Source organism: Streptomyces sp. HmicA12 (assembly GCF_000373565.1).
Lineage (GTDB): Bacteria > Actinomycetota > Actinomycetes > Streptomycetales > Streptomycetaceae > Streptomyces.
The window spans coordinates 1-57227 of sequence record NZ_KB891816.1 but is presented as its reverse complement, the minus strand read 5'-3'; the positions used below and the strand labels follow the sequence as shown (position 1 = coordinate 57227).

The 57227-nt window shown below is 70.0% G+C and carries 54 protein-coding genes and 1 pseudogene (1 of these 55 running past the window's edge); 34 read left to right on the top strand and 21 right to left on the bottom strand.

Annotated elements, in window-relative coordinates; genetic code table 11:
- From B072_RS45680 to B072_RS0125000, 7 genes are all read left to right on the top strand, one after another.
- Positions 1–252 carry the 3' end of a hypothetical protein gene (locus tag B072_RS45680; protein ID WP_018532688.1) on the top strand. 441 nt of this gene lie to the left of the window's left edge, so the window shows 252 of its 693 coding nt (coding positions 442–693); its start codon lies off the left edge, out of view; it ends in the stop codon at positions 250–252.
- 229 nt (positions 253–481) lie between these two features.
- Positions 482–2389 (top strand): translational GTPase TypA, encoded by a 1908-nt coding sequence (gene typA, locus B072_RS0125025; RefSeq protein ID WP_018532687.1) that lies wholly within the window; start codon positions 482–484, stop codon positions 2387–2389.
- 624 nt (positions 2390–3013) lie between these two features.
- Complete coding sequence (locus B072_RS0125020; RefSeq protein WP_018532686.1) at positions 3014–4654, top strand: peptide ABC transporter substrate-binding protein; 1641 nt, start codon at positions 3014–3016, stop codon at positions 4652–4654.
- Between the two features lie 153 nt (positions 4655–4807).
- Positions 4808–5734 (top strand): ABC transporter permease, encoded by a 927-nt coding sequence (locus tag B072_RS0125015; RefSeq protein ID WP_026246266.1) that lies wholly within the window; start codon positions 4808–4810, stop codon positions 5732–5734.
- The gene (locus B072_RS0125010) at positions 5727–6695 is read left to right on the top strand and encodes an ABC transporter permease (protein ID WP_018532684.1); all 969 of its coding nucleotides are present in this window, start codon (positions 5727–5729) and stop codon (positions 6693–6695) included. Before B072_RS0125015 ends, B072_RS0125010 begins: the two co-directional genes overlap by 8 nt.
- A gap of 12 nt (positions 6696–6707) precedes the next feature.
- A complete protein-coding gene (locus B072_RS0125005; RefSeq protein ID WP_018532683.1) occupies positions 6708–7766 on the top strand; it encodes an oligopeptide/dipeptide ABC transporter ATP-binding protein in 1059 nt (352 codons plus the stop codon).
- Positions 7759–8910, top strand: a complete 1152-nt coding sequence (locus tag B072_RS0125000) for an ABC transporter ATP-binding protein (protein WP_018532682.1) — start codon at positions 7759–7761, stop codon at positions 8908–8910. Before B072_RS0125005 ends, B072_RS0125000 begins: the two co-directional genes overlap by 8 nt.
- 69 nt (positions 8911–8979) lie before the next feature.
- Here the strand turns inward: B072_RS0125000 and B072_RS0124995 are convergent, their stop codons facing one another.
- The 6 genes from B072_RS0124995 to B072_RS0124970 all read right to left on the bottom strand — a co-directional run bounded on the left by B072_RS0124995 (position 8980) and on the right by B072_RS0124970 (position 15897).
- Positions 8980–9564, bottom strand: a complete 585-nt coding sequence (locus tag B072_RS0124995) for a Uma2 family endonuclease (RefSeq protein WP_018532681.1) — start codon at positions 9562–9564, stop codon at positions 8980–8982.
- 187 nt (positions 9565–9751) lie between these two features.
- Complete coding sequence (locus B072_RS0124990; protein WP_018532680.1) at positions 9752–10786, bottom strand: ABC transporter ATP-binding protein; 1035 nt, start codon at positions 10784–10786, stop codon at positions 9752–9754.
- Positions 10787–10810: 24 nt separating this feature from the next.
- Entirely contained in the window at positions 10811–11854 is a 1044-nt protein-coding gene (locus B072_RS0124985; RefSeq protein ID WP_018532679.1) for an ABC transporter ATP-binding protein, read from the bottom strand.
- Positions 11855–11874: 20 nt separating this feature from the next.
- Positions 11875–12855, bottom strand: coding sequence for an ABC transporter permease (locus B072_RS0124980; protein WP_018532678.1), 981 nt, complete (start codon positions 12853–12855; stop codon positions 11875–11877).
- A gap of 125 nt (positions 12856–12980) precedes the next feature.
- Positions 12981–14768, bottom strand: a complete 1788-nt coding sequence (locus B072_RS0124975; protein ID WP_018532677.1) for an ABC transporter substrate-binding protein — start codon at positions 14766–14768, stop codon at positions 12981–12983.
- Positions 14769–14865: 97 nt separating this feature from the next.
- A complete protein-coding gene (locus B072_RS0124970) occupies positions 14866–15897 on the bottom strand; it encodes an ABC transporter permease (protein ID WP_018532676.1) in 1032 nt (343 codons plus the stop codon).
- 401 nt (positions 15898–16298) lie between these two features.
- Here B072_RS0124970 and B072_RS0124965 point away from each other — a divergent pair, with 401 nt between their 5' ends.
- The 5 genes from B072_RS0124965 to B072_RS0124945 all read left to right on the top strand — a co-directional run bounded on the left by B072_RS0124965 (position 16299) and on the right by B072_RS0124945 (position 22049).
- On the top strand, positions 16299–17930 hold the full coding sequence (locus tag B072_RS0124965; RefSeq protein ID WP_018532675.1) for a peptide ABC transporter substrate-binding protein: 1632 nt from the start codon (positions 16299–16301) through the stop codon (positions 17928–17930).
- An 80-nt stretch (positions 17931–18010) separates the two neighbouring features.
- On the top strand, positions 18011–18934 hold the full coding sequence (locus B072_RS0124960; protein ID WP_018532674.1) for an ABC transporter permease: 924 nt from the start codon (positions 18011–18013) through the stop codon (positions 18932–18934).
- Positions 18927–19919, top strand: a complete 993-nt coding sequence (locus tag B072_RS0124955) for an ABC transporter permease (protein ID WP_018532673.1) — start codon at positions 18927–18929, stop codon at positions 19917–19919. Before B072_RS0124960 ends, B072_RS0124955 begins: the two co-directional genes overlap by 8 nt.
- Before the next feature lie 5 nt (positions 19920–19924).
- Complete coding sequence (locus B072_RS0124950) at positions 19925–20908, top strand: ABC transporter ATP-binding protein (protein ID WP_018532672.1); 984 nt, start codon at positions 19925–19927, stop codon at positions 20906–20908.
- Positions 20895–22049 (top strand): ABC transporter ATP-binding protein, encoded by a 1155-nt coding sequence (locus tag B072_RS0124945; protein WP_018532671.1) that lies wholly within the window; start codon positions 20895–20897, stop codon positions 22047–22049. The genes B072_RS0124950 and B072_RS0124945 overlap by 14 nt, the downstream gene beginning before the upstream one ends.
- 149 nt (positions 22050–22198) lie before the next feature.
- On the opposite strand, the gene B072_RS0124940 is transcribed toward B072_RS0124945, so the two are convergent.
- Positions 22199–24331 carry a S9 family peptidase gene (locus B072_RS0124940; RefSeq protein ID WP_018532670.1) on the bottom strand — a complete coding sequence of 711 codons (2133 nt, stop codon included), beginning with the start codon at positions 24329–24331 and terminating at the stop codon, positions 22199–22201.
- 163 nt (positions 24332–24494) lie between these two features.
- Here B072_RS0124940 and B072_RS0124935 point away from each other — a divergent pair, with 163 nt between their 5' ends.
- The 8 genes from B072_RS0124935 (at position 24495) to B072_RS0124900 (ending at position 31858) form a co-directional block, all read left to right on the top strand.
- On the top strand, positions 24495–24689 hold the full coding sequence (locus B072_RS0124935) for a hypothetical protein (RefSeq protein ID WP_018532669.1): 195 nt from the start codon (positions 24495–24497) through the stop codon (positions 24687–24689).
- Between the two features lie 24 nt (positions 24690–24713).
- Positions 24714–25643, top strand: a complete 930-nt coding sequence (mshB, locus tag B072_RS0124930; protein WP_018532668.1) for an N-acetyl-1-D-myo-inositol-2-amino-2-deoxy-alpha-D-glucopyranoside deacetylase — start codon at positions 24714–24716, stop codon at positions 25641–25643.
- Complete coding sequence (locus B072_RS0124925) at positions 25640–26062, top strand: DUF6113 family protein (protein ID WP_018532667.1); 423 nt, start codon at positions 25640–25642, stop codon at positions 26060–26062. Before mshB ends, B072_RS0124925 begins: the two co-directional genes overlap by 4 nt.
- 163 nt (positions 26063–26225) lie before the next feature.
- Positions 26226–28328, top strand: coding sequence for a hypothetical protein (locus B072_RS0124920; protein ID WP_026246263.1), 2103 nt, complete (start codon positions 26226–26228; stop codon positions 28326–28328).
- Between the two features lie 86 nt (positions 28329–28414).
- Entirely contained in the window at positions 28415–29344 is a 930-nt protein-coding gene (locus B072_RS0124915) for an ABC transporter ATP-binding protein (RefSeq protein WP_078506571.1), read from the top strand.
- A complete protein-coding gene (locus B072_RS0124910) occupies positions 29341–30081 on the top strand; it encodes an ABC transporter permease (protein WP_018532664.1) in 741 nt (246 codons plus the stop codon). Before B072_RS0124915 ends, B072_RS0124910 begins: the two co-directional genes overlap by 4 nt.
- Complete coding sequence (locus tag B072_RS0124905; protein ID WP_018532663.1) at positions 30078–31247, top strand: sensor histidine kinase; 1170 nt, start codon at positions 30078–30080, stop codon at positions 31245–31247. The genes B072_RS0124910 and B072_RS0124905 overlap by 4 nt, the downstream gene beginning before the upstream one ends.
- Positions 31244–31858, top strand: coding sequence for a response regulator transcription factor (locus B072_RS0124900; RefSeq protein WP_018532662.1), 615 nt, complete (start codon positions 31244–31246; stop codon positions 31856–31858). The genes B072_RS0124905 and B072_RS0124900 overlap by 4 nt, the downstream gene beginning before the upstream one ends.
- Positions 31859–31949: 91 nt before the next feature.
- Here the strand turns inward: B072_RS0124900 and B072_RS0124895 are convergent, their stop codons facing one another.
- Both B072_RS0124895 and B072_RS0124890 read right to left on the bottom strand, forming a co-directional pair.
- The gene (locus B072_RS0124895) at positions 31950–32792 is read right to left on the bottom strand and encodes a tetratricopeptide repeat protein (RefSeq protein ID WP_018532661.1); all 843 of its coding nucleotides are present in this window, start codon (positions 32790–32792) and stop codon (positions 31950–31952) included.
- Positions 32793–32822: 30 nt separating this feature from the next.
- Positions 32823–33860: a GNAT family N-acetyltransferase gene (locus tag B072_RS0124890; RefSeq protein ID WP_026246262.1), complete on the bottom strand. Its 1038-nt coding sequence runs from the start codon at positions 33858–33860 to the stop codon at positions 32823–32825.
- 141 nt (positions 33861–34001) lie between these two features.
- On the opposite strand from B072_RS0124890, the gene fdxA reads away from it, so the two are divergent.
- Positions 34002–34322, top strand: coding sequence for a ferredoxin (gene fdxA, locus B072_RS0124885; RefSeq protein ID WP_018532659.1), 321 nt, complete (start codon positions 34002–34004; stop codon positions 34320–34322).
- A 122-nt stretch (positions 34323–34444) separates the two neighbouring features.
- The gene (locus B072_RS0124880) at positions 34445–35548 is read left to right on the top strand and encodes a bifunctional succinyldiaminopimelate transaminase/glutamate-prephenate aminotransferase (RefSeq protein ID WP_018532658.1); all 1104 of its coding nucleotides are present in this window, start codon (positions 34445–34447) and stop codon (positions 35546–35548) included.
- An 85-nt stretch (positions 35549–35633) separates the two neighbouring features.
- Here B072_RS0124880 and B072_RS0124875 read toward each other — a convergent pair whose 3' ends face one another.
- Both B072_RS0124875 and B072_RS0124870 read right to left on the bottom strand, forming a co-directional pair.
- The gene (locus tag B072_RS0124875) at positions 35634–36083 is read right to left on the bottom strand and encodes a hypothetical protein (protein WP_018532657.1); all 450 of its coding nucleotides are present in this window, start codon (positions 36081–36083) and stop codon (positions 35634–35636) included.
- Between the two features lie 315 nt (positions 36084–36398).
- Positions 36399–37346 carry a hypothetical protein gene (locus tag B072_RS0124870; RefSeq protein ID WP_018532656.1) on the bottom strand — a complete coding sequence of 316 codons (948 nt, stop codon included), beginning with the start codon at positions 37344–37346 and terminating at the stop codon, positions 36399–36401.
- Between the two features lie 94 nt (positions 37347–37440).
- Between B072_RS0124870 and dapE the strand changes: the two genes are divergently transcribed.
- Positions 37441–38526 carry a succinyl-diaminopimelate desuccinylase gene (gene dapE, locus B072_RS0124865; protein WP_018532655.1) on the top strand — a complete coding sequence of 362 codons (1086 nt, stop codon included), beginning with the start codon at positions 37441–37443 and terminating at the stop codon, positions 38524–38526.
- Between the two features lie 87 nt (positions 38527–38613).
- Positions 38614–39363, top strand: coding sequence for a TIGR00730 family Rossman fold protein (locus B072_RS0124860; RefSeq protein ID WP_018532654.1), 750 nt, complete (start codon positions 38614–38616; stop codon positions 39361–39363).
- Between the two features lie 19 nt (positions 39364–39382).
- On the opposite strand, the gene folP is transcribed toward B072_RS0124860, so the two are convergent.
- A complete protein-coding gene (gene folP, locus B072_RS0124855; protein ID WP_018532653.1) occupies positions 39383–40243 on the bottom strand; it encodes a dihydropteroate synthase in 861 nt (286 codons plus the stop codon).
- Between the two features lie 121 nt (positions 40244–40364).
- Here folP and B072_RS44000 point away from each other — a divergent pair, with 121 nt between their 5' ends.
- Positions 40365–40763 (top strand): DivIVA domain-containing protein, encoded by a 399-nt coding sequence (locus B072_RS44000; RefSeq protein ID WP_018532652.1) that lies wholly within the window; start codon positions 40365–40367, stop codon positions 40761–40763.
- Positions 40760–41359 (top strand): DNA-3-methyladenine glycosylase I, encoded by a 600-nt coding sequence (locus B072_RS0124845; RefSeq protein WP_018532651.1) that lies wholly within the window; start codon positions 40760–40762, stop codon positions 41357–41359. The genes B072_RS44000 and B072_RS0124845 overlap by 4 nt, the downstream gene beginning before the upstream one ends.
- On the opposite strand, the gene B072_RS0124840 is transcribed toward B072_RS0124845, so the two are convergent.
- Complete coding sequence (locus tag B072_RS0124840) at positions 41356–42159, bottom strand: enoyl-CoA hydratase/isomerase family protein (protein ID WP_018532650.1); 804 nt, start codon at positions 42157–42159, stop codon at positions 41356–41358. The genes B072_RS0124845 and B072_RS0124840 overlap by 4 nt on opposite strands.
- A gap of 326 nt (positions 42160–42485) precedes the next feature.
- Between B072_RS0124840 and B072_RS46805 the strand changes: the two genes are divergently transcribed.
- The gene (locus B072_RS46805) at positions 42486–42653 is read left to right on the top strand and encodes a DUF3117 domain-containing protein (RefSeq protein ID WP_003966491.1); all 168 of its coding nucleotides are present in this window, start codon (positions 42486–42488) and stop codon (positions 42651–42653) included.
- Positions 42654–42787: 134 nt separating this feature from the next.
- Here B072_RS46805 and B072_RS0124830 read toward each other — a convergent pair whose 3' ends face one another.
- Positions 42788–43486, bottom strand: a complete 699-nt coding sequence (locus B072_RS0124830; protein WP_078506569.1) for an O-methyltransferase — start codon at positions 43484–43486, stop codon at positions 42788–42790.
- A 253-nt stretch (positions 43487–43739) separates the two neighbouring features.
- On the opposite strand from B072_RS0124830, the gene sigE reads away from it, so the two are divergent.
- The 5 genes from sigE to B072_RS0124805 all read left to right on the top strand — a co-directional run bounded on the left by sigE (position 43740) and on the right by B072_RS0124805 (position 48941).
- On the top strand, positions 43740–44444 hold the full coding sequence (sigE, locus tag B072_RS0124825; RefSeq protein ID WP_051127284.1) for an RNA polymerase sigma factor SigE: 705 nt from the start codon (positions 43740–43742) through the stop codon (positions 44442–44444).
- Positions 44441–45424 (top strand): anti-sigma factor family protein, encoded by a 984-nt coding sequence (locus B072_RS0124820; RefSeq protein ID WP_026246260.1) that lies wholly within the window; start codon positions 44441–44443, stop codon positions 45422–45424. Before sigE ends, B072_RS0124820 begins: the two co-directional genes overlap by 4 nt.
- 130 nt (positions 45425–45554) lie before the next feature.
- Positions 45555–47450, top strand: a complete 1896-nt coding sequence (locus tag B072_RS0124815) for a S1C family serine protease (RefSeq protein WP_018532646.1) — start codon at positions 45555–45557, stop codon at positions 47448–47450.
- Between the two features lie 183 nt (positions 47451–47633).
- Positions 47634–48107 (top strand): sec-independent translocase, encoded by a 474-nt coding sequence (locus tag B072_RS0124810; protein ID WP_026246259.1) that lies wholly within the window; start codon positions 47634–47636, stop codon positions 48105–48107.
- 174 nt (positions 48108–48281) lie between these two features.
- A complete protein-coding gene (locus B072_RS0124805; protein ID WP_026246258.1) occupies positions 48282–48941 on the top strand; it encodes a hypothetical protein in 660 nt (219 codons plus the stop codon).
- A 126-nt stretch (positions 48942–49067) separates the two neighbouring features.
- Here B072_RS0124805 and B072_RS0124800 read toward each other — a convergent pair whose 3' ends face one another.
- From B072_RS0124800 to B072_RS0124790, 3 genes and pseudogenes are all read right to left on the bottom strand, one after another.
- A complete protein-coding gene (locus tag B072_RS0124800) occupies positions 49068–50201 on the bottom strand; it encodes an Mrp/NBP35 family ATP-binding protein (protein ID WP_043244656.1) in 1134 nt (377 codons plus the stop codon).
- 44 nt (positions 50202–50245) lie between these two features.
- Positions 50246–50795 (bottom strand): annotated as a pseudogene (locus B072_RS43995) (DUF1003 domain-containing protein); the annotation flags it as partial.
- Positions 50796–52079: a magnesium transporter MgtE N-terminal domain-containing protein gene (locus B072_RS0124790; protein ID WP_018532641.1), complete on the bottom strand. Its 1284-nt coding sequence runs from the start codon at positions 52077–52079 to the stop codon at positions 50796–50798. It abuts the pseudogene before it with no gap.
- Positions 52080–52289: 210 nt separating this feature from the next.
- On the opposite strand from B072_RS0124790, the gene B072_RS0124785 reads away from it, so the two are divergent.
- A complete protein-coding gene (locus tag B072_RS0124785) occupies positions 52290–53039 on the top strand; it encodes a hypothetical protein (protein ID WP_026246257.1) in 750 nt (249 codons plus the stop codon).
- 54 nt (positions 53040–53093) lie between these two features.
- Here the strand turns inward: B072_RS0124785 and B072_RS0124780 are convergent, their stop codons facing one another.
- Positions 53094–53615 (bottom strand): hypothetical protein, encoded by a 522-nt coding sequence (locus tag B072_RS0124780; RefSeq protein WP_018532639.1) that lies wholly within the window; start codon positions 53613–53615, stop codon positions 53094–53096.
- Between the two features lie 40 nt (positions 53616–53655).
- The gene (locus B072_RS0124775) at positions 53656–54786 is read right to left on the bottom strand and encodes a magnesium and cobalt transport protein CorA (protein WP_018532638.1); all 1131 of its coding nucleotides are present in this window, start codon (positions 54784–54786) and stop codon (positions 53656–53658) included.
- 526 nt (positions 54787–55312) lie between these two features.
- On the opposite strand from B072_RS0124775, the gene B072_RS0124770 reads away from it, so the two are divergent.
- The gene (locus tag B072_RS0124770; RefSeq protein ID WP_018532637.1) at positions 55313–55903 is read left to right on the top strand and encodes a suppressor of fused domain protein; all 591 of its coding nucleotides are present in this window, start codon (positions 55313–55315) and stop codon (positions 55901–55903) included.
- Positions 55904–56016: 113 nt separating this feature from the next.
- On the opposite strand, the gene B072_RS0124765 is transcribed toward B072_RS0124770, so the two are convergent.
- Positions 56017–56571: a transposase gene (locus B072_RS0124765; RefSeq protein WP_018529727.1), complete on the bottom strand. Its 555-nt coding sequence runs from the start codon at positions 56569–56571 to the stop codon at positions 56017–56019.
- The gene (locus B072_RS0124760; protein WP_018529728.1) at positions 56568–57149 is read right to left on the bottom strand and encodes a helix-turn-helix domain-containing protein; all 582 of its coding nucleotides are present in this window, start codon (positions 57147–57149) and stop codon (positions 56568–56570) included. The genes B072_RS0124765 and B072_RS0124760 overlap by 4 nt, the downstream gene beginning before the upstream one ends.
- Between the last annotated feature and the right edge of the window lie 78 nt (positions 57150–57227).

Below are 57227 nucleotides of genomic sequence, written 5' to 3'. Positions count from 1 at the left end.
AGCAACATCACCGAGGCCGGCGGAGCCGCGCGCGACGTCCTGTACGCGGGCGTCCGGGAAGTGACCGGTACCTTCCGTCACACCTGCGCCGACGGCCGCTCCACCACGGGCCGGGCCCGCGGCTGGACGGTCGACCTCGGCGGGATCCTCGCCTGCGACGAGCCCCTCGACCGGTCCGCCGACTCGGCCCTCGCCCGGCAGGCCGCCCGGCTGTCCTGCGACGAGGACGACGCCGCCGCCCAGAAGATCTAGCTCAGATCGAGCTCAACTCCCTTGCCCGCCGCTCCCCCCGGCGGGCAAGCTGCGTAAACCCGTTGACCTGCGCTTTTCCCCCCACACCCCGGTCCCCTCACGCCCTGGCGCGGCCCCCACCCGTCAGGCCACGTACCATGGGGTGAGGCCGTGGCGTGTCCAGCCCGGCAGGGCGCGCGTATCACTGATGTACGCGCAGCCGTCCACTATTCCGGGAGTACGCCGCAATATGGCCACGCGCCACGACATCCGTAACGTCGCCATCGTCGCTCACGTCGACCACGGCAAGACGACCATCGTCGACGCCATGCTCAAGCAGGCCGGCTCGTTCGCCGCGCACGCCGCCGAGTCGCTCGACGACCGCATGATGGACTCGAACGACCTGGAGCGTGAGAAGGGCATCACGATCCTGGCCAAGAACACGGCGGTCAAGTACCACCCGAAGGATGGCGGCGACGTCATCACGATCAACATCATCGACACCCCGGGCCACGCCGACTTCGGTGGCGAGGTCGAGCGTGGTCTGTCGATGGTCGACGCCGTCGTGCTGCTGGTGGACGCCTCCGAGGGGCCCCTGCCGCAGACCCGCTTCGTGCTGCGCAAGGCGCTCCAGCAGCGCCTGCCCGTCATCCTGTGCATCAACAAGACGGACCGCCCCGACTCGCGCATCGACGAGGTCGTCAACGAGACGTACGACCTCTTCCTCGACCTGGACGCGGACGAGGAGCAGATCGAGTTCCCGATCGTCTACGCGTGCGGCCGTGACGGCATCGCGTCGCTGACCAAGCCGGAGAACGGCACGGTCCCGGCGGACTCCGAGAACCTGGAGCCGTTCTTCTCCACGATCCTGGAGCACGTCCCGGCCCCGACGTTCGACGAGTCGGCCCCGCTGCAGGCGCACGTCACGAACCTGGACGCCGACAACTTCCTCGGCCGTATCGCGCTCCTGCGCGTCGAGCAGGGCGAGCTGCGCAAGGGCCAGACGGTCGCGTGGATCAAGCGCGACGGCACGATCTCCAACGTGCGCATCACCGAGCTCCTCATGACCGAGGCGCTCACCCGCAAGCCCGCCGAGGTCGCGGGCCCCGGTGACATCTGCGCCGTCGCCGGTATCCCCGACATCATGATCGGCGAGACCCTGGCCGACCCGGAGAACCCGATCGCGCTGCCGCTGATCACGGTCGACCAGCCGGCCATCTCCATGACCATCGGTACCAACACCTCGCCGCTCGTCGGCCGTGGCGGCACCGGCAAGGGCGCCCAGGCGAAGTCCGCGGTCAAGGACCGCAAGGTCACCGCCCGCCAGGTCAAGGACCGCCTCGACCGCGAGCTGATCGGTAACGTCTCGCTGCGCGTCCTCGACACCGAGCGTCCCGACGCCTGGGAGGTCCAGGGCCGCGGTGAGCTCGCGCTCGCCATCCTGGTCGAGCAGATGCGCCGCGAGGGCTTCGAGCTGACCATCGGCAAGCCGCAGGTCGTCACCAAGGAGGTCGACGGCAAGACGCACGAGCCCGTCGAGCGCCTCACGGTCGACGTCCCCGAGGAGCACATGGGCGCCGTCACGCAGCTCATGGGCGTCCGCAAGGGCCGGATGGACAACATGTCGAACCACGGCTCCGGCTGGGTCCGCATGGAGTTCGTCGTCCCGTCCCGCGGCCTCATCGGCTTCCGTACGGAGTTCCTGACGAACACCCGCGGTACGGGTATCGCCCACTCCATCCACGAGGGCCACGAGCCGTGGTTCGGCACGCTGACGACCCGTAACAACGGCTCGCTGGTCGCCGACCGCGCCGGTGCCGTCACCGCCTTCGCGATGACGAACCTCCAGGAGCGCGGCGTGCTGTTCACCGACCCCGGCACCGAGGTGTACGAGGGCATGATCGTCGGCGAGAACTCGCGCGCCGACGACATGGACGTGAACATCACCAAGGAGAAGAAGCTCACCAACATGCGCTCCTCCTCCGCCGACTCCTTCGAGGCGATCGTCCCGCCGCGCAAGCTGTCGCTGGAGCAGTCCCTGGAGTTCTGCCGCGACGACGAGTGCGTCGAGGTGACCCCGGAGGCCGTCCGCATCCGCAAGGTCGTCCTGGACCAGAAGGAGCGCGGCCGCTCGGCCTCGCGCGCCAAGCACAGCTGATTCCAGCGCGTTCCAGAGGCCGGTTCCCGGGCATCCCGGGGGCCGGCCTCCGGCATGTCCGCCCACGGGCGGCCCGGCCGCACCAAGTGCGGCTGATCATGGGCCAGTTGTGCCCGGCGCACAGCAACTCACAGGAACGGCTGTCGGGTCCGTCCCGCGGGGGCTACCCTGCCGTCTGTCCACGCGTGGTCTACGCGCGGTGAGGACGAGCTCCGCCCGGCGGGTCACGCGGGGCGAGGGCGCCGGGTGTGATGCGTCACGCCGGGGAGTCAAGTGACCTTCTTGCGCAAGCCATTAATTCGACCGTCGCGTCCGCTATGCGGAGACCTTCGGTCGATAGATATGTAACACGTCCGTTTCGCGGTCATCTATCTCGGATCAGTTTGTCCGGATTTTAGGAGATGTACGTGTCAGGTGTGATCGAACCGAGACCGAAAGACAGTGGTCGCAACCGCCCCAGTGGCTAATAGTTGACCGCATAGAGCTCGGGTCAATGGGTCACGCGCTGTGGGGAGCGCCGACTCACGAGCACACTGGGGCACTTCATGTTCGTCGTCAGGGGTGGCGACGGCATGTTTCCTGCGCCCCTTCTTGATGAACAAGTGGACTCATGAGGAGGAACCCATGCGTGGTGCCAAGAGCGCCAAGTGGGTCGCGATAGCCGCCGTCGTGACGCTGGCCGCGACCGCCTGCGGAGGCGGCGGCGACAACGCCGGCGACGACATGGACAAGGGCAAGGCCGACCCGAACGGCATCGTCACTGCGCAGTTGAGCGAGCCGCAGAACCCGCTGCAGCCGGCCAACGCCAAGGAGAGCCAGGGCAGCCGTGTCCTGCGCACGATCTTCTCGGGCCTGGTGGACTACGAGCCGGGCACCGGCAAGCTCGAGTACGTCAACGCCGAGTCGGTCACGCCGAACGACGACTCCTCCGAGTGGACCGTCAAGCTCAAGCCGGGCTGGAAGTTCCACGACGGCACCCCGGTGACCGCCAAGTCCTACGTGGACTCCTGGAACTGGTCCGCGAACATCGCGAACAACCAGACCAACTCCAGCTGGTTCTCCGACATCGTCGGCTTCGAGGACGTGCACCCGGAGAAGGGCAAGGCCAAGAAGGACGCCATGTCCGGCCTGAAGGTCGTCGACGACAACACCTTCACCATCAAGCTGACCTCGCCGGTCTCGTACTTCGCGTACAAGCTGGGCTACGACGTCTGGGCCCCGCTGCCCGAGAAGTTCTTCTCGGACCCGAAGGGCTACGGCGAGAAGCCGGTCGGCAACGGCCCCTACAAGTTCGTCTCTTGGGAGCACAACAAGCTCATCAAGGTGCGCAAGTTCGACGGCTACAAGGGCCCGAACAAGGCGCAGAACGGCGGCATCGACTTCAAGAACTACACGACCGCCGACGCTGCCTACTCGGACCTGCGCTCGAACAACGTGGACTGGATCGAGCAGGTCCCGACCACCGCGCTGAAGACGTACAAGCAGGACCTCGGCAACCGCGCGATCGACCAGGCGTACTCCGCCGTCCAGTCGATCGTCCCGGCCTTCTACTCGAAGTCCTGGAAGGACGTCGACCCGAAGGTCATCCAGGGTCTGTCGCAGGCGATCGACCGTGACACGATCACCAAGACCGTCCTCCAGGGCACCCGCCAGCCGGCCGACTCTTACGTGGCCCCCGGCGTTCTCGGCTACAAGAAGGGCGCGCTTGGCGACATCACCAAGTACGACCCGGCCGCGGCCAAGAAGCTCATCAAGGAAGGCGGCGGCGTTCCGGGCAACAAGATCCAGATCCAGTACAACGCCGACCAGGACCACAAGCCCTGGGTCGACGCGGTCTGCAACTCGATCCGCCAGGCGACCGGTGTCGAGTGCACCGGCGACCCGAAGCCGACCTTCCAGGCCGACCTCGACGCCCGTGACGCGCACAAGGTCAAGTCCATGTACCGCGGTGGCTGGGTGCTCGACTACCCCGTGAACTCGAACTTCATGCGTGACCTCTACGGGTCCAAGGCCGCCGGTAACACCAGCGGTTACGCCAACAAGGAGTTCGACGCCCTCTCGACCGAGGCCGACAAGGCCGCGTCCGTCGACGAGACCGTGAAGAAGTACCAGGAGGCGGAGCAGCTGCTGGCGAAGGACATGCCGGCCATCCCGCTCTGGTTCTACAAGGTCAACAGCGGTCAGTCGACCAAGATCCTCGGCAAGATCCCGTACGGCCAGGACGGCGACCCGATCTTCGACCAGGTCAAGGTCAAGCAGAAGTAATTCCCCCCGACCGCAGGCCGGTGCCGTCCTCCTCGCCCACGAGGTGAGGAGCGGCACCGGCCCGTAGGCACAGGCCTCCACCTCACACCACCCCTCCTGCGGTAGAGAGATGTGCGCAGGCCTCGCCGACCCCTCACGGCATGGAGGCTCGACATGGGGCGTTACGCTGCACGGCGACTGCTCCAGATGATCCCGATTTTCATCGGGACGACTCTGTTGATTTTTCTCATGGTCCACATCCTTCCGGGCGATCCGGTTCGGGCCATGTACGGCGACAAGGCTCCTGACCCCGCGCAGATCGCGGCGATCAAGCACGAGTACGGCTTCGACAAGCCGGTGCTGGAGCAGTACGTCAGCTACATGTGGAAGCTCCTGCAGGGAGACTTCGGCAACAACCTCGCGGGACGCCCCGTCATCGATCTGATGACCGAGGCCTTCCCGGTGACGCTGCGGCTGACGCTGCTCGCCATCATCCTCGAGATCATCATCGGTGTGGGCCTCGGCGCCTGGGCCGGTCTCAAGGCCGGCAAGGCCGTCGACACCGGCGTGCTCATCTTCACGCTCGTCGTGATCTCGATCCCGGTCTTCGTGCTCGGCTTCATCGCGCGGTTCGTCTTCGCGGACGAACTCGGGTGGCTGCCGCCGAACGTCCAGGACTCCACGAATCTTGGGCAGTTGTTCCTGCCGGCCCTCGTGCTGGCGACGCTCTCCATGGCCTACGTGGCCCGGCTCACCCGGACGACCTTCGCCGAGAACCTGCGCGCGGACTACATGCGCACCGCTCTCGCCAAGGGCCTGCCCCGGCGGCGCATCGTCGGTGTCCACCTGCTGCGCAACTCGCTGATCCCCGTCGTCACCTTCATCGGTACCGACATCGGCGGCTTCATCGGCGGCGCGGTCATCACCGAGGGCATCTTCAACATTCAGGGCGTCGGCAACCTGCTCTACCGGGCGGTGCAGACGAGCGAGGGCTCCACGGTCACCGGTGTGGTGACGGTGATCGTCCTCGTGATCCTCCTGATCAACCTCCTCATCGACCTGCTGTACGCGGTCCTGGACCCGAGGATCCGGTATGCCTGACGTGACCAAGGACCAGATCACCGAGGCCGCCGAGCTGGACGCCCTGGCTCCGCCGGCCGTCGGCGCCGCCCCGAGCGGCGAGGTGACGAAGACCGACAAGCCCCGCTCGCTGTGGGGCGACGCCTGGTACGAGCTGCGCCACCGGCCGATGTTCTGGATCTCGTCGATCCTGCTCTTCGTGCTGATCGTGATCGCGATCTTCCCGGGCCTGTTCACCAGCGTCAGCCCGCGCGACGGCGACCTCGTGCACCACTACCTGAGCAAGCCGGAGTACACCCACTTCTTCCAGGCGGACTGGTTCGGCTACGACCAGCAGGGCCGCTCGCTCTACGCGCGCGTCATCTACGGCACCCGCGCGTCGATCATGGTCGGTGTGGGCGTGACCGCGGTCGTCACCCTCATCGGTGGACTGCTCGGTCTGCTCGCCGGCTACTTCGGCGGCTGGATCGACTCGATCATCTCCCGCGTCGTCGACATCTTCTTCGGCATCCCGTTCCTGCTCGGCACCATGGTCGTCCTGAACGCGTTCGTCGACCGCAAGGTGTACGTCGTGATCCTGGCCCTGGCCATGCTCGGCTGGACCTCGATCGCCCGCGTCATGCGCAGCTCCGTCATCACCGCCAAGCAGGCGGACTACGTGACGGCCGCGCGCGCCCTGGGTGCGGGAACCAACCGGATCCTGTTCCGCCACGTACTGCCGAACGCCATCGCGCCGACGATCGTCGTCGCCACCATCGCGCTCGGCGGCTACATCGGAGCGGAGGCCACCCTGTCGTTCCTGGGACTCGGCCTCAGCGACCCGACGATCTCGTGGGGCATCGACATCTCCGAAGGCAGCAAGGTGATCCGCGACGACCCGCACGCCCTGCTCTTCCCGGCGGGCATGCTCACCCTCACGGTCTTCGCGTTCATCATGCTCGGCGACGCGGTCCGCGACGCCCTCGACCCGAAGCTGCGCTGAGGAGGGCGTACGGTGACCAGCACCTCTCATCCCACGAACGTCCCCGAGCCCGGAGACGCCGTCGCTGACGGCACCCCGCTGCTCGAAGTCCGCGATCTGCACGTGGAGTTCCACACCCGCGACGGTGTCGCCAAGGCGGTCAACGGTGTGAACTACACCGTGAGCGCGGGCGAGACCCTGGCCGTGCTCGGTGAGTCCGGCTCGGGCAAGTCCGTCACGGCGCAGGCCATCATGGGCATCCTCGACATGCCGCCGGGCAAGATCCCGCAGGGCGAGATCCTCTTCCGCGGCCAGGACATGCTCACCATGTCGGGCGAGGAGCGCCGCAAGATCCGCGGCCGCAAGATCGCCATGATCTTCCAGGACGCGCTCTCCTCCCTGAACCCGGTGCTCTCCGTCGGCTACCAGCTCGGCGAGATGTTCCGGGTCCACCAGGGCCTGTCCAAGAAGGACGCGAAGCTCAAGGCCATCGAGCTGATGGAGCGGGTGCGCATCCCCGCCGCCAAGGAGCGGGTGGGCGACTACCCGCACCAGTTCTCCGGCGGTATGCGCCAGCGCATCATGATCGCCATGGCGCTCGCCCTGGAGCCCGACCTGATCATCGCGGACGAGCCCACCACGGCGCTCGACGTGACGGTCCAGGCCCAGATCATGGACCTGCTCTCCGAGCTGCAGACCGAGTTCAACATGGGTCTGATCCTGATCACCCACGACCTCGGTGTCGTCGCGGACGTCGCCGACAAGATCGCGGTGATGTACGCGGGCCGGATCGTCGAGACCGCCCCGGTCCACGAGATCTACAAGCGCCCGGCGCACCCCTACACCAAGGGTCTGCTCGAGTCGATCCCGCGGCTCGACCAGAAGGGGCAGGAGCTCTACGCGATCAAGGGTCTGCCGCCCAACCTCACCCGCATCCCGAGCGGTTGTGCGTTCAACCCGCGCTGCACGGCGGCCAAGGACATCTGCACCACGGACGTTCCCGTCCTGCACCAGGTGACCGAGCGCGACGGCGGTGACCTGGCGGGTCGCGGCAGCGCCTGCCACTTCTGGAAGGAGACGCTCCATGGCTGAGCTGAGCAAGAACGACGGCACGCCGACGGACGCCACTCCAAACGTCACCGAGGTGGAGACGGTCGACGCCGTCACCACCGACGAGGCCGTGGCCGCCATCGAGGCCCCGGTCGACCGCGGTGAGCCGATCCTCCAGGTCCGCAACCTGGTGAAGCACTTCCCGCTGACCCAGGGCATCCTGTTCAAGCGTCAGATCGGCGCGGTCAAGGCCGTCGACGGTGTCTCCTTCGACGTCTACCAGGGCGAGACCCTCGGCATCGTGGGCGAGTCCGGCTGTGGCAAGTCCACGGTCGCCAAGCTCCTGATGACGCTGGAGACGGCGACGGCCGGCGAGGTCTTCTACAAGGGCCAGGACATCACCAAGCTGTCCGGCCGTGCCCTGAAGGCCGTCCGCCGCAACATCCAGATGGTCTTCCAGGACCCGTACACGTCGCTCAACCCGCGTATGACGGTGGGCGACATCATCGGGGAGACCTTCGAGATCCACCCGGAGGTGGCGCCGAAGGGCGACCGTCGCCGCAGGGTCCAGGACCTCCTGGACGTGGTGGGCCTCAACCCGGAGTACATCAACCGGTACCCGCACCAGTTCTCCGGCGGTCAGCGCCAGCGCATCGGCATCGCGCGCGGTCTGGCCCTGAACCCCGAGATCATCATCTGCGACGAGCCGGTCTCGGCGCTCGACGTCTCGGTCCAGGCCCAGGTCATCAACCTGATGGAGAAGCTGCAGGACGAGTTCAACCTCTCCTACATCTTCATCGCGCACGACCTGTCGATCGTCCGGCACATCTCGGACCGGGTCGGGGTCATGTACCTCGGCAAGATGGCCGAGATCGGCACGGACGAGCAGATCTACGACCACCCGACGCACCCCTACACCCAGGCGCTGCTGTCGGCGGTCCCGGTGCCCGACCCCGAGGCCCGCGAGGGCCGGGAGCGCATCATCCTCACCGGTGATGTCCCCTCCCCGGCCAACCCGCCGTCGGGCTGCCGCTTCCGCACCCGCTGCTGGAAGGCGCAGGACAAGTGCGCGCAGGAGGTCCCCCTGCTCGCGATCCCCGAGCGCTTCCAGGGCTCGGACTCGCCGGCCGCGCACGAGTCGGCGTGCCACTTCGCGGAGGAGAAGGACGTGGTGCACGCGGCGTGAGCCGTGCTGCCCTGAGGGCCGGTCACCGGATATGTCCGGCGACCGGCCCTCGTCTGTCTTCGCCACCCGCTACTCGCTCCGGCCGCCCGCCCGCTCGTAGCGGCGGAAGTCACCGGTCTCCACGGCCCAGGGGCCGAGCGGCACCCGGTCGCCGTAGATGTACGACTCCTTGGAGCGGTAGCGGCCGTCACTGAGATCGGAGTGCGCGTCGATCGTGCCCGTGCGCGGGTCGACGATCAGGTAGTGCGCGATGCCCATGGCCGGGTAGTCGGCGAGCTTGTCGCGGTAGTCGTTGTCCGGGTTGGACGAGGAGACGATCTCGATGGCCGCGAGGGCCTGGGAGGCGTCGGCGGCGAACCGTCTCCCGTCGAACGCGTCATCGGGGACCACCACGGCGTCCGCGCACCGCAGGCGGCCCGTCGCCGGGTGTTCGACGCGCGGGCGCCTGACGCAGACGTGGCCCGGGAGGGAGGCGGGGAGCTGTTCGTTGAGCTGGCCGCGGATGCTCCGAACAGTCTCCTCATGCCGTTCGGGCAGGTGCACCATGGCGAGCACCGGCCCTGCCGGACCGATCTCGACGCTCCATGAGCCCTCCAGACGACGGGCGTACCGCGCCAGCTCCTCGGCGATCGCCCGCATCTTCGCGTACTCCACGTACTCAGCGTAGCCAGCACGGCGGACAGCGTGCCGCACGAGCCAGGAAGGCCCGTACCGACGGGATCGGTACGGGCCGTCTCCCCGGGACCGGGTGCGTTCCATGGCTCGGGTCAATGGGCCGAACGATCCGGTCCCTCGAGCACCGCCCGGCCGAGGAGGGGTGAGGCCGGGCGGCGCACGGGGTCTACAGGGCCTTGCGTGCCGCGGGCACCGTCAACTCGACCGGCTCCTCCGGGTGGTGGCAGGCCGTCAGGTGGCCCTCGCGGCTGCCCGCGATCCGGACCAGCGGCGGCGCCTCGCTCGCGCACACCTCCGTCGCCTTCCAGCAGCGGGTACGGAACCGGCAGCCCGAGGGCGGGTCCACCGGGGAGGGCACATCGCCGGTCAGCCGGATGCGCTCGCGGGCGGGCGTCTCGTCCGCCGTCGGCTCAGGCACCGCCGAGAGCAACGCCTTCGTGTAGGGGTGCCGCGGGCTGCCGTACAGATCCTCGCGGTCCGCGATCTCGACGATCTTGCCGAGGTACATGACGGCCACGCGCTGCGAGAAGTGCCGTACGACGGCGAGGTCGTGGGCGATGAAGACGAACGCGATGTCCAGCTCGCGCTGGAGTTCCTGGAGCAGGTTCACGACCTGCGCCTGGATGGAGACGTCCAGCGCCGACACCGGCTCGTCGGCGACGATCAGCTTCGGCTTCAGGGCCAACGCCCGTGCCACGCCGATGCGTTGGCGCTGGCCGCCGCTGAACTCGTGCGGGAAGCGGTTGTAGTGCTCGGGGTTGAGCCCGACCGTCTCCAGGAGCTCACGGACCCGCCGCTCGCGCCCACCGGCCGGCTCGATGCCGTTGACCTCCATCGGCGCCGAGACGATCTTGCCGACCGTCTGCCGCGGGTTCAGCGAGGCGTACGGGTCCTGGAAGATCATCTGGATCTCGGAGCGGACCGGCGCCAGCTGCTTGCGGGTGGCGTGCGTGATGTCCTGCCCGCGGTACTTGATGGAGCCCCCGGTCGGTTCGAGCAGCCGGGTGATCATGCGGCCCGTGGTCGACTTGCCGCAGCCCGACTCGCCGACCAGGCCCAGGCTCTCGCCCTCGGCGACCTGGAAGTCCAGACCGTCCACGGCCTGCACGGCCCCGACGGTGCGCCGGATCGGGAAGCCGCCCTTGATCGGGAAGTGCTTGGTCAGTCCGGCGACGTCCAGCAGGGGAGATGGTGTGCTCATGGGTGAAGTCCCTTGTCCTGTACGTCAGTGGGAGCTGGAGCTGGTGGCCAGCTCGGCGAAGAACCGGTCGCGCTGGCCCCGGGTCAGATGGCAGGCCGGGCTGCGCTCGGCCCCGGTCCCGCTGCCGAGCACCGGCACCTCGCTGCCGCACCGGCCGCCGGGCACCTGCTCCACGAACGTGCAGCGCGGGTGGAAGCGGCAGCCGGTCGGCGGGTTGAGCAGGCTCGGCGGGGTGCCGGGGATGGGGGAGAGCGGCACGTCCACCGGCGCCGTCAGGCTCGGCATCGAGCCCAGCAGGCCCCAGGTGTAAGGGTGTTGGGGCGCCCGCAGCACCTCCTGCTTCGTGCCCCGCTCCACGCACCGCCCGCCGTACATCACCAGCACGTCGTCCGCGATGTCGGCGATGACCCCGAGGTCGTGCGTGATGAAGACGATCGACGTGCCGAACTCCTGCTGCAGGTCCTTGAGCAGGTCCATGATCTGGGCCTGCACCGTCACGTCGAGCGCGGTCGTCGGCTCGTCCGCGATCAGCAGCGCCGGGTCGCAGACCAGGGCCATCGCGATCATCGCGCGCTGGCGCATACCGCCGGAGAACTGGTGCGGGTAGTCGTCCACGCGCAGGTCCGGCTGCGGGATGCCGACCTTGGTGAGCATCTCGATCGCCCGCGCCCGCGCCTCCTTCTTGGAGGCGCCGGTGTGCTTGCGGTACGTCTCGGCGATCTGCCGACCGACCGTGTGGTACGGCGAGAGGGAGGCGAGCGCGTCCTGGAAGATCATCGACATCTTGTTGCCGCGCAGCCGCTCCAGCTCCCGCTCCGTGGCGCTCAGCAGCTCCTGGCCGTCGAGGACGATCTCGCCGCCGAGGTCGGTGCGCTCGCGGTCGTGCAGGCCGAGGATCGCCATGTTGGTGACGGACTTGCCGGAGCCCGACTCGCCCACGATGCCGAGGGTGCGGCCGCGTTCGAGGTCGAAGGAGAGCCCGTCGACCGCCTTGACCGTGCCGTCCTCGGTGGAGAAGTGGACGTGCAGGTCACGTACGGCCAAGAAGGGGGAGAGGGGGTCGCTCATGATCTGTTTCCCGTTTCTCTCTAGGCCAGCCGCACGCGCGGGTCGATGGAGGCGTACACGGCGTCCACCACGATGTTGAAGAGGACGATGAAGGCGGCGGCCACCAGGACGACCCCGAGCAGCACCGGCAGGTCGTTGGTGGAGACGGCCTTCACGGAGAGCATGCCGAGGCCCTGGAGGCTGAAGGTCGACTCGGTGATGATCGCGCCGCCGAACAGCAGGCCGAGGTCCATGCCGAAGATGGTGACGATCGGGGCCATCGCGCCGCGCCAGGCGAACCGGAAGAACACCGTGCGCCCGGCGAGTCCCTTGGCGCGGGCGGTGCGGACGTAGTCCTCGCTGAGCTGCTCGACCATCTGGGAGCGGGTCATGCGCGTGTAGTTGGCGGTCCAGATGAGGGAGAGGACCAGCCAGGGCAGCAGCAGCCCCTTCGCCCACGTCAGCGGGTTCTGGGTGAGCGGCGTGTAGCTGGCGCGGTCGAGCAGGTGCCACTGGTCGACCAGCAGGTAGGTGGCGAGGACGCCGACCACGTAGATCTGCATGGAGGAGGCGATCAGCGAGGCGGAGCTGGCGACCTTGTCGAGCGCCTTGCCCTGCTTGGACGCGGCCAGCATGCCGGTGCCGACACCGAAGATCACGAAGACCACGGCGGAGCCGAGGGAGAGCGAGATGGTGGTCGGCAGGCGGTCGAGGATGGTGCCGAGGACCGGCTCGTGGTTCTGGAAGGAGAAGCCCAGGCAGGGCGCGGGGCAGTGCCCGAACGAGGAGTAGTCGCGGCCGACGAACACGCCCTGGAGCCAGTGCCAGTACTGCACCGGCAGCGGATCGGCGATCCCCAGGTTCTTCTTCACCAGCGCCAGCGTCTCGGGCGTACAGACCTTGCCGCAGGCGATTCGGGCGGGGTCGCGCGGGGCGGCGTAGAACAGGACGAACACGATGGCGCTGATGATCAGCAGGATCACCGCGGCGCCGACGACTCGTCGAAGGAGGAAGCGGAGCATGGCAGTTGGGTTTCCTGACGGATGCCGAAGGGCTGCCTGAGGCGGCCGGCGGAGGCGAGGAGGCGAGGAAGGGGGAGGCGGGGCGCCGTGGGGGTCGCGGCGCCCCGCCGTTACAGGGCCGTGCGTCAGGCCTTCACGTAGGTCTTGGTGAGCAGCGACGCCGAGAAGTTCGGGTCGAACTGCGTGCCGACCTTGGAGCCGTGGATGTACCAGCGGCGCTGGAAGGTCTCCGGGATGATCGGCGCGACCTCCTTCATGATCCGCTTGTCGAGCGCGGCCCAGGCCTTGCCTGCCTCCACCTGGTCGGTGATGGCCTCGTTCTTCTTGATGCCGTCGTTGATCCAGGAGATGTCGGTCTGCGAGACGTTGTTCTGGCCGTTGCCGATCGCACCGCCGTCGAACAGCGGCTGGATCATGGTGTAGGCGGTGGGCCAGTCCGGGGACCAGCCGAACCACATCACGTCGTAGCTGTTGTCGACCTGCTGGATCTGGTCGTAGTACGACGTCGAGTCGATCGGCTTCATGACCGGCGTGAAGCCGGCCTCCTTCAGCGCGTTCTCGATGACGACCTTGGTCTTGTCGTACGTCGGGTCCTGCTCGTACGCGTAGACGATCTTCATGCCCAGCTTGCCGGCCTTCTTCAGCAGGGCCTTGGCGCGCTTGGCGTCACCCGCCGGCTTCTTGAGCTTGCCGTACACGTCGGACTTCTCGTAGCCGACCATGTCCGGGCTCATGATGCTGGTCGCGTAGTCACCGGCCGAGGTGCCGCCGTAGATCTTGCGGATCTGCTCCAGCGGCCAGGCGATGTTGAGGGCCTGGCGCACCGCGAGGTCGGTGACCCGCTTGGTGTTGATGGCGTAGTAGTAGCTGCCGGTCAGCAGGCCGTTGAAGGTGCGGGCCTTGAGGTCCGGCGTGGTGAGCACCTTCTGCATGCGCTCGGCCGGGATGCCCTTGTAGATCGAGACCGCGAACTGGTCGTTGCCCTGGTCCGAGATGAGCCGGTCGGTGGAGTCCAGTCCCTCGACGCCGAAGGTGAACTCGAAGCCGTCCGGGTAGGCGTTGCGGATCGAGTCCGTCGAGGCGTCCCAGTGCTTGTTGCGCACGATCGTCATCGACTTGTCGGTGGTGTGCGCCTTGATCTTGTACGGGCCGCAGGAGCGCGGGGCCTTGTCGTACTTCTCCTTGGTGTCCAGCTTCACCGGCGCGGCCGCGTAGGTGTGCATGGCCAGCGTGAAGTTGAAGTCCGGGCGGGCCTCGACCAGGTTGAAGGTGATCGTCTTCTTCGCCTTGTCGACGACGATCGCGTCCAGGTGCTTGCCCTTGTACGGACCCTCGTACGCGTCACGCCACTTGCCGCCCTTGCCGGTCAGCGCCAGCTGCGCGTAGGTGGCGCCCTCGGTGATGAAGGGGGCCCAGCCGCGCTCGAAGCCGTGCCGGACGTCGTCGACGGTCAGCTCGCTGCCGTCGTCCCACTTGAGACCGTCCTTGAGCGTGAACGTCCAGGTCTTGTTGCCGTTCGAGGCCGTGCCGGTGTCGGTGGCGAGGTCGCCGACGAGCTTCTGGTGGCCGTTCGCGTCGATCTTGTAGCCGGTCAGGCAGCGCGCGTAGAGCAGCGCGACCGTGGAGTTGTACGAGTAGTAGATGCGCTGCGGGTCCAGGTGCGAGAAGTCGTCGGGCGAGTAGCCGTAGATCGTGCCGCCCTTCTTCGCTCCGTCGAGCTCCGGCGCGGGGCCCTTCGAGTCGGCGGCCGTGCCGATGGTGACCTTGGCGCCGGTGTAGGTGGTGGCGCCGCCCGAGCCGCCGTCCTTGCTGCCGCCGCCACCGGCGTTGCCGCTGCTGCACGCGGAGAGCACGGCGCTGCCGGCGACCGCGACCGAGGTCGCTATGACGAAGTTTCTACGCGAAAGGGACATGGCTTCCTGCCCTGGTACTGGTAGGGGAAGTGAGGTGGGGAGCTGGCGTCCGGGCCCCGTCGCCCGGTCGCCGGTGAGGAGTCGGCGAGCGGGAGGCTCAGCGCTTGGTCTTGGGGTCCATCGCGTCGCGCACGGAGTCGCCGAGCAGGTTGAAGGCGAGGACGAAGATCACCATGGTGAGGCCCGGGAAGAGCATGAAGGTGATGTCTTCCTGGTAGTTCTTCGCGCCGTTCTGGAGCATCACGCCCCAGTCGGGCGTGGGGTTGGTCAGCCCGACGCCCATGAAGGCGAGGCCCGCCTCGGTGGTGACGTACATGGGGAGCGCGAGGGTCGCCTGGATCAGGATCGGCGTCCACAGATTGGGGAGCAGCTCCTTGAAGATGATCCGGGCCGGGGAGGCGCCCGTGACCTTCGCCGCTTCCACGAACTCCCGTTCTCGCAGGGCGAGCACCTCACCGCGCAGCAGTCGCGCCACCGACGACCAGCCGAAGGCGGTCATCACGAGGATGAGGCTGACGACCGTGAGCCAGACCGGGGTGTTGTCCTCCGGCGACACGAAGATCGAGATGACGACCGGCCAGAAGGCGATGAAGAAGAGGGTCTGCGGGAAGGCCAGCAGGATGTCGATGACCCAGCCGACGAAGTAGTCGGTCTTGCCGCCCAGGTAACCGGCCGTCAGGCCGATGACGATGCCGAGCAGTGTCGTCAGGATCGTCGCGACGGCCGCGATGAGCAGCGAGTTGCGGATGGCGTACAGCAGGAACGAGAACACGTCGCGCCCGAGCTGCGGTTCGAGGCCGAACCAGAACTGTCCGCTGATCCCGCCGTTGGCCTTGACCGGGAAGCCGAAGTCGTTGAGCAGGCCCGGGACGTTCATTCCGTACGTGGTGTACGGGTTCTTGCCGTACAGCTTGGCGATGAGCGGCGCACAGATGGCGATCAGGAAGAAGAAAGCGACCACATAGGCCGAGATCACGCCGGTGCGGTCCCGCTTGAAACGCCGCCAGGCGAGCTTGCCCGGCGAGAGGCTCTCGTCGCCGCGGGGTGCGGGGGTGGGCGCCCCGGGCGCGGGCGCATCGTCCTGGACGACTTCGAGTGAGGTCGTGACAGGGGGAGTTGGGGTCGTCATGGTGCTCCAGGCCCTGAGGGGTCCATATGCGCTAACGGGTCTACCGGTGCGCTAAGCGGGACCTTTTCAGGGCATTTGATGCACGGTCAATGAATTCTGGATGTCTTGAGTTCACCTTTGAATCCTTGCCCTGGGCTTTGCGTTCGGTAGGGGCCGGGATTGCCGGTGCATGGGGCTACCCGAGGCATAACTGGGACAGCGGAGGACGTATGGGGCGGGCCGTCCGATATACGGATACTCGCGTCTCGCTATGCGTACGCTGTGCGCCCCGCCGTCGAAGGGGTGCCCCAGGGCTGACGCCGCCCGCGCCCACCATCTGGCCGATCCCGGAGTGCGCTGCGCGCGACATATGCCGATATTTGGGCGTACGTGTCACGTGACTGGCAAAGAGGAGGCACTCCATGCGTGGAGCCACGCACGCCAAGTGGGCCGCTGGTGCGGTGGCCGTAGCCCTCGCGGCGACGGCCTGTGGGGGCGGCGGCGACTCCGGAGGCGGCGGTGACGGTTCCGGGATCGTGCGCTCCTCCTGGGGTGACCCGCAGAACCCGCTGGAGCCCGCGAACACCAACGAGGTGCAGGGCGGCAAGGTCCTGGACATGATCTTCCGGGGCCTGAAGCGGTACAACCCGAAGTCGGGCAAGGCCGAGGACATGCTCGCCGAGAAGATCGACACGTCCGACTCGCAGAACTTCACGATCACCGTGAAGAAGGGCTGGACGTTCTCCAACGGCGAGAAGGTCACCGCGAAGTCCTTCGTCGACGCCTGGAACTACGGCGCGAGCCTGAAGAACAACCAGAAGAACGCCTACTTCTTCGGCCAGATCGACGGCTACGACAAGGTCCACCCGGACTCCGGCTCGCAGAGCGCCGACACCCTCTCCGGCCTCAAGGTCACCGGCGACAACACCTTCACGGTCAAGCTGAACCAGAAGTTCTCCACCTGGCCCGACACGCTCGGCTACGCGGCCTTCGCGCCGCTGCCCAAGGTGTTCTTCGACGACCACGACTCCTACGTGAGCAAGCCCATCGGCAACGGCCCGTACACCGTGGACTCGTACCAAAAGGGCAGCCAGATGTCCCTGCGCAAGTGGGACGAGTACCCCGGTGACGACAAGGCCCAGAACTCCGGCGTGGACCTCAAGGTCTACACGGACAACAACACGGCCTACACCGACCTGACGGCCGGCAACCTCGACCTCGTCGACGACGTGCCCGCCGCGCAGCTCAAGAACGTGAAGACGGACCTCGACGGCCGGTACATCAACACGCCCGCCGGCATCATCCAGACGCTCGCCTTCCCGTTCTACGACGCCGACTGGAACAAGGCGGACAGCGACAAGGTGCGCAAGGGCCTGTCGATGGCGATCAACCGCAAGCAGATCACCGACAGCATCTTCGAGAAGACCCGTACCCCGGCCACCGACTGGACCTCGCCGGTCCTCGGCGCGGACGGCGGCTACAAGGAGGGTCTGTGCGGTGAGTTCTGCGACTACAACCCGACCGAGGCCAAGAAGCTGGTCAAGGAGGGCGGCGGCATCCCCGGCGGCCAGGTGACGATCGGCTACAACGCCGACACCGGCAGCCACAAGGAGTGGGTCGACGCGGTCTGCAACTCCATCAACAACGCCCTCGGCAACGACAAGGCGTGCGTCGGCAGCCCCACCGGCACCTTCGCCGACTTCCGCAACAAGATCACCGACAAGAAGATGACGGGCCCGTTCCGCGCCGGCTGGCAGATGGACTACCCGCTCATCCAGAACTTCCTGCAGCCGCTGTACTACACCAACGCCTCGTCCAACGACGGCCACTGGTCCAACAAGGAGTTCGACTCCCTCGTGGACAAGGCCAACGCCGAGCCCGACCAGGCCAAGGCGGTCAAGACGTTCCAGCAGGCCCAGGAGGTCGTCCGGGACAACATGGCGGCCATTCCGCTCTGGTACCAGAACGGCAGCGCCGGCTACTCGGACAAGGTCTCGAACGTCGCGCTGAACCCGTTCAGCGTTCCGGTCTACAACGAGATCAAGGTCAACTGACGCCCGGGGAGCGGCGGTCCCGGCCGGTCTCCGGCCCACCGCCGCTCCCGCCGCCCCGCTGAATCGGAACCGGAGTCCTCATGGGACGTTATGTGATCCGGCGCCTGTTGCAGATGATCCCGGTCTTCATCGGCGCGACGCTGCTGATCTTCCTCATGGTCAACGTGATGGGCGACCCCATCGCCGGGTTGTGCGGCGACAAGGCCTGCGACCCCGCCACCAAGGCCCAGCTGTCGAAGGAGTTCGGCCTCGACAAGCCGGTGTGGCAGCAATACCTGACGTACATGGGGAACGTCTTCACCGGCGACTTCGGTACGGCGTTCAACGGCCAGAAGGTCACCGAGCTGATGGCGACCGCGTTCCCCGTCACCATCCGGCTGACCATCGTGGCGATCCTCTTCGAGATCGTCGTCGGCATCACGCTCGGCGTCATCACCGGCCTCAAGCGCGGGCGTCCCATCGACACGACAGTGCTGCTGCTGACCCTCGTCGTCATCTCCGTCCCGACGTTCGTCACCGGTCTGCTGCTGCAGCTGCTGCTCGGCGTCAAGTGGGGCTGGATCGAACCGGCGGTGTCCACGGAGGCGACCTTCAGCGAGCTGATCGTGCCCGGTCTGGTCCTCGCCTCGGTCTCCCTCGCGTACGTGACCCGGCTGACCCGGACGTCCATCGCGGAGAACAAGCGGGCCGACTACGTGCGCACCGCCGTCGCCAAGGGCCTGCCCCGGCGCCGCGTCATCACCCGGCACCTGCTGCGCAACTCGCTGATCCCCGTGGTCACCTTCATCGGCGCCGACGTCGGCGCCCTGATGGGCGGCGCGATCGTCACCGAGCGCATCTTCAACATCCACGGCGTCGGCTACCAGCTCTACCAGGGCATCCTGCGCCAGAACACCCAGACCGTGGTCGGCTTCGTGACGATCCTCGTGCTGGTCTTCCTCGCGGTGAACCTGATCGTCGACCTCCTGTACGCCGTACTCGACCCGAGGATCCGCTATGCCTGAACCGCACGCACCCGACGGGCGCACACCCGACGACGGTGCCATCGCCGCGACCGGCATGGGCGGCGCGATGGACCTCGCCACCAGCGAGGGCGCGACCGTGCAGGGCCGGCCGGGCGGCTCCGCGGGCGGCCCGGCGGGCAAGCCCCGCAGCCTGTGGTCCGACGCCTGGCGGGACCTGCGCCGCAACCCGATCTTCATCATCTCGGCCCTGGTCATCCTCTTCCTGGTGATCATCTCGATCTGGCCGCAGCTGATCGCGTCCGGCAACCCGCTCTCCTGCGACCTGTCCAAGCGTCAGCAGGGTTCCGAGTCGGGCCACCCCTTCGGCTTCGACGGCCAGGGCTGCGACGTCTACACCCGCACCGTGTACGGCGCCCGCAACTCCATCACCGTCGGCGTCTGCGCCACGGTCGGCGTCGCGCTCCTCGGCTCGGTCCTCGGCGGCCTCGCCGGGTTCTTCGGCGGGTTCTGGGACTCGATCCTGTCCCGCATCACCGACATCTTCTTCGCGATCCCCGTCGTCCTCGGCGGCCTGGTGCTCCTGTCGGTCGTCAGCAGCAACACCGTCTGGCCGGTCATCGGGTTCATGGTGCTGCTCGGCTGGCCGCAGATCTCCCGCATCGCGCGCGGCGCGGTCATCACCGCCAAACAGAACGACTACGTCCAGGCGGCGCGGGCGCTCGGTGCCTCCAACTCCCGGATGCTGCTGCGGCACATCACACCGAACGCGGTCGCACCGGTCATCGTCGTCGCGACGATCGCCCTCGGTACGTACATCGCCCTGGAGGCGACGCTCTCGTACCTCGGCGTCGGTCTGAAGCCGCCCGCCGTCAGCTGGGGCATCGACATCTCGTCGGCGTCCGCGAACATCCGCAACGCCCCGCACGCGCTGCTGTGGCCGTCCGGCGCCCTCGCGATCACGGTCCTGGCGTTCATCATGCTCGGCGACGCGGTGCGCGACGCCCTCGACCCGAAGCTGAGGTAGCGCCCATGCCGTTGCTCGAAGTACGCGACCTGAACGTCGAGTTCCGGACCCGGGACGGCATCGCCAAGGCGGTGAACGGCGTCAACTACACGGTCGACGAGGGCGAGACCCTGGCCGTCCTCGGCGAGTCAGGCTCCGGCAAGTCCGTCACCGCGCAGGCCATCATGGGCATCCTCGACATCCCGCCCGGGAAGATCACCGGGGGCGAGGTGCTCTTCCGCGGCCAGGACCTCCTCAAGCTCAAGGAGGAGGAGCGGCGCAAGATCCGCGGCGCGGAGATGGCGATGATCTTCCAGGACGCGCTCAGCTCCCTCAACCCGGTGCTGTCCGTGGGCGAGCAAATCGGCGAACTGTTCGTCGTCCACCAGGGCACGTCCCGCAAGGACGCGAAGGCCAAGGCCGTCGAGCTGATGGACCGGGTGCGCATCCCCGCCGCCAAGGAGCGCGTCGGCCAGTACCCGCACCAGTTCTCCGGCGGTATGCGCCAGCGCATCATGATCGCCATGGCGCTGGCCCTCGAACCCGCCCTGATCATCGCCGACGAGCCCACCACCGCCCTCGACGTCACCGTCCAGGCCCAGGTCATGGACCTGCTCGCCGAGTTGCAGCGCGAGCTCAACATGGGGCTCATCCTCATCACCCACGACCTCGGCGTGGTCGCCGACGTCGCCGACAAGATCGCCGTCATGTACGCGGGCCGCATCGTCGAACAGGCCCCCGTCCACGAGATCTACAAGGCGCCCGCCCACCCGTACACCAAGGGCCTGCTCGAATCGATCCCGCGCCTGGACCAGAAGGGGCAGGAGCTCTACGCGATCAAGGGCCTGCCGCCGAACCTGATGAACATCCCGCCCGGCTGCGCCTTCAACCCGCGCTGCCCGATGGCCCAGGACGTGTGCCGCACCGACGTCCCGCCGCTCGCCGAGGTCACGCCCGAGCGCCGCAGCGCCTGCCACTTCTGGAAGGAGACGCTCGATGCCACACGTTGAAGGCGGCGGACACGTCAGCAAGGACCACCTGAGGCGCGAGGGCGAGATCGCCGAGCACCTTCTCCACCAGTCGCAGGCCGAGTCCGCGTACGCGAGGAACGGCTCGGCGTCCGGCCACGAACCGATCCTGGAGGTGCGGGGGCTGGTCAAGCACTACCCCCTCACCCAGGGCATCCTGATCAAGAAGCAGGTCGGCGCGGTCAAGGCCGTCGACGGCGTCGACTTCGACCTCGGCCAGGGGGAGACGCTCGGCATCGTCGGCGAGTCCGGCTGCGGCAAGTCCACCGTCGCCAAGATGCTGGTGAACCTGGAGCGCCCGACCGCGGGCGCCATCAAGTACAAGGGCGAGGACATCACGACGCTGTCCGGCCGCGCCCTCAAGGCCGTCCGCCGCAACATCCAGATGGTCTTCCAGGACCCGTACACCTCGCTCAACCCCCGTATGACGGTGGGCGACATCATCGGCGAGCCGTACGAGATCCACCCCGAGGTGGCCCCCAAGGGCGACCGGCGCAAGCGGGTCCAGGAACTGCTCGACGTGGTCGGGCTCAACCCCGAGTACATCAACCGCTACCCGCACCAGTTCTCCGGCGGCCAGCGTCAACGCATCGGCATCGCACGGGGGTTGGCGCTGCGCCCCGAGATCATCGTCGCCGACGAACCGGTCTCCGCGCTCGACGTCTCGGTGCAGGCGCAGGTGGTCAACCTGCTGGACCGCCTGCAGAACGAGTTCAATCTGTCGTACGTGTTCATCGCCCACGACCTCTCGATCGTCCGGCACATCTCCGACCGGGTCGGCGTCATGTACCTGGGCCGCATCGTGGAGGTCGGCAGTGACGCCGAGATCTACGACCATCCGACGCATCCCTACACACAGGCGCTGCTCTCCGCCGTCCCGGTCCCGGACCCCGCGGCCCGCGAACACCGCGAGCGCATCCTGCTCGCCGGTGACGTCCCCTCGCCCGCGAACCCGCCCTCGGGCTGCCGCTTCCGCACCCGCTGCTGGAAGGCGCAGAAGCGGTGCGAGGAGGAGGTTCCGCTGCTCGCGGTCCCGGCGGTCTTCCGCGGTGACACGGGTCCCACGGCGCATCCGTCGGCGTGTCATTTCGCGGAGGAGAAGCAGGTCGTGCCGTCCGAGTAGTGCCGGTTTGATCCCGGTAACTCCTTTACACGCAGGCAACTTGACCGACCCGGCACCGATATACGGACGGGCCAAGGTATTCCACGTACGGCCGTGCGGGTGCCGTAGACCGGGGCTGGAGCGCGCCATGTCGCTCCAGCCCCGGTTGCCTATCCCAGCCCCAACGACCGCTTCAGGAAGTCCACCTGAAGCAGCAACAGGTTCTCCGCGACCTGCTCCTGCGGCGTCATGTGGGTCACCCCGGACAGCGGCAGCACCTCGTGCGGCCGCCCGTCCGCCAGCAGAGCCGAGCTCAACCGCAGCGCGTGCGCGACCACGACGTTGTCGTCCGCGAGCCCGTGCACGATCAGCATCGGCCGGTGCTGATCCGCCGGCTCCGACAGCCCGTCGTCCGTCACCAGCGAACTCTTCGCGTACGTCTCCGGGGTCGCCGCCGGATCGCCCAGGTAACGCTCCGTGTAGTGGGTGTCGTACAGCCGCCAGTCCGTCACCGGCGCCCCCGCGACGCCCGCGTGGAAGACGTCGGGCCGCCGCAGCACGGCGAGCGCCGACAGATAGCCGCCGTAGCTCCAGCCGCGCATCGCCACCTTGGACAGGTCGAGCGGGAAGCGGTCGGCCAGCGCGTGCAGCGCCGTGACCTGGTCGTCCAGCGTCACCGTGAAGTCGCCGCGGATCGACTTCTCCCGGCCGGGCGAGACGCCCGGGGTGCCGCGCCCGTCCGCGACGATCACCGCGAAGCCCTGGTCGGCGAACCACTGGGACGTCAGATACGGGTTGTGCGCCGCCATGACGCGCTGCCCGTGCGGGCCGCCGTACGGATCCATCAGGACCGGCAGCGGCCCGTCCCCCTCCGCGTACGAGGAGGGGAGCAGGACGGCGCACGGAATGCCGGCCGCCTCCGCCAGCGTCACCCGCGGGGTGAGCACGGGAGCCTGCGCGTGTGAGGAGATCTCGGCGACGTGCTTGCCCTCGCGCTCCACGCGCACCCGTGCGCCGGGGGAGTCGAGGGTTGCCGAGACGAGGACCGTGACATCGCCGGAGCGGATCGCGGAGTGCACGCCGGGTTCGCCGGTCAGGCGCTGCACGCCGAGCTCGTTGACGCGGTAGACGTGGATCTCGCCGGTCTCCGGCGCCTCCGCGTCCGCGCCCGCCGACGCCGAGATCAGCACGTCGCTCGCGCCGACGTCCAGGACGGCGCGGACGTGCAACTGCGGCCCGGTGAGCGGCCGTTCGCCTACCGCGAGGACCCGCGCGCCACCCTCGTCGGCGATCCGCACCAGCTGCCCGCTCGGCGACCAGCACGGCACGCCGGGCAGCAGCTCCAGCCACTGGTCGTCCTCGTCGGCGTGCACCATCCGGGTCGCGCCGGTGTCCGGGTCCACCGCCAGGTACAGCGCGCTGAGCTGGTCACGGGCCTGGACCAGGATCAGCGGGGCACCGTCCGCCGACCAGTGCACCCGGGCCAGGTACGGGTACGCGGCGCGGTTCCAGGTGATCTCTGCGCGGGTGCCGTCGAGCGCGTACGAGAAGAGGCGCACGTCCGCGTTGGGGGTGCCGGCCGCCGGGTAGGCGTTGCGGGCCGGCTCGCGGTCCGGGTGCGCCGGGTCGGCGATCCACCAGCGGCGCACGTCGGCGTCGTCGGCGCGGGCCACGAGCAGCCGGTCCGAGTCGGGCGACCACCAGTAGCCGCGGTAGCGGGACATCTCCTCGGCCGCGATGAACTCCGCCAGGCCGTAGGTGACGGTCTCCGACTCGGGGGTCGCGAGCGCCCGGTCGTCCCCGCCCTCCGCGCCGACGACCCGCAGCGCGCCCCGCGCGACGTACGCGATGTGCCGGCCGTCGGGGGAGGGGCGCGGGTCGATGACCGGCCCGGGAACGGCCAGTTCACGGGTGGTGCCCGCGCGCAGCTCGGCGGTGAACAGACGGCCCGAGAGGGCGAACGCCGCCAACTCCGCCGCCGCGTCCGTGGCGTAGCCGACGATGCCCGCGCCGCCCTCGCGGCTGCGCTCGCGCCGGGCCCGCTCCGCGGCCGACAGGTTCTCGGTCGCGCCGCCGAGCAGCGCCGCCGGGTCGGCCGCCGCGCGCTCCTGGCCGCTCGTCACATCGAGCACCCACAGGGCGTTCGCCCGGTCGGTGCCGGACGAGGAGCGCAGGAAGACGACGCGCTCGCCGTCCGGCGCCACCGTGAACGCGCGCGGCGCGCCCAGCGTGAAGCGTTGGGTGCGCGCGTGCTGACGCGGAAAGGACAACGGAGGGGCGGACGTCTCGGTCTCGGTGGTCATCCCCGAAGCGTAGGGCGCGCGTCGGGCATGCGCCCCCTCGTGCTTCCGGTGCCCCCTGGCGGCGACTCATGCGCGACGACGGATAGTTATGATTCGTAGCGCTCCGTGGGTACCAACCCATCGGCGACCTGTGGCGACCGGATCACCTTGGAGGAGGACCGCTGTGGCACTCTCGATCTCGGCCGTGGTGCTGTTCGCGATCATCGTCTTCATCCTGATCAAGAAGTCGGGGTTGAAGGCCGGACACGCGGTGGTCTGCGTGCTCCTCGGCTTCTACCTGGCGAGCTCCTCCATGGCTCCGACCATCAAGCAGCTCACCACGAACGTCGCGGACATGGTCGGCGGCATCAACTTCTAGGGGTGAAGTCCTAGGCTGGGGCACATGACCGAACTGCCCGGCCGGCGTCTGCTCCTCGTGCACGCGCACCCCGACGACGAGTCGATCAACAATGGCGCCACGATGGCCAAGTACGCCGCCGACGGAGCCCACGTCACGCTCGTGACCTGCACCCTCGGTGAAGAGGGTGAGGTCATTCCGGACGAACTGGCCCATCTCGCTCCAGACCGTGAGAATCTCCTCGGCCCGCACCGTATCGGTGAGTTGGCCGCCGCCATGAAGGAACTGGGCGTCACCGACCACCGCTTCCTCGGCGGCCCCGGCCGCTTCCGCGACTCCGGGATGATGGGCGTCGAGCAGAACGAGCGGGCGGGCGCCTTCTGGTCCACCGACCTGGACGAGGCCGCGGCCCAGCTGGTCGCCGTCGTCCGCGAGGTCCGGCCGCAGGTCCTCGTCACGTACGACCCGGACGGCGGCTACGGCCACCCCGACCACATCCAGGCGCACCGCGTCGCCATGCGCGCCGCCGAACTCGCCGCGGAGCCCGCCTTCCGGCGCGACCTCGGAGATCCGCACACGATCTCCAAGATCTACTGGAACCGGGTGCCCCGGACGGTCGTCGAAGAGAAGTTCCGGAGTGTCAGGGAGAGGTTCCGGCGGCTGGACCCCGCGCCCTTCGCCGCCGTCGCGGCCGTCGGCGACGTACCGGGAGTCGTCGACGACGAGCGGATCACCGCCGAGATCGACGGACGGCCGTACCTGGAGCGCAAGGCGGCCGCGATGCGTGCGCACGCCACCCAGGTGGACGTCGCGGACGGGGGCACGGTGTTCGCGCTGTCCAACGGGCTCGCCCAGCCGCTGTTCGACATCGAGTACTACGAGTTGGTGCGCGGCGAGCCCGGATCGGCGTACGAGAAGGACCTGTTCGAGGGCGTCGAGGGCGTCCAGGACATCGAAGGAGCGCGGGCCCGATGAGTAACGGCAAGACGCAGGCCCAGGGCAGCGCCCTCGCGCAGCCGATCGGTTTCAGCCTCGGCCGGACCGTCGTCCTCGTCGTCCTGTTCGTGCTCGGCGCCCTCGTCGGCGCCGCGGGCGCGCTGGTCCAAGGCGGCTGGTTCCCGGGCGGGTTGCTGCTCGCGCTGCTCGGCGCGGCCGGGGTCTTCCACGGCGGGGCGCGCCTCACCGGCGGCAGAGCCGGAGCCGTGGCGCCCGCGGGCGGCTGGCTCATCGCCGTCATGCTGCTCACCGCGAGCCGCCCCGAGGGTGACTTCCTGTTCGGCGCGGGACTCGGCTCCTACCTCTTCCTCCTCGGAGGGATGGCCGTCGCTGTGATGTGCGCCACCCTCGGGCTGCCGCGGCAACCACCCGCGCCCGCCGCCCGACTTGGGAAGTGACGTACCACTTCGGCGGACTTCCACGGACGCCGACACGGTGGCCATAGGGGATTCACCATCCGTCACACGGTGAGTTCCCGCGGCGGCCAGTATGGTGGTGCGCGCCGCCGAGCAGCCCGCGCGAGGTCGAGACGGGCGGCGGAGCCAACCGGGAGAACCTGCTTTGAGTCGTGAAACTGACAGTTCGTCCTCCGGACCCCAGGGGCGCGGCGGTGCCGCCTACCCGTCGGGGACGCCTCCGTACGGAACGTCCGCGCAGGGTGCGGCGTCCGGCGACGCCGATCCGATGGGGCAGGTGCCCCCGGGCGACCAGGACGGCCCCAAGACCGAGACGACGCTGACCACCCGGATCCGGATCAACATTCCGGGCTCCCGGCCGATCCCGCCGGTCGTGATGCGTACGCCCATGAGTGACGTCGACGCCGGTCCCGGCGACGGCGCCGGGCAGTCCGCTCCGCAGGCCGCCGCGGCACCGGCCCCCGAGAGCCGTCCCGCCGCGCCCTCCGGCGTCGGGTCCGACCCGACGCAGACGGGCCGGCACCCGCGTCCGGCGGAGCCCGCCGAGCCCCAGGCCCAGCGCGAGGAGAAGACCAGCGACTGGTTCGCCCCGCGCAAGGGTGCCGCCGCTCCGCCGCGCCCCGGCGCCGCGGGCGCCCCGGCTCCCGCGAACGGCGGTGCCCCGTCGGGCATTTCGGGCGGAATCCCCTCCGGGGGTGCGCCGAGCGGGCCGTCCGGTCCCTCGGGGCCCGCGGGCGGTTCGTCCGGCGGCTTCGACGTGTCCGGCGCGCTCGCCTCGGGACCGCTCGGCGGTGCCCCGCGCGCCGCGCAGGACCGCGGTGACCTGCCGTACTTCTCCGGGAGCGCCGACGGTGCGCCCGAGGGCGGCCAGGAGCCCGGCGCCCCGCGCCGCGGACCGGCCGGACCCGACGGCTCCGGCAGGCCGGCCGGCCCCGGCGGCCCCAACGGCCCCAAGGGTCCCGTCGGGCCCACCACGGGTCCGGTGAGCGGCGACGGCCCGATGGTGACGCCGAACGCGCCCAACCCGCCCGTCCCCGGAGCCGGTGCCCCGACGCCGCCCCGGATGAGCGACGACACCGCGATCCTCACGCCGCAGAAGCCGGCCCCGGAACCGTCCCCGCGCGGCGGGAACGTCTCGGGCGACACCCTCACCAGCGGCATCCCCGTCGTCCCGCAGGGCGGCCAGGGCGCGGGCCCCGGCTCGCCGTTCGCTCCGCAGGGCCAGGCGCCGACGCCGCACACCCCGCCGAAGCTGCCGGACCCGGTGCAGAGCACCCCGGCCGCCCCCGCCAAAAAGAAGAAGAAGGGCCGCAACAAGCTGGTCCTGCTCGGCGCGGGCGTCGTCGGCGTGGCCGGAGTCGCGTACGGCGCGGGCCTGCTGATGAACCACTCCGACGTCCCCAAGGGCACCACCGTCCTCGGCGTCGACATCGGCGGCGGCACCCGCGACGAGGCGGCCGCCAAGCTGGAGAACACCCTCGGCAAGCGCACCGACGACGCCCTGAAGCTCCAGGTCGACGGCAAGACGGTCGCGCTGAAGCCGGACCAGTCGGGCCTCTCCCTGGACAGCGCGGCCACCGTCTCCGCCGCCGCGGGCAGCGACTACAACCCGGTCTCCGTGATCGGCTCGCTGTTCGGCAACGGTCGGGTCGTCGAGCCGGTCATGCCGGTCGACGAGGAGAAGCTGCACGCGGCCCTGGAGAACGCGGCGGGCGGCGCGGCCGCCTCCGGCGACGGCACGATCAAGTTCGTCCCCGGCAAGGCCGTCGCGGTCTACGGCAAGTCCGGCAAGGGCATCGATGTCGACCAGTCGGCGTCCGCGGTCGCCGAGGCGTACCGCGCGCACGTCGAGACGGGCAAGGACGCCGCGGTCCAGGTGGCGACGACGACGCGTCAGCCGACGATCTCGAACGCGGAGGTCGACCGGAAGATGAAGCAGTTCGCCGAGCCCGCGATGTCCGCCAACGTCACGATCACGGCGGGCGGCAAGCAGATCGACTTCGGCCCGGCCATCTCGCTGCCGAAGGTGCTCGGCATGAAGGCGGTCGACGGCCAGCTCATCGAGACGTACGACCTCCCGGAGCTCAAGAAGCTCTACGGGAACACCTTCGACGGCGTCCTGATCACCCGCGGCACCGGCAAGAAGACCCCGGTCCAGCCGACCGACGTCGCCCAGGCGATGGGCCGGGCGCTGCTCGGCAAGACCAAGGCCGAGCGCACCGTGGACATCCCGACGAACGCGGGCTGACCCGGCCGTCAACCGTCCCGCATGACAGATGTCATGCGGGACGCGCGACACGAGGCACTGCCGCGCGCGACCGCTGACCGGCGACGATGTCCGGTATGAACTCAGACGCAGCGGTCACCTTCACCGGGGTGACGAAGACCTACGGCACGGTGAAGGCCGTCGACGGGCTCAGTCTCGCCCTGCACCCCGGCGAGACCGTCGCCCTGCTCGGCCCCAACGGCGCCGGCAAGTCCACCACCCTCGACCTCCTCCTCGGCCTGCGCCCCGCCGACACCGGCGACGTGCGGGTCTTCGGCCTGAGCCCGCGCGACGCGATCGTGCGCGGCCGGGTCGGCGCCATGCTGCAGAGCGGCGGCCTGATGGACGAGGTGACCGTGCGTGAGCTCGTCCAGCTCGCGGTGGCCCTGCACCCGAAGCCGTACCGGACCGACGACGTCCTGAGCCGGGCCGGCATCACCCAGATCGCCGACCGCAAGGTCAACAAGCTCTCCGGCGGCCAGGAGCAGCGGGTCCGCTTCGCCCTCGCCACGGCCGGCGACAGCGACCTGATCGTCCTCGACGAACCGACGACCGGCATGGACGTCACGGCCCGTCAGGCGTTCTGGGCCACCATGCGCGAACAGGCCGACCAGGGCCGCACCGTCCTGTTCGCCACGCACTACCTGGAGGAGGCCGACGCGATCGCCGACCGCGTCCTGGTCCTGCACCGCGGCCGCATCCTCGCCGACGGCACCGCCGCCGAGATCAAGGCCAAGGCGGGCGCCCGGAAGGTCTCCTTCGACCTGGAGGGCCCGATCGACACGGCCGCCATCGAGGCGCTGCCGTTCCTCACCGGCGTCGACATCTCGGGCCAGACGGTCCGCATCCAGTCCACCGACGCCGACGCGACCGTGCACGCCCTGTACGGGCTCGGCGTCTACCCCCGCAACCTCGAAGTCGCCGGGCTCGGCCTGGAGCAGGCCTTCGTCGCCATCACGACCGCGGAAGAAGCCGCCCAGGAGGCGAAGGCGTCATGAACAGCCTGATCAAGCTGGAGATCACCCGCGCCCTGCGCAACAAGAAGTTCCTGTTCTTCTCGGTGATCTACCCGTCGGTGCTCTTCCTGCTCATCGCGGGCAGCGCCGACTCCGCCGACCTCATCGACGGCATCGGCCTGAACCTGCCGGCCTTCATGATGGTCTCCATGGCCTCCTTCGGCGCGCTCACCGCGGTCCTCATGGGCAACAGCGAGCGCATCGCCAAGGAGCGGGAGAGCGGCTGGGTACGGCAGTTGAGACTCACCACCCTCCCCGGCCGCGGCTACGTCCTCGCCAAGACGGCCAGCGCGGCGGTGGTCTCCCTCCCGTCCATCGTGGTCGTCTTCGTCGTGGCCGCGGTCTTCAAGGACGTACGGTTCGACGCCTGGCAATGGCTCGCGCTGACCGGCGCGATCTGGGCGGGCAGCCTCTGCTTCGCCGCGCTCGGCGTCGCCATCGGCTACCTCGCGTCCGGGGACGCCGTCCGCCCGATCACGATGATCGTCTACTTCGGCCTGTCCATCCTGGGCGGCCTGTGGATGCCCACCACGACCTTCCCGCAATGGCTCCAGGACATCGCCAAGTGGCTGCCCACGCACGCCTACGCCGCCCTCGGCCAGGCCATCGAGCTGGGGGGCGCCCCGCACGCCAAGGACGTCGCGCTGATCGTCGTCTACTTCCTGCTCTTCGCGGGCGGCGCGGCATACCTGTACCGGAAGGACACGTTGAAGGCGTGAGCACCGAGACGGGCGGCTCCGGCCGCCTCCCGGGCGTCGCCCGGCCGCCGGAGACCCGCCGCGAGGTCTACGTGAAGCTCGTGTGGATCGCCATGTGGCTGGCCTTCCTCGGCAGCCCGGTCGCCGACCTGGCGCAGGGGAACCACAGCGTGCCCGGCACGGTCTTCGCGAGCCTCGGCCTGACCGTGTTCGCGGGCGCGTACGTGGGCCTGGTGATGCGGCAGACGGGCCGCCCGCTCGGCCGGCTCGGGGCCACCGTGTGCCTGGGCCTGCTGCCGGTCCTCGCCGTCGTCCTCTCCCTGACGCTCGGGGCCGAGTGGCTCGTCCTGTTCGTCTACGTCTCGGTGGCCTTCGGCGCGGTTCTCCCGCTGCACCGGTCCCGCCCCGCGATCGTCGGCACGACGGCCGTGATGGTCGGCGTGGGACTCCTGCTCGACACCGACCCGCAGTACTGGCTGATCGTCCCGGCCCTGCTCGGCGGCTTCTCGATGATCGGCGTACGCGAACTGGTCCGCACGACGCGGGAACTGCGCGAGGCACGGGCGCAGGTGGCCCAACTGGCGGCGAACGAGGAGCGGTTGCGGCTCGCCCGGGACCTGCACGACCTGCTCGGCCACTCCCTCTCCCTGATCACGCTGAAGAGCGAACTGGCGGGCCGGATGCTCCCCGACCATCCCGAGAAGGCGGCCGGCCAGGTCGCCGACATCGAGCAGGTCAGCCGCCAGGCCCTGGTCGACGTACGGGAGGCGGTCACCGGCTACCGGCGCCCCCGCCTGACCGCCGAACTCGCGGGTGCCCAGGCCGCGTTGAAGGCGGCCGGTATCGAGGCGACGATGCCCTCCGCGGTCCCGGAGCTGCCCGAGACACAGGAGTCGGCCCTCGCCTGGTCGCTGCGCGAGGCCGTCACCAACGTCGTGCGGCACAGCGGCGCCCGGCGCTGCTCCGTGGACGTCACGCGCCGCGAGACCCTGGAAGGACCCGTCGTCGAGCTGACGGTCGAGGACGACGGCGCAGGGCCCTCGGGGGCGTCGCCGGGCAACGGCCTGACCGGCCTCGCCGAACGCCTCGCCGCGGTCGGCGGCACCCTGGACACCGGCACGGCGGGCGGCCACGGGTTCCGCCTGGTGGCCCGGGTCCCGGCGGTCTCCGTAGGATCCGCCGCATGACGACGAAGATCAGGGTTCTCCTCGCCGAGGACCAGTCGATGGTGCGCGAGGCCCTCGCGGCACTGCTCGGCCTGGAACCGGACATCGACGTCGTCGCCCAGGTGGCGCGCGGCGACGAGGTCCTCGCGGCGGCCCGCGCGCACGACGTGGACGTGGCGCTCCTCGACATCGAGATGCCGGGCTGTACGGGCATCGAGGCGGCCGCGCAACTGCACGCCGAGCAGCCGGAGGTGAGGGTGGTCGTCCTCACGACCTTCGGCCGCCCCGGCTATCTGCGCGGCGCCATGGAGGCGGGCGCGCACGCGTTCCTGGTCAAGGACGCCCCCGCGGCCCAGCTCGCCGCGGCGATCCGCAAGGTCCTCGCCGGTGAACGCGTCATCGACCCCACGCTCGCCGCGGCGGCCCTGGCCGAGGGCGCGAACCCGCTGACGGACCGCGAACGCGAGGTGCTCCGCGCGGCGGCCGACGGCCGCACGAACGCCGAACTGGCCACGGCCCTGAACCTGTCGCAGGGCACGGTCCGCAACTACCTGTCGGTGGCGATCCAGAAGCTGACGGTACGCAACAAGGCGGAGGCGGTACGGGTCGCGAAGGAGAAGGGCTGGCTGTAGAGCCCCGTCAGGGGCGCGGGGAACTGCGCGAGCAACCACCGACAACTCGCACCCGGCAACCAACGGACCTGGGCAGACGAGAGTCCGAACCTCAGTTCAACATGGCCCGAGCAGCCCGGGCCTGCCCCAACACCCGCTCCCCAGCGGCGGCGTCCACCGCGCCGACCACCTCCGCGTACGCCTCCAACTCCACGGCCCCCATCACGAAATCCCCCCGCCGCACCAGCAACTGAGCCCGCTCGTACCGCAGCCGGGCCGGATGGGAGGGCAGCAGCAACGACAGCTCCACGGCCCAGAGCGACACGTCCGACCGCTCCGGCCGCGTCGCGGCCCACGCCCGCACGTTGTTGAGGATCCGCAGCACGACCTCCAGCGGATCGGCGGGCCGCAGCATCGAGGGATCCAGCGGCGCCCCCGTCGCCCCGGCCACCAGCAGCTCCGTGTCCGGCCCCGACAGCACCCGCCCGCCGTCGAACGGATCGGCCAGCACCTGATCCTCCGGGGGACCGAACCCGACGACGAAGTGCCCCGGCAGCGCCACCCCGTACACGGGAGCGCCGGCCCGCCTGGCCACCTCCATCCACACCACGGACAGCAGGATCGGCAGCCCGCGCCGTCGCCGCACGACCTCGTGCAGCAGCGACGACTCCAGGCGCTGGTAGTCGCCCGGCACCCCGTGGAAGCCGAGCCGCGCCCCGAGCAGTTCGGCGAGCGCCGTCGCCCAGGCCCGCGGCCCGCCCGGCCGGAACGGCAACCGCCCGGCCAGCTCGTCCAGTTCGATCTGCACGGCGTCCATGCCGGCCTCGTCGAGCGCACGGTCCGCCTCCGCGGCGAGCAGCAGACACAGCTGCGCCAGATCGGGCCGCTCGGCCCGGGCCTGCTCGGCGAACCGGCGCCGGAGTTCGGTGGAACGGGGTGACAAGTGGGGGGACATACGTGCCTCGTGCCCTCTCAGGCCGATCGATTAGCGGGCCCGGCGGTGGACAGAACCGCCGATGCCGTCCTGGTGCTCCGGTGCACGGTAGTAGTGGTAGGTGTGATGCGTGGCGAAACCCATGCGGTCGTACAGGGCGCGCGCCCCCTCGTTGTCCGCCTCCACCTGGAGCCAGGCCGCCGACGCCCCCTCGTCCAGGGCCTGCCGCGCGAGCGCCGTCATGATCTTCGTCGCGAGCCCGCGGCGCCGCTGTGCGGGGTCGACCTCCACGGCACCGAACCCGGCCCACCGTCCGTCGACCACGCACCTCCCGATGGCGGCGGGCACGCCACCCTCGCCCGGCACGCTCGCGAACCACACCGAGGGACCGGCGCACAGCACCTTCTGCGCGACCTCGCTCGCCCCTTTGCGCTGGTAGCGCGCGAGCCATTCCGCCGACGGCTGCCGCGCGAGCACGACCTCGGCGCCGGGATCGGGCTGGTCCCCGACGGGGGCGAGCGCCGCGATCCGCACCTCGGTCGGCGTCTCGTCCGTCCAGCCGCGGGCCGCCAGTTCGGCGCAGAGCAGCTCCTGCGTCCCCTCGGCGCCGGTCGAGGCCTGCGCGTAGACGGGCAGCCCACGAGCCGCGTACCAACGCCGTACGTGGTCCAGCGCGTCGGCGACGGGCATGCCCGGGTCGCCCACGGGCAGCACGGAATTGGCCCGCTTGGTGTAACCGTCGGCGGCCCGCAGCCGCCACTCGCCCAGCAGCTCGCACTCCAGCGGCTGCCAGGCGCGGGCGGAGACGTGCGCGAGCTCGGCGAAGGTCGCGGACGGGCCGCGGCGCCGCGCCGGCTCCGCGGGCACGACCTTCCCGGCGACCAGTGCGGACTCCTCGACGGCGACCCGCTCCCCAGTCCGCCGCGTGATGAGCAACACACCGTCGTTCCACGATGTGAGAACACCGACGGTGTCGGTGAACTTCCGACCCGCGGAGCCCTCCTCGCTCACCCGTCGTACAGACACGCGTTTTCCCACGTCATCGCCCGAGATGCGGACTTCGAGCCGTCCGCCAGCAGTGAATTCCACAGCTAGGCCCACCCCTCCTGTTCGGATCATGGCCGGGAACGGAGATACTAGGAGGCGGGCATCGACGACGCCGCGCTCCCGCGCGCCAGGCGGCGGAGCCTGTGGAGGCCCGCCAGCGCCCTATCGAGGAGGAACGACAGCGTGACCTACGTCATCGCGCAGCCTTGTGTCGACGTCAAGGACAAGGCGTGCATCGAGGAGTGCCCGGTCGACTGCATCTACGAGGGCTCCCGGTCCTTGTACATCCACCCGGACGAATGCGTCGACTGTGGTGCCTGTGAGCCGGTCTGTCCGGTCGAGGCCATCTTCTACGAGGACGACACTCCGGAGGAGTGGAAGGACTACTACAAGGCGAACGTCGAGTTCTTCGACGAGCTCGGCTCGCCCGGTGGTGCCTCGAAGATGGGCCTGATCGAGAAGGACCACGCCTTCATCGCCGCCCTGCCGCCGCAGAACCAGTAACCCTGCTTCAGCGGTACGCACAGGCGCTGCCCCGGTCCCGTACGGCTTCCACCGCCGTACGGGACCGCGGCATTTGTACCGACCCGTGTGTCCACCGACCCGTGAGAGAAGTGAGCTGACAGGTGTCCGCAGTCCCGGCCCCCATCGACCGCATCCCCACCTTCCCCTGGGACAAGCTGGAGCCGTACAAGAAGACGGCCGCCGCGCACCCGGACGGCATCGTCGACCTGTCCGTCGGCACGCCCGTCGACCCGGTGCCCGAGCTGATCCAGAAGGCCCTGATCGACGCGGCGAACTCGCCCGGCTACCCCACGGTCTGGGGTACCCCCGAGCTGCGTGACGCGCTCGTGTCCTGGTGCGAACGCAGGCTCGGCGCCCGCGGCCTCGGGCACGTGAACGTCCTGCCGATCGTCGGCTCCAAGGAGCTGGTGGCCTGGCTGCCGACACAGCTGGGCCTCGGCCCGGGCGACAAAGTGGCCTACCCGCGGCTCGCGTACCCGACGTACGAGGTCGGTGCCCGCCTCGCCCGCGCGGACTACGTCTCGTACGACGACCCGACCGAGCTCGACCCCACGGGCATCAAGCTCCTGTGGCTCAACTCCCCGTCGAACCCGACGGGCAAGGTGCTGAGCAAGGACGACCTCACCCGGATCGTGGCCTGGGCACGCGAGCACGACATCCTGATCTTCTCGGACGAGTGCTACCTCGAACTGGGCTGGGAGGCGGAGCCGGTCTCGGTGCTGCACCCGGACGTCAACGGCGGTTCCCACGAGGGCCTGGTCGCCGTCCACTCGCTCTCCAAGCGCTCGAACCTGGCGGGCTACCGGGCCGCGTTCCTGGCCGGCGACGCGGCGGTCCTCGATCCGCTGCTCCAGATCCGCAAGCACGGCGGCATGATGACGTCGGCTCCGACGCAGGCGGCGGTCGTCGCGGCCCTCGGCGACGACCAGCACGTCCAGGAGCAGCGCGCCCGCTACGCCGCCCGCCGCGAGCAGCTGCGCGAGGCCCTGCTGAAGCACGGCTTCCGCATCGAGCACAGCGAGGCGAGCCTGTACCTGTGGGCGACCCGCGACGAATCCTGCTGGGACACGGTGGCCCACCTCGCGGAACTCGGCATCCTGGTGGCCCCCGGCGACTTCTACGGCGAGGCGGGCGACCGCTTCGTACGGGTGGCCCTGACGGCCTCGGACGAGCGGGTGCGGGCAGCGGTCGCCCGACTGTCCTGACGCGGGCCGACTGCCGCATTCACGGCGAAAGCGGGGTGCCCGGGAGCTTTCGGCTCCCGGGCACCCCGCTTTCGGTACGCGGCGACTAGCCGAGCGGCAGGCCGCCACCGGCGACCGGCAGCCCGCCCAGGGAGTCGGTGGGCAGACCGCCACCGGCGACCGGAAGGCCGTCCTTGGTGGCCGACCCGGCCGTGTCGCCGAGCACCTCACCGGCGCTGCCGGCCAGGTCGCCCGCGGCCTTCTGCGCGGCGGGCGTCGCGGTCTTGGCGCCCTTGCCGACCGCCTTGCCCGCCGACGGCACGGCCTTCTTGACGGCCTTGCTGCCGGTGTCGCCCGCGACGCCGCTCACCTGCTGAGCCGCACCGTCGACGCTGCTTCCCAGGCCCGCACCGTCCAGAGCGGTCACACCGCCGAGGTCGGGGGCGGCCGGGAGGTCGACGGCGCTCGCGGAGCCGGCCGCACCGACCACGGAGGCTGCGCCGGCCGCTCCGAGGAGGGCGGCGCGGGCGATCCGGCGGGTCAGGGGGAGGGACATGATGCTCCTTAGACGGGAGAGAACGTTTGGCGTCCGTTCTCCGTGCGGCGCCTCGTGCCGCTCGGCGTTCGGACGCCGTGACAACAGCCCGACGCCCCGGGAAGGTTGCGGGTCGGCAACGTAAAGGGTTGGCAATGCGTCGCATAATCAGCTGCGGATAAAAGCGGGTAAACGCCGCGCTTCCAAGGTCGCGGAAAACCCGCTGAAGCCCTTTGTTCCCAAGGGATTTGAGCGCCGGGCAGGGATCCGCCCGCAAACGGACCCGTGGCGTCCATGAGACGTGATCCACGTGCCCCTATCGAGTGACCGACCGCACTACTGCCCAGTGACGATTCGCACCTCGTCGGCGGCCGACGAGGACCCTGAACCGGCCTTCGCGTCCCCCGTCGCCGAGGACGCCTTCGGCGCCTTTGGTGTCTTCGGTGCCTTGTGCCACTCATGCCCGGATTCTCCGGCGGTCCACTCCCGGCCCGCATAGGAGACGAGTTCGATGTGCAACGCGGACGAGTTGGCCACCGCCCACTGCGCCAGCTCCCAGCCGCGCTGCCGTTCCCCGCCCTCGGCGGAGTCGACGGTGGCGGGCACCGGAACCCGTACGGACCGCTTGTCCTTGCCCGCCGTCGGTGCCACGTCCCGCCCGAAGTCCCGTGTGAGCGCGGCCTTCACGTCCGCGGGACCGACGGCCCGCGCGCCGTCGGCGCCGCCCGGTGTGCCCTCGCACGTGAGCGAGGCCGCGGCCCGGCCGGTCAGCGAGGCGGCGAGCAGCGTCGCGTCCGGCTCGTGCTTCGCGTACGCCTGCGGATAGCCGCTGCGCTGCACGCGCTGCGCGGCCACGGTCAGCGGCAGCCGCGAATAGCCCGGGATCTTGTCCAGGTGCGCGTAGAACCGCTCCGCCGCGTAGGCCGGGTCCATGATCTGCTCCTCGGTGCCCCAGCCCTCGGAGGGGCGCTGCTGGAACAGTCCGAGCGAATCCCGGTCGCCATGGCGGATGTTGCGCAGGCCGGACTCCTGGAGCGCGGTCGCGAGCGCGATGGTGACGGCGCGCTCGGGCATGCCGCGGGAGGTGCCGACGGCGGAGATCGTCGCCGCGTTCACCGCCTGCTCGGCCGTGAACGCGTAGGACGCCCCGTCCCCGTTGGCCGAGACGACCGTGCATCTCGGGGTGGAGCGGCCTCCCGTGGCGTACTGCACGGCCACGTAGGTGGCCACGGCGAGCAGCACGACGACCGACGCGCCGATCCGCAGGAGACGGCCGCGCCTCATGAGGATGGAGGGCTCAGGCACGCGTCCAAGGTACTGGAGTCCACCGACAGGACGGACGGCGGCGGCGTGGGCCCGAAAGCTTAGGATCGGCGTCATGGACCGCACCGCGCTTGACCTCACCCAGGACGCCGCCCGCCTCACCGCCCAGCTGGTCGACTTCGCCTCGCCCAGCGGCAGTGAGAAAGAGCTCGCGGACGCCGTCGAGGAGGCCCTGCGCGCGCTGCCGCACCTGACGGTCGACCGCTACGGCAACAACGTGGTCGCGCGCACGAACCTCGGCCGCTCCGAGCGCATCATCCTGGCCGGGCACATCGACACGGTCCCGATCGCGGACAACGTCCCCTCGCGCCTCGACGAGGACGGCGTCACCCTGTGGGGCTGCGGCACGAGCGACATGAAGTCGGGCGTCGCGGTGCAGCTGCGCATCGCGCAGACGGTCACCGAGCCCAACCGCGACCTCACGTTCGTCTTCTACGACAACGAAGAGGTCGCCGCACACCTGAACGGCCTGGGCCATGTGGCCGACGCCCACCCCGACTGGCTGGAGGGCGACTTCGCGATCCTCCTGGAGGGCACCGAGGGCCTGGTCGAGGGCGGCTGCCAGGGCACGCTGCGCGTCATCCTGAAGGTGAAGGGCGAGCGGGCCCACTCCGCGCGCGCGTGGATGGGAAAGAACGCCATTCATGCCGCGTCCCCGATCCTGGAGAAGCTGGCCGCCTACGAGCCCCGCAAGCCGGTCGTCGACGGCCTGGAGTTCCACGAGGGCCTGAACGCCGTCCGCGTCGAGGGCTTCGTCGCCACGAACGTCATCCCGGACGCATGCGCCGTCACGGTCAACTTCCGTTACGCGCCGGACCGTTCGACGCAGGAGGCCGAGCAGTTCGTCCGCGACTTCTTCGCCGACTGCCCCGTCGAGGAGTTCATCGTCGACGACCACACGGGCGGCGCCCGGCCCGGCCTCACCCACCCCGCGGCGGCCGCCTTCCTGGCCGCGGTCGGCGGCGAGGCACGTCCCAAGTTCGGCTGGACCGACGTCTCCCGCTTCAGCGCGCTCGGCGTCCCCGCGGTGAACTACGGACCCGGCAACCCGATCTACGCCCACAAGATCGACGAGCGGGTCGACACCCGGCTCATCCTGGAGGCCGAGAAGGTCCTCGCCGCCTGGCTCACCGCTCCCTGATACGCCGAGGTCCCTCGCCTGTAACCCGCGTAGACCTACCCTTGCTCTACGTAAGTGCGTGATGACTGCGCAGGAAGGGAGCAGGCGATGAGCAACCCGGAGGGCACGCGACGTCCCAAGGAGCAGTTGACAGGTCCGGTGATCCGCCGCCGCGATCAGGTACAGCCGGGGACGAGCGACCAGCGTCTGCTCGACACGGAGGGCCCCTCGGGCTGGGTGCACACCGACCCCTGGCGGGTCCTGCGCATCCAGTCCGAGTTCATCGAGGGCTTCGGCACCCTCGCCGAACTGCCGCCCGCGATCAGCGTGTTCGGCTCCGCCCGCACGCCGGAGGACTCGCCGGACTACGCGGCGGGCGTCGCGATCGGCAAGGCCCTGGTCGAGGCCGGCTTCGCGGTGATCACGGGCGGCGGCCCGGGCGCCATGCAGGCCGCCAACCAGGGCGCCGTGGAGGCCAAGGGCATCTCGGTCGGCCTCGGCATCGAGCTCCCCTTCGAACAGGGGCTCAACCAGTACGTCGACCTCGGACTGAACTTCCGCTACTTCTTCGTGCGGAAGACGATGTTCGTGAAGTACGCGCAAGGCTTCGTGGTCCTGCCCGGCGGCCTCGGCACCCTGGACGAGCTCTTCGAGGCGCTCACCCTCGTACAGACGACGAAGGTGACGCGCTTCCCGATCGTCCTCTTCGGCACGCAGTACTGGAGCGGCCTCGTCGACTGGCTCAAGAACACGGTGATCGCCCAGGGCAAGGCCAGCGAGGCGGACCTCCTCCTGTTCCACGTCACGGACGACGTGGACGAGGCGATCACGCTGGTCACCAAGGAGACCGGGAAGTAGTTCCCTGCGGGGAGAGGGGTTACGCGAGTCCCCGGCGGGCCACCGCCGGGGGCCGGTGGCCCGCGATGGACGCCACCATGTCGAGCACCTGCCGGGTCTCGGCGACCTCGTGCACCCGGTAGACCTGCGCCCCGAGCCACGCCGACACGGCGGTCGTCGCGAGCGTTCCGATGACGCGCTCCTTGACGGGCTTGTCGAGGGTCTCGCCCACGAAGTCCTTGTTGGAGAGCGAGACGAGCACCGGCCACCCCGTCTCCACCATCTCCGGAAGACGTCGGGTCGCCTCCAGCGAGTGGCGCGTGTTCTTCCCGAAGTCGTGCCCCGGATCGATCAGCACGGACTCGCGCGCCACACCGAGGGACACCGCCCGCTCCGCGTAGGAGACGGTCACGTCCAGGATGTCCGCCATCACGTCGTCGTACGTGACCCGGTGCGGGCGCGTACGCGGCTCGGCGCCGCCCGCGTGCGTGCACACGATGCCCACCCCGTAGCGGCCCGCGACCTCCGCGAGCTTCGGGTCGACGCCGCCCCAGGCGTCGTTGAGGAGATCGGCGCCCGCCTCGCACACGGCCTCGCCGACCTCGTGCCGCCAGGTGTCGACGCTGATGATCACGTCGGGGAAGCGCCGCCGCACCTCCGCCACGAAACCGACGGTGCGCCGCGCCTCCTCCTCGGCGTCGACCTCCTCGCCGGGACCGGCCTTCACCCCGCCGATGTCGACGATCAGGGCGCCCTCGGCGACGGCCTGCTCGACCCGGGCGAGCGCGGGCTCGTCCTGGAACGTGGCGCCCTGGTCGTAGAAGGAGTCGGGGGTCCGGTTCACGATCGCCATGATCACCGGTTCGTGCGCGGCGAACTCGTGCCGGCCCAGCCTGAGCATCCCTGTGACTCTCCTCTGGATCCCACTGCAATCACGTATCAACGGTCGCCTGCGACCTTAACTGTCAGTGCGGCATGGCACGATCGGAGCCTGACGGTTTCGAGCCCAGGGGACAGCAGCGATGGTCATGTTCTTGTTTCTGGTCGCCGCGCTCGTCGTGGTGGTCGCGGCGGTGACGCTCGCGGTCCTCGGCGGCGGCGACGGCGGCACACTGCGCGACGAACCGTCCCAGTTCTACGCCGACCCGCTGCCGCAGGACCGTCCGGTGGCCCCCGCCGACGTGGACGCGCTGCGCCTGCCGACCGCCGTGCGCGGCTACCGCATGGCGGAGGTCGACGACGCGCTGAACCGGCTGGGCGCGGAGCTCGCCGAGCGCGACGCGCGCATCACTGAGCTGGAGTCGGCACTCGCCACCGCCCACGACGGGGCGCACCGGCGACAGGCCGACCGCGGGCCCGAGCAGGGCGGCTTCGCGCCGCCCGGCGGGTACCTGGGCGAGTCGGGGGAGGGCCTGCAGTGAGCGCCGAACCGACCGGCGCCGCGATCCCCGGACCCGACGGAAAGCTCCGCTGCCCCTGGGGCCTGTCGACCGAGGACTACGTCGCCTACCACGACACGGAGTGGGGCCGCCCGGTCCACGGCGACGACGCCCTCTTCGAGCGACTCTGCCTGGAGGCCTTCCAGTCGGGCCTGTCCTGGATCACGATCCTGCGCCGCCGCGAGACCTTCCGCGCCGCCTTCTCCGACTTCAAGATCGCGGACGTCGCGACGTTCACGGACACCGACCGCACCCGTCTGCTCGCCGACCCCGGCATCATCCGCAACAGAGCGAAGGTCGACGCCACGCTCGCCAACGCGCGGGTGCTCGCGGACTGGTCGCCGGGCGACCTCGACAAGCTGATCTGGTCCTTCGCCCCGGACGCCGCGAACCGCCCCGCGCCGCGCGCCCTGTCCGATGTACCGGCGATCACGGACGAGTCGAAGGCCCTGTCCAAGGAGCTGAAGAAGCGCGGCCTGCGCTTCGTCGGCCCGACCACGGCGTACGCGCTGATGCAGGCATGCGGGCTGGTCAACGACCACTTGGCCGACTGCACAGCCCGCACGAAGGCCGGCTAGCGGCCCAGGTACTTCGGCTTCTCCTTGGCGATGAAGGCCTGCACCGCGATGGCGTGGTCCTCCGACGCACCGGCCCGCGCCTGCAGTTCGTCCTCCTTGTCGAGGGCCTCGTCGAGGGAGTGGTCCGCGGCGTAGGCGACCGACTCCTTCAGCGCGGCGTACGCGACGGTCGGCCCGGCGGCGAGCAGCAGCGCGAGCTTGCGGGCGGTCTCCGCCAGCTCGTCGGCCGGCACGATCTTGTTGACGGCGCCGATCTCGAAGGCCTCCTGCGCCGTGATGGTGCGCGGGAACAGCAGCAGATCGGTGGCCCGGCCAGGACCGATGAGCCGCGGCAGGGTCCACGAGACACCCGAGTCGGCGGTCAGCGCGACACCCGCGAACGACGTGTTGAACGAAGCCGTGTCCGCGACGATCCGGTAGTCCGCGCAGAGCGCGAAACCGAAGCCCGCACCGGCCGCCACGCCGTTCACCGCCGCCACGACCGGCTTCGGCATCTGGGTCAGCGCCCGCACGATCGGGTTGTAGTGCTCCCGCACCGTGTTCATGGTGCGCCCCTGACCGTCCTTCCGGTCCGCCATCAGGGAGCCGATGTGTTCCTTCAGGTCCTGGCCCACACAGAACGCACGGTCGCCGGCCGCCGTGAGGAGCACCGCCCGCACGGCCTTGTCGTCGGCGGCGGCCTGCACCGCGTCGCGGAGGGCGACCTTGGCCTCGGTGTTCATCGCGTTCATCGCCTCGGGGCGGTTCAGCGTGATCGTCGCGAGCCCGTCGCTCACCTCGTAGAGCACGGTGTCGGCCATGACACTCCTCCTACTATGCGGTTGCTTAGTCGTCCGTGCTCAGCATGACGGAGATCACGGGCCGCGGAGCACCCTCTGCATGTGACCTGCGTCAAACAATTCCGTCACGGAAGAGGCGCGAGAGCGGCGCAGTATCGCAGCCACATCCCCGAATTGAGTGGTTTTGCTCAAGCGCGTTGCGCAAGCGATGCGGACCGATGTTGGTCATCGGGTCCTGCGATGCGGGATAATGGCCTAGAAGCAATGTGTTCGATGCCGGTGATGAGTGCCCGTTCAGGGGTTGCCGTCGGCGCTGACGTGAGCTGGTTTCAGGAAGGGGAACGAGCATGGCGGCCATGAAGCCGCGAACGGGTGACGGCCCGCTCGAGGTGACCAAGGAGGGGCGGGGCATCGTCATGCGGGTTCCGCTCGAAGGCGGCGGTCGACTCGTCGTGGAGCTGACGCCCGACGAGGCCGACGCCCTTGGCGACGCTCTGAAGAAGGTCGTCGGCTGACGCGGAAGCGACCATACCTTTTCGTCCGCCCCGGCACACATTCGGTGCCGGGGCGGACGTGCGTCCAGTGAAAACGCCGGGGAAGGGGCACCCCGAAGGGCGCGGTCCCGCGCCGATGTGCGGCCGGCGCCCGCCTACCGTTTGACGGCGCAGAGCAGCCCGTCGCCGACCGGCAGCAGCGACGGCAGCAACTCGGGAGACTCCCGTACGGCCCGCAGCAGCTCCCTGAGCCGCACGACCTCCACCGGCTGCGGCCCCGAGTCGACGGTCCGCCCGTCGGCGAAGACACCCTCGAAACAGACCAGCCCACCGGGTCGCAGCAGCCGCAACGATTCGGCGAGATAGTCGAGGGACTCCATCCGGTCGCCGTCGCAGAACACGAGGTCGTACCCGCTGTCGGCGAGCCGCGGCAGCACGTCGAGCGCCCGCCCCGGAATGAACCGGGCCCGGTTGCTGGCGAAGCCGGCCGCGCGGAACGCCTGCCGCGCGAACTGCTGCCGCTCCGGCTCCGGATCGACCGTGGTCAGCACGCCGTCGGGCCGCATCCCGTAGAGCAAATGGATGCCGGACACGCCCGTGCCCGTACCGATTTCGGCGACGGCCTTGGCCCCCACCGTGGCAGCGAGCAACCGCAGCGCGGCGCCCGCGCCGGGGGACACCGAGCGCAGCCCCGCGTCCCGGGCCCGGTCGCGGGCCCAGCGCAGTGCGTCGTCCTCGGCGACAAAGGCGTCGGCGAACGCCCAACTCGTCTGCCGGTTGCCGGTAATGGCCCTCTCCTGTCCCCGTGGTTGCCTGCGCGTGACTTTATCCGTTGGTGGCGGGAACTCGCAGATGGGACCGGGCGTTTAGGAGAGCAGGGGGAAAGACCAGGCTGAAGCGGGGGAGCGCGGGATGGGGACAGCGACGAAAGAGGTGTCGGACGAGGTGCTCGCGACGGCGGCCGGGACGGTGACCGACAGCCGACCGGCAAATCTGAGTAAAAACGCTTATCCGGAGCTAACGGGCGAGGTGGCTATGGTAGGGGCTCCACTGGACACCACCAGAGCCGACAGGGGAGGTGCGGCTGCGCCTGTGGATCGGGGAGGAGTGCTGAGGCGCTTTCTCAGGTCGGCGGGTGAGCCGAAATCTGTGACCAACACCGCTGACCGATTCCGCACCGCTGACTCCGCGCAGACCGCGACCTTTGCCGCTGATGCGGAATCGCAGGCGTGGACTCCGCCCACCTGGGAGGAGATCGTCAGCACGCACAGTGGCCGGGTCTACCGCCTCGCGTACCGCCTGACCGGCAATCAGCACGATGCCGAGGACCTCACGCAGGAGGTCTTCGTCCGTGTCTTCCGTTCGCTGTCGACGTACACGCCGGGCACCTTCGAGGGCTGGCTGCACCGCATCACGACGAACCTGTTCCTCGACATGGTCCGCCGCAAGCAGCGCATCCGCTTCGACGCCCTGGGCGACGACGCCGCCGAGCGGCTGCCCAGCCGCGAGCCGTCGCCGCAGCAGGTCTTCAACGACGCGCACTTCGACGCCGACGTTCAGCACGCCCTGGACACCCTCGCGCCCGAGTTCCGCGCCGCCGTGGTCCTCTGCGACATCGAGGGGCTCTCGTACGAGGAGATCGCCGCGACCCTGGGCGTGAAGCTGGGCACGGTCCGCAGCCGTATCCACCGTGGCCGCTCGCAGCTGCGCAAGGCGCTGCAGCACCGCTCGCCGGAGGCCCGCAAGGAGCGCCGCTCCTTCGCGACGACGGGGGCGATCCCTGTCCTCGGAGGAGGGGGCGCGACCGCGTGAGTGGATCACGTCTCAATCCTGCCGACCACCAACTCACCGCCGCTGACCAGCATTTGGGAGACCGGCTGGCCGCGTTCGTCGACGGCGAGCTGGACCACGACGCCCGCGAGCGCGTCCTTTCGCATCTGGCGACCTGTGCCCGGTGCAAGGCCGAGGCCGACGCGCAGCGCCGCCTCAAGAGCGTCTTCGCCGAGGTGGCCCCGCCGCCGCCCAGCGAGAGCTTCCTCGCCCGCCTGCAAGGCCTGCCCGCCGGGGGTGACTCGGACGACGACGGATCGCCGTTCGGGGGCACCGGCACCGGCTTCGGCGCGGGCCGGGCTTTCGGCAACGTCCGAGGATTCGGGAACGGCGTCTTCGACGTGGACCCCGAGCCGTTCGGCTACGCACCGTCCGGCGTGCTTCCCGGCCAGCGCGGCTTCCGGATCCACGAAGTGGGCCGCGACCGGCACGACAGCGACCGCGCCTCGCGCGGGCGCCGCTTCGCGTTCGCCGCGGCCGGAGCGGTCTCGCTCGCCGCGATCGCGCTCGGCGGGGTCACCACAGGCGTCCCCGCGGACACCACCGACGCGCGCGGCGCCGGTTCCGGCAACAACAGCAACGTGACACCTCTGCGCAGCCAGGCGGTCGGCGCCGCGTCGACCCCGGAGGCCCAGCGCCGCAGGTCGCTCTCCCCGCTGCTCGGCCAGAGCGGCGGCGCCCTGACGGCACCGGTCTCCCCGACGGAGGCGAGCGCGCCCCTGTTGCCCGGCGGTGGCCATGCGGACAGCGCCGACTATCCGTTCTCGACCCCGATGCTCTCCGCGGCCGCCCGCATGACCCCCCTGATACGCCCCGCCGCCACCGTCCCCGCGGTCTCCATCGCCCTCGCCCCGGAAGCATCACCCGAGGCGACCGGCCTCGACGGACCCGCACAACCCTCCTTCGCCGCGGCGCCCGCGCCTTCGCCGACCGCGTCGTCCCGCCCGTCCTCCGCTCGCTGACGCCCCTGCGCCCGAGCCACTGAACCTGGTTGAATCCAGCTGAGGCCGCGCATCGGGTGCTGACCCGGGCGGCGCCGGTGGGAGCCCGCGGTGTGGTGCCGCGGGCCGGGTATGGGGAGAACGGCGAAGCATGGACGCGGACGAGGGCAAGCCCACAAAGGCCAAGTGGTGGAGCCGCCCCCGACCGAACGAGGGGCGCTCCGCGGCGGACGACGGCGACTGGCATCTGCCCGCCCCCGCGCCGGCCTCCGGCGGTGGACCGGACAGCCTTGCCGCGCCGCCCCCCGTCGACGACGGCACGGCCGCCCACGCGGCCACACCGCCCCCGGGCGAGCCCACTCCGACGAACAGCCGGCCCACCGGCACCGCGCAGGGCGCCTCGGGCAGCGGTCCGGGCGTGGACGCGGGGCCCGCTGACGCCGTAGCCACAGGTTCGTTCGCCTCGCCGACACAGCCGACACAGCCGACACAGCCGGCTGTCATCGCGGCGCCGGGGGCCGCGACCGGTGTTTCCGGGGAGACCGCGCCCGGTTTCCCGGCAGAGGCCGCAGCCCCGCGGAACGCGACGGTTCCCGGGGCGGTGGAAGGCAGGGCTGACGTCGACGTGGCCCGTCCCGTCCCCGGTGACGGGACGCGGCCCCCGCACGACCCCGACGCCTACAGCACGCCGCCTTACGGCGAGCCGGGGCCGTGGGCGGTCGCGCCGCCCGTGCAGCATCCGGGGGCGACCCCGGCGCACGGCACCGCGACAGTGCCGTACGAGGGAGGTCCGGGCGCGCAGCAACCCCCGTACCAGGGCACGCCCGTACCGCCGCCCGGGGGCCACTCGCCGGTCCCCGTCGGGCCCTGGCAGCAGTACGACCCCTGGGCCGGGCCCGTGTCGCTGTCGCAGAGCGGTGCGGCCGTCGGGGCGAAGCCACGGCGCGCGCGGCGCGGCCCGGTGCTCGGCGCCGTGCTGATCGCCCTCGTCTCCAGCGGGATCGGCGGCGCCATCGGCTCCTACCTGGAGCGCAACGGCGGGACGGACGTCGAACTCCCGCAGGCGGGCGCCGAGTCCACGCACCGGGCCCCCGGCAGCGTCGCCGGGATCGCCGCCAGCGCGCTGCCCGGCGTCGTCACCATCCACACCCAGGGCTCGTCCGAGCAGGGCACCGGCACCGGCTTCGTGCTCGACGACCGCGGCCACATCCTCACCAACAACCACGTCGTGGAACCCGCGGGCACGAGCGGCGAGATATCGGTCACGTTCGCCGGAGGCCAGAGCGCCGACGCCGAGGTCGTCGGGCACGACAGCGGCTACGACCTCGCCGTCATCAAGGTCGACGGCGTGCGCGGACTCAAGCCCCTGCCGCTCGGCAACTCGGAGAACGTGCAGGTCGGTGACCCGGTCGTGGCCATCGGCGCCCCCTTCGACCTCGCCAACACGGTCACCTCCGGCATCATCAGCGCCAAGGAGCGGCCCATCACGGCGGGCGGCGAGAAGGGCGACGGCAGCGACGTCAGCTACGTCGACGCCCTGCAGACCGACGCGCCCATAAACCCCGGCAACTCCGGCGGGCCGCTCGTCGACTCCAAGGCCCGCGTCATCGGCATCAACAGCGCCATCCGCTCCTCCGGCAGCGGCTCGGAGCTCGACGGCGGCCAGGCGGGATCCATCGGCCTCGGCTTCGCGATCCCGATCAACCAGGCCAAGCGCGTCGCCGAGGAACTCATCAACACCGGCAAGGCCACCCACCCGGTGATCGGCGTCACCCTGGACATGGATTACACGGGTGACGGCGCGCGCGTGGGCACCAAGGGCAACAGCGGCGGATCGGCCGTCAGCCCCGGCGGCCCCGGCGACCGGGCCGGCATAGAGCCACGTGACGTGATCACCGAGGTGGACGGCACCCGCGTCCACTCCGGCGAGGAGCTCATCGTCAAGATCCGCGCCCACCGCCCCAAGGACGAACTGGTCCTCACGGTCGAACGGGGCGGAAAGGAACAGAAGGTGACACTTGTCCTCGGCTCGGCCGACGGCAACTGAGGCGAACCCCGTCGAACCGGGGCGGCCGACCGGTCAAGGTCCGGCATAGGTGATCCTGGACGTAGCCCAGTGGCTACCAAACAGACAGGTACGCCGGGTACCGTGGACCGGTCCCCTGCCGGACCCTGCCGAAGACCTGCTACTGAAGACCGCCGCGGGCCGAGGACACGCTAGGAGTGCAAGGTGTTCAACGACATTGGCCTACCGGAGGTCATAGCGCTTGTTGTGCTGGCCGTGCTCGTGTTCGGCCCCGACAAGCTGCCGCAGGTCATCCAGGACGTCGCCCGCACCATCCGGAAGATCCGCGAGTTCTCGGACAGTGCGAAGCAGGACATCCGCAATGAACTGGGCCCGGAGTTCAAGGACTTCGAGTTCGAGGACCTGAACCCCAAGACGTTCATCCGCAAGCAGCTGGACAGCGACGAGCTGGGGCTCAAGGAGATCCGCAACGGCTTCGACCTGAAGAAGGAGATGGCCGAAGTCGGCGAGGCGGTGCACACCGTCGGTGACGTACGGGACGACGCGCCCTCCTCCTCCGGCGGCTCCTCCGGCGGTCGTATCGACATGACCAAGGGTCCTGACCTGGAGAAGCGTCCCGAGCAGTCGGAGCAGCCGGCCAAGGAGATCCCGCCGCCCTTCGACACCGACGCGACCTGAACCGTCTCCGAACGGCCTGAACCGCCCCGACGCGACCGGAACCACACCACTCGAAACCGGGCCCTCCAGGTGCGGTGTGGCATCCTGCCTTGTTGTTGCGCGGACCTGACGTGAGAACGCCCGAGGGGGGCGGGCCGCTCCGGTCCGTACGAGAGCGAGGAGGCGGCCGGGTACATGGAGACGACGAGTCGGGTGGGCGCGCAGGCGCCGGCCACCGAGGGGGCCGGTCAGGTTCCCACGGCCCGGCGCACGGTCGACGGCTACCTGCTGGCGCCCTTTCCGTGGTACGGCCTCGACGAGGCCTTCACGGGACCGCGTTGGCTGATGCAGGTCGGCACCACGGCGGACGGATCCGTCGAGCACGGTTCGATCGGGCACGGTGACGAGCCGTCCGTACGAAGCGAAGGTACGGAGGACACCGAGCGGTTCGCGGTCGTGGTGACCGTCGCCGCCAATCCGGTACGGCGCAGCTCCGACGGGACGGGTGTGCTGGAGGCGACCTCGGTCTCCTCGGCGGCCTGGCTCGCCGGGGTCGGGCTGCTCTCCTTCACCTGGCCGGGGCAGATGGACCACACGCTCCGGGACGACTGGCTGGACCAGCAGACCGAGACGGCGTGGGTCCTCGCGGACGACCTCCGGTCGGACGACTGGGCCACCTTGTCGCTGCCGGTGGACGGAGTGCCGACGGAGTTCCACTACCGGGAGTCCGAGTACGGGTGGGTGCTCGCCGGGTCCACGCAGGCCGGGGTGCACCTCGGGGCGTACGGGCGCGGCATGAGTGCGTACGGGCTGGGGTTCTCCGTGGTCAAGGACATCGCGGAGTACGCGGCGTAGCAGGTACGGGCCGCCTTCGGGCGGCCCGTGTTCCCCGTTCGAGTGCGGCTTTCGTCGTGGCGGGGCGCGCGGTTCCCCGCGCCCCTGAAAGGCCTGCGGCCCTCAGGGGCGCGATCCCCGCGACGCTCAGAACTTGTTGCGCGGCGTGATGCCCAGCGACATGCCCGACAGGCCGCGCTGGCGGCCGCCCAGCTTGTCCGCGATGGAGCGGAGCGCGGCGCCCGCGGGGGAGTCGGGGTCGGTCAGGACGACCGGCTTGCCCTCGTCGCCGCCCTCACGCAGCCGCACGTCGATCGGGATGGAGCCGAGGACCGGCACCTGGGCGCCCGTGGTCTTCGTGAGGCCGTCCGCGACCAGCTGACCGCCGCCCGTGCCGAACACGTCGACCATCTCGTCGCAGTGCGGGCACGGCAGGCCCGACATGTTCTCGACGACGCCGACGATCTTCTGGTGCGTCTGCACCGCGATGGAACCGGCCCGCTCGGCGACCTCGGCCGCGGCCTGCTGAGGCGTCGTCACGACGAGGATCTCGGCGTTCGGGACGAGCTGCGCCACCGAGATGGCGATGTCGCCCGTGCCCGGCGGGAGGTCGAGCAGGAGGACGTCGAGGTCGCCCCAGAAGACATCGGCCAGGAACTGCTGCAGCGCGCGGTGGAGCATCGGGCCGCGCCACACCACCGGCGCGTTGCCCGGGGTGAACATGCCGATCGAGATGACCTTCACGCCGTTCGCCGACGGCGGCATGATCATGTTCTCGACCTGAGTGGGCTTGCCGTCGGCGCCCAGCATGCGCGGCACCGAGTGGCCGTAGATGTCGGCGTCGACGACACCGACCTTCAGGCCGTCCGCTGCCATCGCGGCCGCCAGGTTCACGGTCACGGAGGACTTGCCGACGCCGCCCTTGCCGGAGGCGACCGCGTAGACGCGGGTCAGCGAGCCCGGCTTGGCGAACGGGACCTCGCGCTCGGCGGTGCCGCCGCGCAGCGCCGCGGCCAGCTCCTTGCGCTGTTCGTCACTCATCACGTCGAGGGTGACCTGGACGTCGGTGACGCCCTCGACGCGCAGGACGGCGTCCCGCACGTTGTTCTCGATCGTCGAGCGCATCGGGCAGCCCGAGACGGTCAGGTACACGGTGACCGCGACGACACCGTCCGCACCGATGTCCACCGATTTGACCATCCCCAGCTCGGTGATGGGTCGCTGGATCTCGGGGTCGTTCACTGTCGCGAGCGCCTCGCGCACCGCGTCTTCCGTAGCCATGCAACCGATAGTACGGCGCGGTAACCGGGGCACGGAAAGCCCCGTCAGCGGTCGTCTACGTCACGTCCGTGTTCGGTGTCCGCCGGGAATACCGCGGTGCGCTGCCGCTCCTCCAGTTCCTTGAGGAGGTCCTGCAGTTCGGAGCGGATCCAGTCGCGGGTGGCGACCTCGCCGAGACCGATCCGCAAGGAGGCCACCTCGCGGCTGAGGTACTCGGTGTCGGCGATGGACCGCTCGTTCTGCTTGCGGTCCTGTTCGAGGTTGACCCGGTCGCGGTCGTCCTGCCGGTTCTGCGCGAGGAGGATGAGCGGAGCGGCGTAGGACGCCTGGAGCGACAGCATCAGCGTCAGGAAGATGAACGGGTACTCGTCGAAGCGCAGGTCCTTCGGCCCGAAGATGTTCCACGCCACCCACGCGATGATGATCACCGTCATCCAGACGATGAACCGGCCCGTCCCGAGGAAGCGCGCGATGCGCTCCGAGATCCTGCCGAACGCCTCCGGGTCGTACTCGGGCAGCAGCTTGCGGCGCGGGGCGCGCGGCTGGTCCAGCCGGATGCGCGGGCGCCGCGGCGGCTCCCCCGGACGGTTCTCGTCACTCGCCATGGTTCACCTCGCCCGCGAGGTGGAACTCCTGCTCGCGCCAGTCGTCGGGGAGCATGTGGTCCAGGACGTCGTCCACGGTCACGGCGCCGAGCAGCGACCCGCTCTCGTCCACGACGGGCGCCGCCACCATGTCGTACGTCGCGAAGAACCCGGCGATCTCCGGCAGTTGGGCCCCCGGCGACAGCGCCTGCAGGTCCTCGTCCAGGATCGCGCTGACCAGCGTGTACGGGGGATCGCGCAGCAGCCGCTGGAAGTGGATGGTGCCGAGGTACTTGCCGGTCGGTGTCTCGTCCGGCGGCCGGCACACGTACACCTGCGCGGCGAGCGCGGGCGACAGGTCCGGGTTGCGTACGCGGGCGAGGGCGTCGGCGACGGTCGCGTCGGGCCGCAGCACGATCGGCTCGGTGGTCATCAGGCCACCCGCGGTCTTCTCCTCGTACGCCATCAGGCGTCGCACGTCGGCGGCGTCGGAGGGCCGCATCAGCGTGAGCAGCCGCTCCTTGTCCTCCTCCGGCAGCTCGCTGAGCAGGTCGGCCGCGTCGTCCGGGTCCATCTCCTCCAGGACGTCGGCGGCCCGCTCCTCCTTCAGCTGGCCGAGGATCTCGATCTGGTCGTCCTCGGGGAGCTCTTCGAGGACGTCGGCGAGGCGTTCGTTCGTCAGCGCGGCGGCGACCTCGACGCGGCGCTTGGGGGAGAGGTGGTGCAGCACGTTCGCCAGGTCGGCGGGGCGCAGCTGCTCGAAGGTCGCGAGGAGGTTCTCGGCGCCCTGCCCGTGCTCCTCCAGGGAGAACCCGTCGACGGCCGACCAGTCCACGGTCAGCGCCTCGCCCTTGCGCCGGAAGGTGCCGCCCTTCCCCTTGCGCACGAAGACCCGGTCGATCTCCCAGTCCCGGCGGGCCGGCAGCTGCTGCACGGACACGTCCAGGACGGTGACGACCTCCCCGGGCTCCCCGGAGTCCACGAGCCGCACCCGCCGGTCGAGCATCTCGCCGAGGACGAGGCGCTCGGTGGGGCGCTGCTCGAAGCGTCGTACGTTGAGCACGCCGGTGGTGATCACCTGGCCCGACTCGATGCCGGTGACCCGGGTCATGGGCAGGAAGATGCGGCGCCGCGTGGACAGTTCGACGACGAGGCCGAGGACGCGCGGCGGGCGCCGTCCCACCCGCAGCATGGCGACGAGGTCGCGCACGCGCCCGACCTGGTCACCGTTCGGGTCGAAGACGGGGACGCCCGCGAGGTGCGAGACGAAGACCCGGGGGGCGACTGCGGCCATCTGGTGCGCCCTCCTTCTCTCCGTGCCTTCGCGCTCTTGCATCCGTAAACGCCGGTGAATACGACCAATCCGTGGTTCAGGCTAGCCGGTCCCCGCCGGACACGCCCTTGCGCGGTGGACCGTCCGGACCCACACGGGTAACCGCAGATCGTCCCGGTACGCTGCCGTACTGCCGCCGAGCTTGTTGCCGTACGAGAGGTAGTACCGCCCGTGACCGCACTTCCCCTGGCCCGTCGTACCCGCAGGACGCTCTTGGTCGGCGTGATGTGCACGGGGCTCGCGGCCGGCCTTGCGGCGTGCGGCGACGATCCGGACGCGGGCACGAACGGCGTCGGCAAGCTGGAGCCCGCCAAGATCCAGTCCCGCACGGTCAAGGCGGCGCGGGGCGCGGACGCCGTGCACGTCGCCGGCACCGTGGTGAGCAGCGGCAGGACGTACAAGCTCGACATGCGGCTCAAGGACGAGGGCGGCTCGGGCTCGGTGACGACGGCCGGCAGCACCTTCCGGCTGCTGCGGGTCGGCGAGCACCTGTACCTGAAGGCGGACTCCGACTTCTGGACGCACTCCGACGACGACCAGGGCGCGCACGGCGAGGGCGACGCCGCCGGCAAGCTCGACGGCAAGTACGTGAAGGTTCCGGCCGGCGATCCCTCGTACAAGCGCCTGAGCACCTTCACCGACAAAGAGGTGCTGCTCGACGGGCTGCTGACGCTGCACGGCACCGTGGAGAAGGGGGACCGCCGGTCCTCCGGGGGCGTACGGACGATCGCGCTCACCGGGGACCAGGGCGCAGGCGGCACGCTCGACGTCTCCCTGGAGGGCACCGCGTACCCCATGCGCCTGGAGCGCGCCGGGGGCGCCGGGACGCTGCAACTGACCGAGTGGGGCCGGGACTTCGCGCTCCAGGAGCCGGAGTCGGGGGACACGGTGGATTACGGGAAAGCCCTGCCGGCGTCCTAGGCCGTCGTTCGCCGGTCTGCCGGTGGTGGGCTGGTCGCGCAGTTCCCCGCGCCCCTAGCGGGGCTTCCTCCGGGCCAGTAGCCGAGGAAGGCCCGCCGGGACCGGGTTCCGGGTGGTCGCCGACGACGGCAACGGCTGCGCGGCCAAAGACCCCTCCGCGACCGGAACCGACCCCGCACCCCGCACCGGCTCCAGGCGGAGCACCCGGCACTCGCGGGCCCACCGTTCGGTCATCGTCTCCGCGTCCGGGGCGTTCAGCCGCTTGCCCTTCAGTTCGGCGACGGCCGACTCCCACGCCTCGGTGCCCGCCGCCAGCTCCACGACCTTCGCCTGCCAGCCGACGAGCCGCCCGCCCTTGTCCTTGCTGCGCACGGTGACCGTGGCGGTGCCGCCGTCGACGAGGTCGGGCAGCGGCTGCTCACCGGGCCCGTCGCCGACGACGTGGGCCGCGCCCTCGTGCCACAGGTGCCACAGCGCCCGCTCGACACCCGCGGCGCCGCGCACCCAGATGAGCCCGGACTTCTTCGTGGCCTCCTCGACAAGGGCGACGTCGAGCAGTTCGGCAGCAGTCGTCATGCGGCAAGCGTAGCCACCGCCGTGCGGACCGTCGTAGCGGCTACAGCCAGCCGTTCCGCTTCAGGGTCCGGTGGATGGTGATGCACGCCGCGACGGTGACGGCGAGGACGAGCGGGTAGCCGAACCGCCAGTGCAGTTCGGGCATGTGGTCGAAGTTCATGCCGTACACACCGCACACCATGGTCGGCACGGCGACGATCGCGGCCCACGAGGTGATCTTGCGCATGTCCTCGTTCTGGGCGACGGACGCCTGCGCCAGGTTGGCCTGGAGGATCGAGTTGAGCAGTTCGTCGAAGCCGATGACCTGCTCCTGGACGCGCTCCAGGTGGTCGGCGACGTCACGGAAGTACTTCTGGATGTCCGGGTCGATCAGCCGCATCGGCCGCTCGCTCAGCAGCTGGAGGGGGCGGCGCAGCGGGGCGACCGCGCGCTTGAACTCCAGTACCTCGCGCTTGAGTTGGTAGATCCGGCCGGCGTCGGTGCCGCGCGGCCCGCCCTTGCCGGTCTGCGAGAAGACGTCGGTCTCGACCTCGTCGATGTCGTCCTGCATCGCGTCGGCCACCGCGAGGTACCCGTCGACGACGTGGTCGGCGATGGCGTGCAGCACCGAGCTCGGCCCCTTGGCGAGCAGCTCCGGCTCCTCCTGGAGGCGGCGGCGCAGGGCGCGCAGCGAACCCTGCCCGCCGTGCCGCACGGTGATGAAGAAGTCCCGGCCGGTGAAGCACATCACCTCGCCGGTCTCCACGACCTCGCTGGTGTCGGTGAGCTCGGTGTGCTCGACGTAGTGGATGGTCTTGAACACGGCGAAGAGCGTGTCGTCGTACGGCTCCAGCTTGGGCCGCTGGTGGGCGTGGACCGCGTCCTCGACGGCGAGCGGGTGCAGCCCGAACTCGGCCGCGATACCGGCGAACTCCTCCTCGGTCGGCTCGTGCAGACCGATCCAGGCGAAACCGCCGTCACGCTTCACCGCGTGCCGGGCCTCGCGCGGCGTGAGGCAGTCGCCGGACGTGACGCGCGCCCCGTCGCGGTAGACGGCGCAGTCCACGACGGCCGAGCAGGCCGACGGGTCGCGGGTGGAGTCGTACGAGGAGCGGGCCTCGTTCTCGTACGGGGCCACGCTCTTGCGCAGCGAGGGGCGGACGGCGGCTCGCAGATCGCGAATCATCGACATGGGCAGGCTCCTTCGCGGGCGGGAGCCACCACGGGGTGGTCGGAAGAATCGGAACTACCCGGAATGAGGACGTCCTGGCCAACCGGAAACCGGGACATGCTGCACGTCCACAAAGCGGGGAGCACCGCACCGACGTCGGGCGGCGGCTTCGCTTACTGATTCAGATCAGGAAGATCGGAAAGATCAGGCGGAAACGAAGTGCTCTTCCGGCATACGCGAACAGCCCGGTACACGGACGGCAAATGCTGCCGACTGCGCTGACTGCGGTGTGGGATGCGGGCCTAGCGGCCGGAAGAACGGGTGGTACTGCACGGTCGACTTCGATCCATGACAGCCCCACCTCCTCCGGCCGGTCCCCCGTGAGGGACGGTTCAATGGGTCGGGTTCCCCGAGGAGTGCCGAGGGCTCTTGAGGGCCTTCGGTGAGTGCGCTCTGCGCACCGTCCCGACCAGCGGCCAAGACTATCAGCCGACTGAAGACCCGGGGCTCGTCTTTACCCGTTCCAAACGAGTTCTATGCTCGCGGGATGGGAGATGTTCTTGAGCTTGTAGAGGCCAGGCTGCGCACGGCTCTGGGCGAGCCGGACGCGCGCGCCGCGGTCACGTTCCTCGGCACCGACCGCATCGAGGTGCTGCGTTTCAGCGACAGCGCTCAGAACGTCGTCCGTTACGCGACGCTCGGCATGTCGGCGGCCCCGATGGCCGACCCGACGGCGGCCCTCGCGGACCCGGTCAGGGGCCCGCGCGCGGAACTGGTCCTGACGGTCCGTGCCGGTCTCGCCGACACCGACAAGGTACTCCGCCCGCTCGCCGTACTGGCCGCCTCGCCGCAGGTGGAGGGTGTGATCGTGGCGCCGGGTGCCTCCCTCGACGTGGGGGAACCGCTGTGGCCCGACGCCCCGTTCACGTCCGTCCTCGTGGCGGAGCCGGGCGGGCTCGTGGAGGACCTCGATCTGGACGAGCCCCTGGACCCCGTACGGTTCCTGCCGCTTCTGCCCATGACGCAGAACGAGGCGGCGTGGAAGCGGGTGCACGGTGCGGCCGCGCTCCAGGAGAAGTGGCTGAACGGCGGAACGGACCTGCGCGATCCGCTGCGCAGGTCCGTGTCCCTCGACTGACGTCTAGGGCTTGCTCCGGCGGATCAGGTCGCATTCCGGGCGGCCCGCGCATTCCTGTGCCAGAGACCGCGCCCGCGACAAGATCCGCCGGACAGGCCCTAGTGCTGGATTCCTCAAAGGCGGTACTCAAAACGGCGCCGGAGGGTGCGGGTGGGTGGGGGTGGTCGGCCCCAGATCCAGGGTTTGGCGCGGGCGTTGAGCTGGGCGGTTGCCACGGCGGTGACCTCGGCGATGTCGTCAGGGCCGCAGAAGGAGCGTCCTGCCAGCGCGGCCTTGCGGAAGATGCGCCACCAGCCTTCCTGGAGGTTGAGCCAGCAGGCCCCCACCGGGATGAACGCGTGGAAGATCCTCGGGTGATCCTCGAGCCACTCGAGGGTGGACTTGCTGTTGTGAGAAGACAGGTTGTCGGTCACGATCCAGATCGGCCCAGCCGGGTTGGCGTCCTCGACCTTGTGGAGGAACTGCTGGTAGTTGACGCTATTGCGGGAGGAAGCGGTCGTGGTGATCTCGATGCCGTCGCGCACCCGCAGCCCTCCGTAGACCCAGGTCTTCTCCGGACCGCGGCTGTAGTCGAGCTCCGCCTTGATCCGGTGCCCGTCCGGTGACCAGCCGGGCGCGGGCGCAAAGGCGCGCGGGATGACCGGCCCGAGTTCGTCCGCGCAGATCACCGTGGCGTCCGATGGCGGGTCGGTGTAGAGGCCGACGATCCTCGTCCTTTTGGGGCGAACTCCGGGTCACGGCTGGTGGTCCAAGTGCGGGTACGGCGCCAGCGCACGCCCTCGGCCAGCAGGATCCGCCGGACCTGGGACCGTCCCACCTGAATGCCCTCGGCCTGGGCGGTGGCGGCCAGGGCGTCCAGGGTCCACTCCTCCGGCCCGGTCACGTCGGCCGCCCACAGCTCGTTAGACGGCTGGACCTCCAGCCGTCCGGGCGGGGCCAGCTTGACCAACGCGATGATGCGGGATCGTTCGTCCTCGGTGATCCGGCGCTTGCGCCCGCACCCGGGCCGGTCCCCGAGCCCGTCCAGGCCCTGAGCGTTGAACCGGCACAACCACTTGCGGACCGTCTTGTGATGGCAGCCCAGCCGGGCCGCGATCACCGGAACGCGCAGGCCATCCCAGCTCAGCGCGATGATCCTCGCCCGCAGGATCCAATCGGCCGGCGCGTGCCTCGCCCCGGCCAGCCTGCGGACCTTGATCTCCTCCGCCTCGTCCGAAGCCGGACGGGCCAACAGCAACTTCGGCACAGCAACTCGCCCCCGAGCAGCCCGAATCAGCACCCCTCATGACTACACCTACCCCGCCAAAGAGGAATCCAGCACTAG

Coding starts and splice junctions, on each gene's coding strand:
- typA (WP_018532687.1), top strand. CDS start 482: ATGGCCACGCGCCACGACATCCGTAACGTCGCCATCGTCGCTCACGTC.
- B072_RS0125020 (WP_018532686.1), top strand. CDS start 3,014: ATGCGTGGTGCCAAGAGCGCCAAGTGGGTCGCGATAGCCGCCGTCGTG.
- B072_RS0125015 (WP_026246266.1), top strand. CDS start 4,808: ATGGGGCGTTACGCTGCACGGCGACTGCTCCAGATGATCCCGATTTTC.
- B072_RS0125010 (WP_018532684.1), top strand. CDS start 5,727: ATGCCTGACGTGACCAAGGACCAGATCACCGAGGCCGCCGAGCTGGAC.
- B072_RS0125000 (WP_018532682.1), top strand. CDS start 7,759: ATGGCTGAGCTGAGCAAGAACGACGGCACGCCGACGGACGCCACTCCA.
- B072_RS0124990 (WP_018532680.1), bottom strand. CDS start 10,786: ATGAGCACACCATCTCCCCTGCTGGACGTCGCCGGACTGACCAAGCAC.
- B072_RS0124985 (WP_018532679.1), bottom strand. CDS start 11,854: ATGAGCGACCCCCTCTCCCCCTTCTTGGCCGTACGTGACCTGCACGTC.
- B072_RS0124980 (WP_018532678.1), bottom strand. CDS start 12,855: ATGCTCCGCTTCCTCCTTCGACGAGTCGTCGGCGCCGCGGTGATCCTG.
- B072_RS0124975 (WP_018532677.1), bottom strand. CDS start 14,768: ATGTCCCTTTCGCGTAGAAACTTCGTCATAGCGACCTCGGTCGCGGTC.
- B072_RS0124970 (WP_018532676.1), bottom strand. CDS start 15,897: ATGACGACCCCAACTCCCCCTGTCACGACCTCACTCGAAGTCGTCCAG.
- B072_RS0124965 (WP_018532675.1), top strand. CDS start 16,299: ATGCGTGGAGCCACGCACGCCAAGTGGGCCGCTGGTGCGGTGGCCGTA.
- B072_RS0124960 (WP_018532674.1), top strand. CDS start 18,011: ATGGGACGTTATGTGATCCGGCGCCTGTTGCAGATGATCCCGGTCTTC.
- B072_RS0124955 (WP_018532673.1), top strand. CDS start 18,927: ATGCCTGAACCGCACGCACCCGACGGGCGCACACCCGACGACGGTGCC.
- B072_RS0124950 (WP_018532672.1), top strand. CDS start 19,925: ATGCCGTTGCTCGAAGTACGCGACCTGAACGTCGAGTTCCGGACCCGG.
- B072_RS0124945 (WP_018532671.1), top strand. CDS start 20,895: ATGCCACACGTTGAAGGCGGCGGACACGTCAGCAAGGACCACCTGAGG.
- B072_RS0124940 (WP_018532670.1), bottom strand. CDS start 24,331: ATGACCACCGAGACCGAGACGTCCGCCCCTCCGTTGTCCTTTCCGCGT.
- mshB (WP_018532668.1), top strand. CDS start 24,714: ATGACCGAACTGCCCGGCCGGCGTCTGCTCCTCGTGCACGCGCACCCC.
- B072_RS0124925 (WP_018532667.1), top strand. CDS start 25,640: ATGAGTAACGGCAAGACGCAGGCCCAGGGCAGCGCCCTCGCGCAGCCG.
- B072_RS0124915 (WP_078506571.1), top strand. CDS start 28,415: ATGTCCGGTATGAACTCAGACGCAGCGGTCACCTTCACCGGGGTGACG.
- B072_RS0124910 (WP_018532664.1), top strand. CDS start 29,341: ATGAACAGCCTGATCAAGCTGGAGATCACCCGCGCCCTGCGCAACAAG.
- B072_RS0124900 (WP_018532662.1), top strand. CDS start 31,244: ATGACGACGAAGATCAGGGTTCTCCTCGCCGAGGACCAGTCGATGGTG.
- B072_RS0124895 (WP_018532661.1), bottom strand. CDS start 32,792: ATGTCCCCCCACTTGTCACCCCGTTCCACCGAACTCCGGCGCCGGTTC.
- B072_RS0124875 (WP_018532657.1), bottom strand. CDS start 36,083: ATGTCCCTCCCCCTGACCCGCCGGATCGCCCGCGCCGCCCTCCTCGGA.
- B072_RS0124870 (WP_018532656.1), bottom strand. CDS start 37,346: ATGAGGCGCGGCCGTCTCCTGCGGATCGGCGCGTCGGTCGTCGTGCTG.
- dapE (WP_018532655.1), top strand. CDS start 37,441: ATGGACCGCACCGCGCTTGACCTCACCCAGGACGCCGCCCGCCTCACC.
- B072_RS0124860 (WP_018532654.1), top strand. CDS start 38,614: ATGAGCAACCCGGAGGGCACGCGACGTCCCAAGGAGCAGTTGACAGGT.
- folP (WP_018532653.1), bottom strand. CDS start 40,243: ATGCTCAGGCTGGGCCGGCACGAGTTCGCCGCGCACGAACCGGTGATC.
- B072_RS44000 (WP_018532652.1), top strand. CDS start 40,365: ATGGTCATGTTCTTGTTTCTGGTCGCCGCGCTCGTCGTGGTGGTCGCG.
- B072_RS0124840 (WP_018532650.1), bottom strand. CDS start 42,159: ATGGCCGACACCGTGCTCTACGAGGTGAGCGACGGGCTCGCGACGATC.
- B072_RS46805 (WP_003966491.1), top strand. CDS start 42,486: ATGGCGGCCATGAAGCCGCGAACGGGTGACGGCCCGCTCGAGGTGACC.
- B072_RS0124815 (WP_018532646.1), top strand. CDS start 45,555: ATGGACGCGGACGAGGGCAAGCCCACAAAGGCCAAGTGGTGGAGCCGC.
- B072_RS0124805 (WP_026246258.1), top strand. CDS start 48,282: ATGGAGACGACGAGTCGGGTGGGCGCGCAGGCGCCGGCCACCGAGGGG.
- B072_RS0124800 (WP_043244656.1), bottom strand. CDS start 50,201: ATGGCTACGGAAGACGCGGTGCGCGAGGCGCTCGCGACAGTGAACGAC.
- B072_RS0124790 (WP_018532641.1), bottom strand. CDS start 52,079: ATGGCCGCAGTCGCCCCCCGGGTCTTCGTCTCGCACCTCGCGGGCGTC.
- B072_RS0124780 (WP_018532639.1), bottom strand. CDS start 53,615: ATGACGACTGCTGCCGAACTGCTCGACGTCGCCCTTGTCGAGGAGGCC.
- B072_RS0124775 (WP_018532638.1), bottom strand. CDS start 54,786: ATGTCGATGATTCGCGATCTGCGAGCCGCCGTCCGCCCCTCGCTGCGC.
- B072_RS0124770 (WP_018532637.1), top strand. CDS start 55,313: ATGGGAGATGTTCTTGAGCTTGTAGAGGCCAGGCTGCGCACGGCTCTG.